The organism is Legionella waltersii, assembly GCF_001468085.1.
GTDB classification, from domain to species: domain Bacteria; phylum Pseudomonadota; class Gammaproteobacteria; order Legionellales; family Legionellaceae; genus Legionella; species Legionella waltersii.
The window spans coordinates 69,384-127,054 of record NZ_LNZB01000015.1 but is presented as its reverse complement, the minus strand read 5'-3'; the positions used below and the strand labels follow the sequence as shown (position 1 = coordinate 127,054).

The window sequence follows — 57,671 nt, the reverse complement described above, 5'->3', positions numbered from 1 at the left end:
GCGATGAGTGAGCTAGGCAATGACTGGAATAAACCGTACAAAAAATCAGCTCGTGTCGTCGGGGATGTCATTGGTAAATACCATCCGCATGGTGACACCGCTGTTTATGACACGATAGTCCGAATGGCTCAACCGTTTTCGATGCGTTACATGTTGGTCGATGGACAGGGTAACTTTGGTTCTGTTGATGGTGATGCACCTGCAGCAATGCGTTACACTGAAGTGAGAATGTCCAAAGTTGCTCATGCTTTGCTGGCAGATTTAGAGAAAGAAACAGTCGACTTTAGTCCAAACTATGATGAAACCGAGTTCGCTCCTGTTGTATTACCTTCCCGAGTTCCTAATTTATTAGTCAATGGCTCTTCAGGTATTGCTGTTGGTATGGCTACAAATATTCCTCCGCATAACCTTACTGAAGTAATTAATGCTTGCGTGGCTTTGGTTGACAACCCGGATACTAGTCTTGATGAGATAATGGAAATTATTCCTGGCCCTGATTTTCCAACTGCTGCCTTAATCAATGGACGTGCAGGAATCATTGAAGGGTACCGCACAGGTAAAGGCCGAGTAGTTATTCGTGCTCGGACAGACATTGAAACAGAGGAAAGTTCTGGACGTCAGGCAATCATCATTAATGAATTACCTTATCAGGTGAATAAAGCGCGATTAATTGAGCGTATTGCAGAATTGGTTCGAGATAAGAAGATAGAAGGTATCTCTGGGTTACGTGATGAATCCGATAAGCAAGGGATGCGTGTGGTTATTGAGCTTAAACGCAATGAAATGCCAGATGTTGTCCTTAATAATCTCTATGCCCATACTCAAATGCAGTCAGTATTTGGTATTAATATGGTTGCATTGGTTGATGGCCAACCTCGAACATTAAATTTAAAGCAAATTCTCGAGTACTTTATTAAGCATCGTCGTGAAGTAGTCACGCGCCGTACCATTTTTGAGCTCAAGAAGGCGAGAAGTCGAGCACATTTATTAGAAGGCCTGGGCATTGCTCTAGCTAACATTGATGAAATGATTGCTTTAATTAAACAATCTCCGACTCCTCAAGACGCTAAAGAAGCCTTGCTAGCTAGAGCCTGGCAGCCTGGATTAGTAAAGGCGATGTTGGAAAAATCAGGATCTAACGCATCGCGTCCTGATGATTTAGGCGAAGAATTTGGCCTACAAAACGATGGATATCGATTATCAGCCGATCAAGCTCAGGCAATACTTGAACTACGATTGCACCGTTTAACGGCCTTAGAGCAAGATAAAATCATTAGCGAATTTGAAGAGTTACTGAATTTGATTAAAGAGCTTTTGGAAATACTTGCTTCTCCTGAGCGCTTAATGCAAGTTATCCGCGAAGAACTTCTTGAAATAAAATCTCAATTTGGTGATGACCGTCGTACAGAAATTACTGCCTCACAAGAAGATTTAACCATTGAAGATTTGATCACTGAAGAGGATGTGGTAGTGACCTTATCGCATCAAGGTTATGTTAAATACCAACCCATAAGCGCCTATCAAGCACAACGACGTGGTGGTAAGGGTAAATCAGCGATGAATGTGAAAGAAGAGGACTTTGTTGAAAAATTAGTTATCGCAAGTACTCACGACACTTTATTGTGCTTTTCAAATCATGGAAAACTATATTGGCTTAAAGCTTATCAATTGCCTTTAGCCAGCAGAACGGCACGAGGCAGACCGATTATCAATATCTTGCCCTTGGCTGAAAATGAAGAAATTAATGCCATGCTTCCAGTGCGTGAATACACGGATGGCTTCTATGTATTTATGGCAACCAAGTTTGGAACTGTGAAAAAAGTGCCCTTGAACGCCTTTAGTAGACCCCGTTCCACAGGTATTATTGCAGTTGATTTAGATGAGAATGATAGTTTGGTTGGGGTAGGTATTACAGACGGCACAAGGGACATCATGTTGTTCACTGATGCTGGAAAAGTGATACGTTTCGAAGAGGGTAAAGTCAGACCTATGGGCAGAACAGCTCGAGGAGTTCGAGGTATACGCATAGAAAACGATCAAGCGGTTAAATCTTTGGTGGTGGTTGATCCAAATGGTGGAGCAATTTTGACGGCTACTGAAAATGGCTATGGTAAGCGTACACATGTGGAAGAGTATCGTGTTTCCGGACGTGGAGGACAAGGTGTTATTTCAATCCAAGTCAGTGAACGAAATGGGAAAGTAGTACGTTCATTACAAGTGAATGAAACAGATGAAGCCATGTTAATCACTGATCAAGGAACTTTAGTCCGTTTCAAAGTAAGTGAGCTTTCAATCATTGGCAGAAACACTCAAGGGGTTCGTTTAATTAATGTAAGTCAGGGAGAAAAAGTTGTAGGAATGCAAAAAATAGAAGAGATTGATGAAGATCCTAATGGGTATGACGAAGACTCTTCTGATGTTGAAGAACAAAGCAATGACAACCAGGGTATATAACTTTGGTGCAGGTCCAGCCATGCTTCCTGAGTCTCTTCTCAAAGAGATTCAGGAGGAGCTGTTAGATTGGCAAAGCACAGGAATGTCCATATTAGAAATTGGACATAGAACCATAGAATTCACAGATCTTTTAAAGCATGCGGAAGTTTCTCTACGATCACTTCTAAAAATTCCTAATAATTATCACGTATTATTCCTAGGTGGTGCAGCAAGAACACAATTTAGTATGGTTCCCTTGAATTTTATACTAGGAAATGAACAAGCTGCGTACTTAATTACGGGTATTTGGTCACAAATTGCGTATCAAGAGGCTACTCTATTAAAGAACGCTTATTGTTTGGCAAATGAGAATGATACCAACTACACGACTATACCTAATGATGAATATTGGCAGCTTGAGACCAATACAGCCTATGTTTATTACACTCCGAATGAAACAATAAATGGTGTTCGCTTTCCTTATGTACCTAAAACTGGCAACACTCCATTAATTGCTGACATGACCTCTTGTTTACTGAGTGAGCCAATAGATGTAAAACAATATGGGCTAATCTTTGCTGGCGCTCAAAAGAATATTGCTAATGCTGGATTAACTGTAGCGATTGTGCGTGATGATTTGCTGGGTAAGTCAGAGGAGTTACCTATACCAACGATGCTTAATTATAAAATACATGTTAAAAACCACTCTTTGTATGCTACACCTCCTGTCTTTAATTGCTATGTAGCCGCTAAAATGTTTGACTGGATTAAAAAGCAGGGCGGAATCGAGCCTCTATTTCGGCAGAATTGCTTAAAAGCAGCAAAATTATATCAGTTTCTTGACTCTACAGAGTTTTATTCAACGAAGGTATCACCAGAAGCTCGATCAATTATGAATGTGTGTTTTTCTATTGAAAATACTCAGGTAGAGGATAAATTTTTGACTTTAGCTAAAGAGCGTGGCTTATGTGCTCTTAAAGGACATAGAATGGTAGGTGGGCTTAGGGCCAGCTTATATAATGCTATGCCTATGTCTGGAGTGGATGCATTATTAGAGTTTATGTCTGAATTTGCAAAGGAAAATGGTTAGTGACAGAAATTAATTTTATCAGCAAGCCCTTAAGTACCATTCGAGGAGAAATCACAGTCCCGGGAGATAAATCAATATCACATAGATCTCTCATTTTTAGCTCAATAGCCAAAGGTGTTTCTACAATTGATGGATTTCTTGATGGTGAGGATTGTTTAGCGACCTTGAATGCGTTTAAGTCCATGGGTGTCAAAATTCATGGGCCTGTTATGCAGCGAATTATCATCGAAGGTGTAGGAAAGCATGGACTGCAGGCTCCTAAGGAGATGATCGATTGTGGTAATTCGGGGACCAGCATACGGTTACTCGCTGGCTTACTAGCCGCTCAAACCTTTGATAGTTGCTTATCTGGCGATGAAAGTTTGCGCAAACGGCCAATGCTGAGAGTTAGTCGGCCTTTATCGCAAATGGGAGCAGATATTCAAACCTGTGATGGGAAGCCTCCTATCATAATTCATGGAAATAAGCGCTTACAGGGGATTGAATACCTTATGCCAGAAGCTAGCGCACAGGTAAAATCATGCATTTTACTTGCAGGGATGTATGCTTCGGGTAAGACAATAATCACTGAGCCTGCCGTCAGTAGAGATCATACTGAAAGAATGTTAAAGACCTTTTCTTATCCATTGAGTGTAGTTGGTAATAGAATTGAAATTGAAGGAAAAGGTGAGTGTAAAGCAACGGAGCTCATGGTTCCTGGTGATATTTCTTCAGCCGCATTTTTTATTGTAGCTGCCTCAATTATACCTGGAGCAAATATAATAATTCGTAATGTGGGGCTTAATCCCACACGAATAGGTGTTATTCATATACTCAGAGAAATGGGCGCTAAGATTAATGTATTGAATCAACGTGCAAGTGGCGAAGAGGAAATAGGTGATTTACAGATTGAATACTCTCAATTGAGAGGGATTACTATTCCAGAATCAATGGTTTCTTTAGCCATCGATGAATTCCCAATATTGTTTATAGCGGCAGCGTGTGCTCAAGGTCGAACTATTTTGCATGGTGCAAGAGAACTGCGAATGAAAGAAAGTGACAGAATTGGTTCTATGGTGCAAGGATTAACCCAATTAGGCGTGAATGCGGAGGGTTTTGAAGATGGAGTTTCGATTCAAGGTGGTCTAATTAAAGGTGGAGAGGTAGATAGTTTTGGAGATCATCGGATTGCCATGAGTTTTGCTATAGCTGGAGCAGTGGCATCTTCACCTGTACTCATAAAAAATTGTGCAAATGTGGCTACTTCATTCCCTTCATTTGTTAGCACAGCGAATAGGCTTCAATTTCAGATAGAGGAACTATATTGATGGGTTTAAATCGAGGTATACCAATCATAACATTGGATGGTCCTAGCGGGACAGGTAAAGGCACTATCTGTCATTTATTAGCCAAACAATTGCAGTGGAATATGCTAGACAGCGGTGCAATTTATCGAGTGTTAGCTTATGCAGTAAGAAAAAATAAGATTGACTTTGACGATTTCAATTCGCTTGTCAAACTTGCCCACTCACTCGATTTACGTTTTGAATCCAATGAGAACAATGAAACAACTGTATTTTTAGATGATCAAATCATTACTAAAGAAATTCGCAGTGAGCAATGTGGACAAGATGCCTCAAAAATAGCATCTATTCCCCAAGTACGTGAAGCCTTGTTGGAAAGACAAAGAGCATTTGCTCGAGCACCTGGATTAGTAACAGATGGTCGTGATATGGGCACAGTAGTTTTTCCTGGGGCAATGCTGAAGGTGTATTTGTATGCAAGTGCGGAAGAAAGAGCAAATAGACGTTATTTACAGTTGCAACGCAGTGGAAATAATGTTAGCCTCGCGCAGGTTGTAGAAGAATTGGCTCAAAGGGATGCTAGAGATACAGCACGATCCCATGCGCCATTAAAACCAGCAGAAGACGCTGTAATGATCGATACAACTGGACTAACAATTGTACAAGTGTTCAATAATGTATTAAAATTAATTGATGAACGCTTAAAAAATGATTAGTTCATACTTGGGGGGAAGGTGGGTGGATCTCATTCTTCCATTTTTTTACTAAAGAGTTTATTAACATGTCTGAAAGTTTCAAAGAACTATTTGAGCAAAGTATTGCCGGAGCTCAATTTTATCCTGGTGCCATTATCTCTGCAAAAGTCATTGATATTGATGAAGATTTCGTAACCTTAAATGCTGGTTTAAAGTCTGAAGGTATTGTGGCGGTTGAAGAGTTTTATGACAAAGATGGCTCACTGGAAGTTAAAGTAGGTGATACTGTCGAAGTGGCTTTAGATTCGGTAGAAGATGGCCACGGCGAAACGCTGCTTTCAAGAGAAAAGGCTAAGCGCCAAGAAGCTTGGAGAAAACTATCCAAGTCACACGAAAACAATGAAACCGTTACTGGTTTAATATCCGGTAAAGTAAAAGGTGGATTTACTGTAGAAATAGGTTCAATCCGTGCATTCTTACCGGGCTCTCTCGTCGATGTAAGACCTGTTCGAGATCCTTCTTATCTCGAAGGCAAGGAACTAGAGTTTAAAGTCATTAAGATGGACCTTAAACGCAATAATATTGTTGTGTCCCGTCGCGCTGTGGTTGAAGAAGAAAGCAGTGCTGATAGACAAGCTCTTCTTGAATCATTGCATGATGGTCAAGAATTACATGGTATTGTTAAAAACCTTACTGATTATGGTGCGTTCATTGATTTGGGCGGTATTGATGGATTATTGCATATTACCGATATTTCTTGGAAACGAGTGAAACATCCTAGTGAGCTTCTCTCAGTTGGACAAGATGTTAAAGTTAAAGTTTTAAGCTTCGACAGTGATAGAAATCGTGTTTCTCTAGGTATGAAGCAATTGGGTAATGATCCTTGGGTAGACCTTGTTGAAAGATATCCAATAGGAAGAAGAATGCAAGGCAAGGTAACCAATATCACTGACTATGGTTGCTTTGTTGAAATTGAAGAAGGGGTTGAAGGATTGGTTCATATGTCCGAAATGGATTGGACCAATAAGAACGTTCACCCAAGCAAAGTTGTATCTATGGGAGATGTGGTCGATGTAATGGTTCTGGAAATTGATGAAGAACGACGTCGAATTTCTCTAGGTATGAAGCAATGTGTTGGTAATCCATGGCAACAATTTGCAGCTTCTCATAACAAAAATGAAAAAGTGAAGGGTAAGATTCGATCTATCACAGACTTTGGAATATTTATTGGCCTAGATGGTGATATTGACGGTCTTGTACACTTATCAGATATCTCTTGGACGGTTCCAGGTGAAGATGCTGTTAAGCAATTCAAGAAAGGTCAGGAATTAGAAGCGGTTATTTTAGCAATAGATCCTGAGCGTGAAAGAATTTCTTTAGGAATTAAACAACTTGAAGGTGATAGCTTCACTAGCTTTGCTGAGACCTTTACAAAAGGTGCAATAGTTAAAGGAACAGTAAGTGCTGTTGATGCAAAATCGGTGACGGTAGCTTTAGCTGAAGACATCACAGGTACAATTCGTGCGAATGAATTATCAGAGGATCGTGTAGATGATGCGACTACTGTTGTTAATGTAGGCGATGAAATTGAAGCGAAAATCACCAATATCGATAAGAAAAATCGTACAATCACTTTATCTGTAAAAGCCAAAGATGCACATGATGAAGCTGAAGCGATTAAAAAGTATTCTAGAACAGAAGTTGCTTCAACGACGTTAGGTGATTTATTAAAGGAAAAAATGGCAAGTAAAGAAGGCGAGTAGTCTTTTATTGCTCATGCTAGAAGTGTATTGGTATCAATACACTTCTAGTTAAAAGCGTAGATAAATCTACGCTTTTTTATTTTTGTGGGATTAATTGCTAATAAACACAGAAAGGATTAGTAAATGCGCTTAATGATGTTAGTATTCTATATACTACTGATAATTGTTGGTGTAAGTTTTGCTGCATTAAATGCCTCATCAGTCCAAGTTAATTTTTATTTTAAAATTGTATCCATGCCCATCTCAGTTTTAATGACCATTATGCTCGGTATTGGAATATTATTCGGTTTTATACTTTTTGTAATGAGATATTGGCGTCTAAAAATAGAATGCCAGAAAGTGAAAAATCAATTAAGATTAACTGAAAAAGAAATCAAGAACTTGCGGTCTATTCCTTTGCAAGATCAACACTAGATATTTAATTTCTTGATTCACGATGCTCAGAGGAATAATAATAAATGATTAATTTATGGCCTTTGTTATTGCCAGCTGCAGCTTGGTCAGGTTGGTGGGTAGCCAATCGCAAAAATATGAAGGCAGATGCTAAAGTGCATAATAGGTTATCACGAGAATACGTGGTCGGCCTTAATTATTTATTAAATGAGCAATCTGATAAAGCTGTTGATGTATTTATTAAACTATTAGAAGTTGATAGCGATACAGTAGAAACCCATCTTGCATTAGGTAGTTTATTTAGACGCCGTGGTGAGGTTGATAGAGCTATTAGACTTCACCAGAACTTAATCGCTAGACCCCAATTGAGCATGCAGCAAAGGAAAGAAGCTCTTATGGCACTCGGACAAGACTATATGAGTGCGGGGGTTTTTGATAGAGCAGAAAGAATATTTCTTGAAGTTGTTGAGTTAGGTGGTAGTCGTGAAATAAGCAGCTTACATGGCTTGCTTGCTATATACCAACAGGAAAAAGCATGGGAAAAAGCGTTAGAAATAATAAAAAAGTTAGAAATTTCAACTGGGACAAGTTATCACAATCAAGCGGCTCACTATTATTGTGAGATGGCAAGTCAAGCTCTCAAAATAAATGCTATGGACAGGGCCTTGTATTGCATTAAGCAAGCAATGAGCGTCGATCCAGAATCTGTGAGAGCGAGCTTGATGTATGCAACCATTGAAATGAAAGAAGGGCGCTATAAACAGGCCATACGCTCTTTGAAAAGAGTGCCTTCCCAAGATCCTGAGTTTTTAACTGAAATTGTCGAGCCATTGGTCTTTTGCCATAAGGAAATTGATTCTATGGGTGATTGTATCCATTATCTAGAGCAGACCTTAAAAGACCATCCGCGGGCTTCTGTAATATTCGTTATTGCAGACTACATGAGACAAACAAAGAATATGGACGTTGCAATTGATTTTGTAGCAGATAATTTACAAAATCATCCCTCCATTCGCGGATTAAATCGCTTAATATATTGGCATCTCGACTCAGCGTATGGAAAAGTGCGAGAGAAACTGCAAATGCTCTACGATATTACAAGTAAATTTCTTGATAATAAACCGGTTTATCGTTGTGGTCACTGCGGATTTGGTGGTAAACATTTGCATTGGCATTGTCCAAGTTGTAAGCAGTGGGGTAAAATGAAACCTATACATGGTTTAGAAGGCGATTAGGTGTTTCTAAAAAGTAAGCTTAATTATAAAATAACGAACAAATACAACATGAGAAAAAATAATGCAATTTATTGACCTAAAGACACAATATTCCAAAATCGAGAATGAAGTTTTAAAAGGTATTCGAAATGTATTAAATCATGGACAGTACATCATGGGGCCTGAAATTAGAACTTTAGAAGGGCAGTTAGCTGATTTTATAGGTGTTAAACATGCAATTGTTAATTCAAGTGGTACTGATGCTCTGTTGATGGCCTTTTTGGCTTTAGACATACAGCCGGGCGATGAGATTATCACAAGCCCATTTAGCTTTTTTGCAACGGCTGAGGTCATTAGTCTTTGTCATGCGATCCCTGTCTTTGTTGATATTGATCCATTAACTTATAATATGGACCCTAATCTATTAGAAGCAGCTATCACTCCAAAAACTAAAGCGATTATGCCTGTTTCTTTATACGGGCAGTGTGCTGAATTTAACGAAATTAACGCAATTGCTGAGAAATATGGAATCCCAGTGATTGAAGATGGGGCGCAGAGTTTTGGGGGAACCTACTACGGTAAGTATTCTTGTGCCTTATCAACAATTGGTTGTACAAGTTTTTTCCCTTCTAAACCGCTAGGTGGTTATGGGGATTCAGGTGCGTGCTTTACGAACGATGATGAGCTTGCTAAACGATTATTAGAAATTAGAATTCACGGGCAAAATGCGCGTTATTGTCATAGTCGTATTGGTATTAATGGAAGAATGGATACAATTCAAGCGGCTATTTTGTTGGAAAAATTGAAACTATTTCCTGAGGAACTAGTACTTCGCAATAAAGTTGCTAAACGTTATGATCAGATGCTTGCTCCATTAGTAAATACTCCTTTTGTCCATTCTCATAATACAAGCCCCTATGCTCAATACACTATTGAAGTCGAGAATAGAGATGTTTTTCAGCAATCATTACAATCGGCCGGAATTCCCACAGCTGTACATTACCCAGTACCGATGCATCAGCAACAAGCTTTGGCGTATTTAAACTATCAATCAGGTTCCTTTCCTCATTCGGAAAGAGCGAGTAAAAGGGTAATTAGTTTACCAATGCATCCCTATTTACATGAAGATGATCAAAACAAGATTGTTGTTGCAATAAGAAATGCCTTGCTTTTGACAACTGAAGAGGCTGTGGCATAAAAATGAGTTTAAAGTTAATTGTAGCTCTTGATTTTGATAATGAAAAAACTGCTTTAGATTTAGTTGATCAATTGGATTCACAACACTGCGCACTTAAAGTAGGAAGCGAACTTTTTACTTTGCTTGGACCTCAATTCATAAAGCAATTAGTAGCGCGGAATTTTAAAGTCTTTTTGGATTTAAAATTTCATGATATTCCTAATACTGTTGCAAAAGCTTGCCATTCAGCCGCTGACTTGGGGGTCTGGATGATGAATGTTCATGCTTCTGGCGGATCAAAGATGTTGGAAGCCGCTAAAACAGCATTAGATACTTATGGGAAGGACAGACCATTATTAATTGCTGTAACCATTCTGACCAGTTTTTCAGAAAATGATTTAATCGCCATTGGTGTAAACAGTTCATTGATGGATCAAGTAAAACAATTGGCTAAACTTAGTAAGCAATCTGGTTTAGATGGTGTTGTATGTTCTGCCCATGAGTCAGTGGTCATTCAACAGATTTGTGGCGAGCAATTTCTTACTGTTACACCCGGAATTCGTTTACCAAGTGACTCATTGGATGATCAGTCTAGAGTAATGACTCCGTCACAAGCTATACAAGCAGGAAGTCACTATTTAGTGATTGGTAGGCCAATTACTCGTGCGGAAAATCCATCTTCTGTTGTTTCAAAAATATTGAAAGATATTTCTTAATCTAGAGGTAAAAATCATGCGGGCTAATGAAGTTAACCATGAATACAGTGGGTTAAATGATACTCGCCCTTTAGCTTTTGTTGGAAAAGAAATCGCAAATTGCATGCCATCTGAAGACATTGTTTATCAATCAAAGCATTTTAGAACGTCATTAATAGATGCTGATCCTATTTTAATAGAAATCAATTTATGATACTTGTAGTAAAGTTAGTTAAACAATCTATTAATCAGTCTCGGTTTAAGGTTGAGCTTCTTTCAATGGACTACCAGAAGTAAGGATACGCTGATGACCCCACAACACGTGATAACCCAGTTATTACAAACTGATACAAAATATCCAAAAAATCTGAATTTATTAAAAAAAATAATTTTATCTGCCTATCTTGGTCGTTTAAGAATTAATGGATTGGCCCCTGATAATAAAGTGTCTCTCGCAAACTACCTATTCGATAATGAAAAAATGATATTTGATTTCACTCGATTGAGTGAGAACAAACGAATTGAGTTTGATGAATGGTTACTGGGTGAACATCAAAATGATAAGCAGCCAGGATTTTTAAGTGGGGTTTATGTCAATGATTATCGAGGCTTCACTGCGGAAGTGGCTTTAAGCTGGTGGGGGGTCTTGAAACAATGGTTGTTTAGTAATAAATCAGAACATTGGAATATCACGGATTTAGAGTTTTCACTCAATTACCAATTGACTGGGATTGAAATGTTTAGGGGAAAAAATGGAATTTTAATTGGTTTTAACCAATTCCTAGTTCCCCCATCCGGGACAAAATATTGCGATCCTAATCACTATCACCAAGACTCTGGAGGAAATACAAAAAGGATATATATAACCAATGCGCTAGTTGATCAATTACGCAACATGGATTATGCTGGTTTTAACTACGAGACTGCATGTAAAAGTTCACACCCGCATGCTATTGACGTATTGAATTACTCAAAACGTTTTAAAGAAATGCAAGATTATAGACGGATGCAGCGATTTACTGGGGCAAAAGCTTGGTATCTTCGCTTGTGGGAATGGATAACTTCATTTTTTAATGGCATGAAAAGTAAAGTAGATAATCCAACTGAAAAGCGCAGCAAGCAGGTTTTACTGTACAAGGATAAGACGGTAAAAATCTACCAAAATGTAGATACTAAAGAAATCCTTGTCAGTGAACGACGCCCTGATATAACCAACCTGGTGTTTTGTGGTGGGGGGGCTAAGATTTTTGCTCATCTTGGAGTGTGGCGAGCCCTAAATGAAGCAGGAATAAAACCCACTAAATTTGCTGGAAGCTCCGCTGGAGCTATCATTGCCCTTATGTGTTATATGGGGTACACAGCGGATGAAATCAACCAATTTTTTAAAGAGTTTAAACAAGAAACCATCGTAAAGTATGATATTAGTACAAATGGTTTGTCTGACTCACATTCTTTAAAAACAGCTTTAGATTTTATCATTGCCAAAAAAGTAAGCGAGTTGAGTAAGAAATATAAGTTTCCTTTCCCAACTGGAAAAATTACATTTTCTACTTTAGATTCCATCAGAAAATCTTACCCAGACTGTGGAATTGGGGACGATTTAATCGTAACTGCTACCAATAAGCGACTTGGAAAAACGAGTTATTTTTCAACTTCGAATAATCCGACGATGGAGATTAGTGAGGCGGTGAAAATGTCTTCAAGTTTCCCAGTTTTATATAAACACACCATTTTTGATGGACATGAACACAGCGATGGTGGTGTTTTGAGTAACTTTCCAACTGAGGTTTTTGAAGATGATGGAGATACACTTCTCGAGTCTGAATTTGGTAACAATTTAAAAGTATTGGCTGTGCAATTTGATAATGGTACTGAGCGATCAGCTATAGATCGTATAAAAGAAAAAGTCTACCGTGAGAACTTTCTATTAAATTGGATTTATGGACTGATAACTGGAGTAAGTGATCCCGCGAGTGGTTGGGAGCGTGACCGCCTAAAGCTTAGGCAGTACGCAATGCAAACCATCGTTATTGATACCATGAACATCTCCTCTACCGGTTTTAATATTGAGGATAAAGTTCGTGAGCAATTAATTCAAAATGGGTACAAATCAACGATAGATTATCTGAGTACAAGATACTCTGATTGTGGCGAGAAAGGTAAGTTTGTAAACAAGGAATTAATGTATTCTACCTTTAACTCACTCAGTGAGCTGCTTTCTTATTGCTGTTATAGAGGGAGTAAATATTATTTTGAAATTGTAAATGATTTAATTGTGCACTCGACATTACCTAATCGAACTTCATTATCGCAACAATCCTTAGAATTAAATCAGCTTTATTTTCAAGGTGAATCCAAGAAATCCGAGCCAACCAACCAGAGACAAGAGCAATTGAATCATAGCTTATTTTTCTTTGGCAACAATCATCAACAGTGCCATCAACACGACTCCGAAGTACACGAAAAAAACCATCGAATTCTTTTGGCTTTATACCAAGTATTTTTGAAGTTATCACCGCAGTTTGTAATTCATAAGAAAGACAAAGCAACGTTAGACTCAGCAAAACATGCTCAAAGTTTACATCATCCATTCACGGTTCTTGATCATTTAAATAATCTTATCGGAGATGCGCACATACTTGTGCACATTGTTGCTGCATCACTCAAGGAATTAAAGGAAAAACCAACAGAGGAAGCCTTTAAATTGTTAGATGACATTGCGGAAATACTCTATTCTAATGTGGATTTAATGAGAAATGAGTACTTTGGCAAATGGGACCTATCCATTTCACAATGCTCACGGGTGCTGAAAATGATCAAAAAACAGGATCATCAAGGGACTCAAATTTTGTTGGAATGTCTAAAACACAAATTGGAACCCATGCAAACAGTTCAAGAAGGTCATTATATCGAGGATTACAGTGATTGGAATTCAGATCCCAGTATTATGAACTTTAGTTTGTAATTCAGAGCATTTTTTGGTCCATTTATGGAGCTGGAATTAGTTTCATTGCTATGGTCATATAGGGTTGCAATGGGGTATTATGTATTCAATTTTTATGTCGATTTCACGAAATGTATGATAATTTAAGTCTTTACTACCTCAATAAAATGGGGATTATACCCTGGATTAATCGAGCTAAGCCATCTAAAACGAGCCCAATATGTGATTCTAAAATAGAAAAGATGTTTGTTATTATGCCATCTCAGTGTAATACAAAATCCAAGTATCTACTCAAACAAATAGAGTCTTTTGTAGATTTAGACGAAAACAGGGTAGAGCACATAACCTACAACGATCAGATACTTTCTTTAGTGGTAGATGGATATCTAAATAGGATGTTGTTAGGAGTGTTATGTTTTGATTCAAACACTTCATTGTCAGAGAAATTAAAGCCATTTGTAGATCAGAATTTATTATTCATTGATTTAGAGTCGTTAATCAGTTTTCCAAAAATGAAAAAGCAAGCATTCGCAGATCTTGTTCAATTTAAAGAAAATGCTTGGTCAAGGCTGAAAGAAAATGGGGTGTAAGGGATTAAGCCTGCTGGAGTTAGTCGTTGCATTGGCAATTATTTCGGTTTTGCTGGTGTTGGTAGTTCCCGCTTATCGAAATACTCTTGATAACAATGAGCAACAAGTCTTAATAGATACTATTTACAATGCCGTTCAATATTCGAAGCATCAGGCAATTCAATTGGGTTATCCGCTGTATTTGTTACCAATCAGGGCAAAGAAAGGGTGGTCAGATGGACTCCTACTTTCTAAAGATAAAAAGCAGAATTCGATGAGCATCCTTAATGAATGGACCTTTTTGCATCGCAATTGGAGCTTAAAATGGAAAGGAGTCGACTCCAATACATGTATTACCATTTCCAATAGTCCTATGCATGCGATGAGCAATGGAACCTTTGTTTTGGAGAATCAGATCACTCATGAAAAGGTGGTTTTACTCTTGAATCGACTCGGCAGACTAAAAAGAGCATAAGGATTGTTCGTAAGTGGGTAATTCTGTACCATACACAGAATTATACGATTTGAAATGAAGTATGAATTCTCAATTAATCTATACAACAGGTGCAAACCACCCAGCAAACTTAAATGAGTGGTTATCTTGTTCAACGTCATTAACGGACAAGCTGCAAGCCATTATTGGGAAAGTAGAGTTGAAAGTGCTTAATCAGCAATGGACTGATGTTGATTGGTTTGTGCGCCATATGCTTCATGTTGATGACCAGTCAATTTTTCTTAGAGAAATATTGATGAATGGATGTGAACATCATTATTGGTATGCACGTACAATAATACCTCAATCATGTTACCAAATTGATCCTGAATTTTTTAGACGATTAGAGAACGAGTCAATGCGCAATTTAATCTTTGACGGACAAAGGGTTAAACGTGGTTTACAGCAGTGTTATTCAATTAGTGAATTCAATATTGAATACCACTGGGTAAAGAAGTATTTGCCTTTTATAAATGCCACATTGTGGTTAAGGTTAGTCCAATACCAATTGGATGACAAAGAACACTTTTATTTGTATGAGATTTTATTACCCGATTTAGAGAGAGTCTGATGATTTCATGGTCTGCCTATGCTCGATTAATGCGATTAGATAAGCCAATAGGTATTTTTTTATTGTGGTATCCTACAGCATGGGCGTTGTGGGTCGCCTGCAAGGGGATTCCACAATTCGATTTGCTACTTGTTTTTACTCTTGGCACGGTTTTTATGCGTTCTGCTGGCTGTGTTTTGAATGACATTGTGGATAGACACATCGATCTTCATGTGGAGCGTACCAAAAATAGACCATTAACCTCCGGTGAATTAACTTTATCTCAGGCCATTTTTGCTTTGACCATTCTTTTGGCCGCATCGGCACTTTTATTACTAAAATTACCACTCAATTGTTTTTATCTTGCATTAATTTCAGTATTCATCAGCTTTATCTACCCATTTTGTAAACGATTTTTACAGGCACCACAAATGATTCTCGGTATTGCGTTTTCAATGGGGATTCCTATGGTATTTGCGGCAACAGGGAATATGAATGAGTTTGATGTTCTCTTTATGATGCTGATCAACTATTTATGGATTGTAGCTTATGACACAATGTACGCCATGGCTGATAAAATGGATGATTTAAAAATTGGTGTTAAGTCAACGGCCATTTATTTTGCAAATTACGACAAACTAGTGATAGGGCTTTTACAACTTACTTTTCATTCTTTATGGTTGGTATGGGGTTTAATGCGCAGTATAAATGTTCTATTTTATGTGTTTTGGCTATTAGCCTTGGGTGTATTAGTGTATCAGCAGAAACTTATAAGAGAACGTATTCCCGCACTGTGTTTTAGAGCATTTTTAATCAGTAACTACTATGGATTACTCATGTGGTGTGCGGTTGCGACTTCCTATTAATTAGCTCTAAACAAATGAAAAAAGTTAAGTTACAATCAGCAACCAACTGATATTCTTCTGGGAGGGAGATGACTATGAAAAAAAATTCTCTATTTAAATCAATACTTGTTGTATTAATTGGACTCACCATAGCGAGTTGCAGCAAAGATCTTCCTCCTGGGGAGTACGATGCCAATGAAATTGGTAAGGTAAAAAAAGTAATTCCGGGAGTGATTATTTCTAAACGCCCTGTTAATTTACATCGTCAAAGCAGTGATTCTAGTTTACGTGTAAAAGGTTCAGCAGATAGTAATTTGATGGATGGTGGCTATAATCAGACTCATGGCATGGAGTATGTTATTAAATTAAATACGGGTACTATCATATCAGTAGTTCAATCAGAAGACCTAAGACTCAAAAACAAACAAAAGATTTTAGTTATTTATGGGCGTCATACTCGCGTAGTAGCCGATAATGGTAGTGAGTACTAAATAATTAATGGTACCCTCTGCTTACTTTCAGTGAGCAGAGGGCTAAACTGAAATCAACGTTAACCCACCATCAATGACTAATACCTGACCAGTGATATAACCAGCATTTTCTGAAGCTAAGTACTCTACAGCTGATGCGATATCTTCTTGATTACCAACTCGACTCATAGGGATATGTTTTAAGAAATCAGTCTCTAATTGACTGCCTTGGGGATAGTTTTTGCGGAACATCTCTGTGTCTATTGCTCCGGGCGCTACACAGTTTACGGTAATTCCATGTGGCGCTAATTCAACGGCCCAGTTGAGGGTGCAACCAATGAGTGCGGCTTTAGATGCACCATAAGTGGAAGTGTCTTTTCCACCAAAGGCGCGAATGCTGGAAATATTAACAATTCGACCCCAATTTTTTTTAATCATTCCTGGCGCAATTAGTTTAGCAGCAAGGGCAGCTATCTTTACATTAAGGTTGAACACCTTGTCAAAATCATTAAAGTCTATTTCCGTAATCTTTTGAGCAATGGATATTCCAACATTATTGATTAGGATATCGATTTCATGATTTTTAAGTATGCTTGAGAAACACGATTCTGCATCATGTAAGTTGGAAAGATTTGTTTGATATAGCCTTCCTGGGTATTCTCTTGGTTGAATACCAAGGTCAATACCAATCACATCATAGTGAAGATTTGAGAGTCGTCTCGAGATAGCCAGACCTATTCCCTTTTCTGCTCCAGTGATTAAAGCAGTTCGTTTTTTCATGAGAAATCCTTAGTTGATAACTCCCACTATTATTCTTAAGTGTAGTTGCTCTTGTTTTAATTGACATTAGAATCCGATAAGTGTTTGAATTCTAAATATGAATACTGAAACTACACCTGTTAAAACGAACCCATTATCCATAGGCATACTGTCTGTGATTTTAGCCGCTAGTGCATTTGTCCAACTCATTGCAATTGGAAGTTTGCCACTTTTACCCTTTATTGGATTAGATCTTCATGTGTCTACTCCTAACATGCAATTACTTATACCCGTTTATCTAGGTGGGATTATTGTTTCACAGTTCATTATTAGTTTTAACGCAGAGATCTATGGCAGACGTCGAATCTACATAGTGAGTTTAGTCATTGCAGTATTAGGTCTGCTATTTTGGATGGCTGCAAGGTCGCGCCTGGGATTGTACTTTGCTCTATTTCTGGAGGCTTTTGCTGCTGGAGGACTTCTGAGTTTAAGCAACGCAATGATAAAGGATTCCTTTCCACCTGAATCTCACTCAAGGATCTTCGGTGCTGTCAGTATAGTTATGTGGGTAACGGCAATAGTAGCTCCATTGGCAAGCGGATATTTACTAAAATACTTAGGTTGGCGCTGTACAGTAGGCGTTTATTGCATAGCTTCAGTCATTGTATTAGCTCTTGCCTATTTCATTTTGCCTGAAACATCGGTTAAAAAAGGTGGGGATACTATCACCATCAAACAGCTAGTTCGCGAAAGCCGTTCATTGTTCACTTGTCGATTATTTCTTGGAAGTGCTTTAATTGGCGGAGCTATCAATGCGATTCCCACGGCCTTCAATACATTGGCACCCTTTTTCTTTATGAGCACCTATTCATTACCAGCTCAAACAATCGGTGATTACTTAATGATCCCTGGGATTGGAATTCTCCTCGGACTAATAAGCTCGGAGATCATTGGAAATAGAGTAAGTCACCTTGTATTTATTCGTGTAGGCGTCTATTTGTGCGGATTAGCTTCATTAGGACTATTTCTTTTAGGGATGTACAAACCAATAAATCTAATGGTTATTTTATCAATAGTGAGTGTAACTATGTTTTCTATGGGGTTGATAACTCCACATTATTGGTCAGCCGCACTAAGCCCCATCAAAGATATTTCGGCTGTTGCCGCCTCCGTGATTGTATTAATGCAGCAGGTGTTTGCAATGTTAACCAGTTTTTTTATCAGTCTTTTATCCGCTAATTCCATATTGCCAATGACCATAACCATAACATGTTTAAGTGTTATCGCATTATTTTTCACCGTTTACGTGTTGCCCAGGGATATTCACGCATTGACAAAATGAATACCCTAGCTGAAATAGATTTCAGCTAGGGTTATTTGTTTAGGTCCACATACCATCAATTGTAATTTGTGAGCTTACTTCAACGTGCATATGGTCTGTTGTTATTGCAAACTCTCCATTGAACGGCTCAGTAGCTTTCACTTCTATGGTTAAGGTTAGATTATTAGAGGCTTCGGCTTGAATTGCTGCTGCAACTGCGGTTTGTGCATCCGCTAAAGCCGTTGCTTGAGCTTCTCTTGCAACATCAACTGCAGTTTGAGCTGCGCTGGCTTCCGTTGCTGCAGTGGCTTGTGCAGTTTGTGAGTCTACTAAAAGTTGTGCTGCTAAGGTTTTCGCTGCTTGGGCGTCAATTACCGCTTGAGCAGCTGTATCAGCTGATAGCTGTGCAGATGCTTGTTGCCCAAGAATATCAGTCCTTTGTGCATCGATAGAAGCGACCTGAGCATCTATTTCTTGCACCCTAGCAGTTGCTGTGGCGGCTGAATCCACAGGTACTGATGGAGCTGAAGCTGGAGTGGATCCAGCACCTGATGATGCTGTTGCAGTTGCATCTGCAGTGGCGGTAGTTGCCAGTGTTTGATCCGCTGTGGCTGTGGTGGCTGACGTTGCACTAGAAGTTGCCAGCATGGTTTGATCCACTGTGGCTGTGATAGCTAACGTAACATCAGCAGTAGCCAGCATGGTTTTATCAGCGGAAACAGAAACAGCAGCTCTGGTAGCATCAGTCGAATCTACTGCGGCAGCATCTGCTACAGCAATAGCAACTACAGGGGTTATAGAAGCGGTTGCTGTAGTGCCAGCTAAAGCACCGGCTAATGTAGCGTCTAAAGCTACTTTAGTCTCCGTGGCAGTTACCAAGCTTGCAACAGTTTGCGCTACTGATCCATCTGTTCCACTCACTGCTTGAGCATCGGTTGCTGTTGCAGTAGGAGCTGCTGGTTGAGCTGTTGCAGGAGCGCTCGCTGCAGCAAGTGCTGTTCTTTCAGCAAGTAGGGCTGATTTTGCAGAAGCTAGACTGGCTAGTGAAGAACTGAAGGCATCAAGGCTGATTTGTGCTGCAGATGCATCGGATTGCGCTGTCACTAATGCTTGAGTCATCGCATCGAGGTCTGCCTGTTTAGCTGCTACATCAGCATTTGCTGCAGCTAAAAGAGTGTTTTTGGCGCTTGCGTTTTGAAGTGCTGCTTCGAGTTTTGAGCTCGCGGCATTGTACACCTCAATTTTACTGTTTGCTTCTGAAGCGGCAGTTGTTGCAGAATCGTTGGTCAATAAATGCAACTCAGCCAGTTCTGTAGGCGTAAAGCTCCATGTACCATCACCTAAATCGGTTCCAATGGGATTTCCTTGGTCATCAACAAATGCAGCTGAAGCGGTTAGCCCGGATACTTTTCCAGATAACACCTCCCGACCACTAGTATCGTTAAGATGAGCTATTACATTTAAATCAATCAAATGAGCTTCGCTTCCATCGACATCAGCTACTGTTAAACTAGGGGTATCGGCTGTTGGGTTAACAAATAAGGTCACTTTTCCTGTGTTAGTGCCTCCATAATTATCCTTAATTGTATAAGAAAACGAGTCATTAACCACATTTCCATTAGTATCTACAGATGCATAATCTTTAGTTGTGCTATAGGTAAAGCTACCATCTGCGTTAACCGTTACAAAGTTACCTGCTGATGTTGTGAAACTACCCGCTACAACAGAGAAACTATTCCCATCGAGATCAAAATCGTTGACCTTTAGTCCATGTGCTGCATCGACAACGAATGGTTGATCTTCTCTAGCAATCAAGCCCAATTGGTTGAGTTTATTTGTATAGAAATCATCCAAAGCAAAAGCAGAAAAATTAATTAACTCGACGGACTTTGTTACCAGCTGGAAGGTATTAAACGAAAAGAACGAGCATCCTTTAGAATGGTACCATCTGTTCAAATCACTTTGAAAGGAAGCTGATTGATACGTGGCGTAATCCATTCCAAGATACAAAGTATCTGTACCAGATTCACCATTGATGTAATCAAAAGAACCTATATTCTCTTTTACATTATAAATAATCGTATCGTTACCCGCACCCGCCAGGACCACGTCACTTCCAGATCCTGCGTTAATAACATCATTCCCTTTACCGCCGATAATTAAATCATTACCCGCTCCGCTGTTAATAACGTCATTACCACTTTTCGCAACAATAATGTCATTTCCTGTCGTTCCCTGAAGTGTGTCATTACCTCCTGTACCAATAATAATGCTCATGATTAGTACAACCTATAATGATTACAACCACATACAATAATTTAGCTCTTTAGGATAAGGGGGGATGTTCAGGTTTTAAGCGAGGATATTTCTATGAATCTCAACATCCCTAGATAAACATCAGAGACATAAACTAACCTCAAATAAATACTCGTAAGTGAATTATAGTACATAAATTGAACAATTCAACTCATAAACCGAATTTATTATAAATAATTTATCTTAGTGCATATAGTCTATAATTTAACCAACCGCTTTGTCTATTTTTTGTAATAAGATCATGAATCAACACGATAAGAATGCAAACTTATACACCTACTTGTATCACTCATGTCAGCATGCACTCCTTTATATTGGCCTCTTCAGCTTGTTTATTAATTTATTTATGTTAACTATCCCTGTGTACATGATGCAAATTTTTGATAGAGTCTTAGCTGCTAGAAATTATCAAACCTTGATTTTCCTTACGCTTATTGCGGCATTTATCTTATTAATACTCTCCATTTTAGATATGGTGAGAATTCGTATTGCCGGCAGAATAAGTAATTGGTTGGATGAAAGGTTAAGTCCAGCTGCGTTATTGTCTGGTCCTGATTGCATACTCAATGGAAATAATTATCCGCAATTGGTTTTGAAGGACATCGCGCAACTAAAATCCATATTAAGTGGTAGCTTTTTATTTACCCTTATGGACACACCATGGGTTCCAATCTATTTGTTGGTTATAGTACTTATCTCTCCTTTGTTGGGGGTAGTAGCTACTGTGGGTGCTATACTGCTGTTTGCCATAGCAATTATGAATCAACGACTTACGCATAAAATTCAGACTAAAATCGATAATTCAAGCATGATGAATACCTTCAATACTTCAAACACCTTACGTCATGCAGAGGTCATTCAGGCCATGGGAATGCTTGGACATCTAATCAACGGCTGGCAAGAAAAAAATAAAAAATCGCTGGAGCTCACTGAAGAATTAAACAAACTATCGAGTGTTATTATTTCGTCTAGTAAATTTGCACGGATGCTTTTGCAGGTTTTAATACTTGCAGTGGGGGCGTATCTGGTTCTAAATAATCAAATAACCGGTGGAATGATGATTGCTGCCTCTATCCTAATGTCAAGAGCTCTCTCACCGGTTGATCAGGCAATCGGTGCATGGAAGCAATTCCAACATGGTAAAGAAATCATGGAGCGTCTAAAAGCACATTTTGAAAACAGTTCACAGAGAAACACAAGCATCAAACTACCTAAGCCTAAAGGATTACTTTCAGTGGAAGGTCTATGCCTATCGAGTTCATCTGCTGAGCCTCGTATGATTTTGGAGGACATTCATTTTAAGGTGAAACCAGGAGAGATCTTAGCATTGCTAGGACCATCTGCAGCAGGTAAAACCACATTAGCAAGGTTAATTTGTGGAATTGTAAAACCTACTTCTGGATCTGTACGATTAGATGGTGCAGATGTTTATCATTGGGATCGCAATGATTTTGGTCATTATGTTGGTTACTTACCCCAAGACATTGAGTTATTTAGTGCAAGTATCAAAGACAATATTGCCAGGTTAGGCCCTGTGGATGAGCTTGCTGTTATTAAAGCAGCTCAGCTGGCAGGATGTCATGACATGATTTTGCATTTACCCAATGGATATGAATCTTTAATTCAATCGTCCATTTCTCAGCTTTCAGGTGGTCAAAGGCAAAGAGTTGCTCTAGCAAGAGCATTGTATGGAGACCCTCAATTGATTGTATTGGATGAGCCAAACTCAAATTTAGACGCTGAGGGTGAATTTGCTCTTCTCAATGCATTGTTAAAGCTAAAAGAACAAAAATGTACAATAGTTGTTATTTCGCATAGGCCGAACCTTATTCAATACGCAGATAATATAGTGCTGCTAAGTGATGGAAAAATTAAAATGGCTGGTACTAAAGAGAAAGTTCTCGCTAAATTACAACTGATTAAGACAGAACATCAGCAAAGAAGTAGCTATGGAATGGGATAAGATAAATAAACAGTTGCCTAACTTACCTAAGGAGCCTCGCTTTGATGATCTTCGGCTAATAGGTATGGTAATACTTATTGCATTTGTTGGAGGATTTTTGCTGTGGGCTATGCTTTTCCCCCTGGACTCAGCAGCGGTTGCTGAAGGGTATTTTATCGTGCAAGGTGAACGAAAAACAATTCAGCATCTTGAGGGTGGAATTATTAAATCCATTTTGATAGAGGAAGGGAAGCGCGTGAAAGCAGGAGAGGTATTGATTAAATTAGATGATACTCAAGCAACAGCAACTTTGCAGTTGCTTGAGGGGCAAACTTGGGAGTCCATGGCATCTGAAGCCAGGATATTAAGTGAATTAAGTGATGCAACTGAAATTAAATTTCCAGACGAATTAATGAATAACAACAGTAATCCCAAGGTATTGAAAATAATTAATGGTCAAGAGGAGCTATTTGATGCAAATAATAATACTTATCAAGGTGAAATTTTAGTGTTAAAACAACGGATTGAACAATTTAACAAGCAAATTGAAAGTTACCAAGCCCAAGAAAAATCCAGTGATACCCAATTGAAATTAATTAATGAGGAGATAGCAGCAGTACAATATTTAGCCGATAGAAAATTGGTTGATAAGCCGCGACTGCTTTCGCTGAAACGCGAAGCGGCAAGACTGTTAGGTAACAGAGATGAGTATTTGGGTATGATTGCTAAATCTTACCAAGGGATTGGTGAGACTCAGTCTCAGTTGTATGAATTAACAGAAAATCGGCGTAAGTTATTGCTAGAGCAACTGCGATTAGAGCAACAGAAATTAGCCGATTTACAGGAAAAGCTGAAATCAGCAAAAGATATACTTGAGCGGACTGTTATTAAATCCCCACAAGAGGGGATTATTATGGGGTTAAAAAAACATACTATTGGTGGCGTCATTTCACCAGGGCAAGAGATTTGTGATATTGTTCCCATCAGCAACAAATTGATATTAGAGGTTCATATAAGCCCAAATGATATCGATGTAGTTAGAGAAGGATTACCTGCTAAGGTTTATCTAACTGCCTACAAGCAGAGAGTTGTTCCGATTGTGTATGGCACTGTCAGTAAAGTATCCGCTGATGTATTTGAGGATCCAGTCACAAAAACTCATTATTACAAAGCAATCATCACATTGTCTTCTGAGTCACTTAGTCAGTTGAAACATGTTCAGCTGTATCCAGGTATGCCAGCACAAGCAATGATCATTGTCGATCATAGAACCGCTTTAGATTACTTATTAACACCCTTATTTGATAATTTTAGAAGAGCATTTACGGAACAGTAAGACTAGTAAGAAGTGAGCTAGCACCGATCCTAAACCAGCTTGGATGAATTGCCTTTTCCATGAGTAACTCCGCGAGGTGAGCATATTGTTGGGCTTGTTCGGTTGACTTAATACCTCCGGACAACTTAATTCCACAATGATATTCAGGAGCGTCCTTAATGGCAGTTAAAATAGCGAATGCTGCACTAAAAGTTGCTCCAGTATTTATTTTGCCGGTAGAGGTTTTTAAAAAGGGGGCTCCGAGGCTAATCAATTCAGAACTCAATTGATAAACACTGTCCATATTCGGAAACGCTCCAGTTTCAAGAATTATTTTTAAATTTAAACCAAGCTTTTTGCAATCTTGAATAATAACATCACAATGATTGAGTGCCTTTTGTTTATTTCCGCTCATGTATTCTTCATAAGGGAAGACATAGTCGATTTCATGAGCACCAATATTAACTGCTTGATCAATAGCTGCGAGGCAGCTTAATAGTTCATCTGTTCCTTGAGGGAAATTGACTACTGTAGCCAATTTAATGGTTGGCAGTGAAACAAATTGGTTCAAATGTTGTGAGTACACGCAGATTGCAGCTACGGGATAACGCTGGGCTTGTTGATAAACTTGCCCTAAAGAGTGTTTATCTGCAGCCTCATCAAGCAAGGTTAAGTCAATGCATTGTATCAATTCTAGATTAGACTTAAGTGAACGTTGTTGTTGACTTAATAATCGGTTAAGAAGAGTATTTAAGCTTGAGTCTAAACTCACATTAACCCCATAACATAGTCTTTAACAAGAGATCTTAACTTAGTCGCAGCTCTTTCTGCCATTTTAACCACTTCATCATGGCTATGGCTAGTTTTTGATAGGCCGGTAGCAAAATTAGTGATAATAGCTATAACTGCTACCTTCATCCCACAATGGTTCGCCACTAAAACTTCAGGTACTGTTGACATGCCTACCGCATCTGCACCCAATAACCTAAATGCGCGAATTTCAGCAGCAGTTTCATAGTGTGGCCCCAATACTGAAATATAGACTCCCTCATGTAAATCTATAGATAGTTTATGGGCGCTATCAAGCAGTTTAGAACGCATGTCTTTATCATAGGCGTTATCTAGAGGATAGAATCTTGGACCAAATTCATCATCATTAGGGCCTATAAGTGGATTACTTGGTTGTAAATTGATGTGATCAGTGATTAACATTAATTCACCAGGTCCAACTTGATCATTTAATGAGCCGGATGCATTGGTGGCAATAAAAAACTTACAACCTAAGAGTTTTAACGTTCTTACGTAGGTCTTCACTGTTTCATAGTTTTCAAGTCCTTCATACGTATGTGCTCTGCCTTGCAAGCATACTACTGCTATTTTTCCGAGATAACCAAGGATTAGTTTTCCACCATGACCTTTAACGGTTAGCTTTGGGAAACCTGGTAAATCATCAAAATCAATGATAATTTTATCTTCAAGCTCTTCAGCAAATTGTCCTAAACCAGAGCCTAATACTATTCCCACTAAGGGTGAAAAGTTGGGGTATAGTTGCTTTATGTGTTCGCATGCTATAAATGGGGGTTTTTGGTTTGTCGAGAATGTAGTCATAGGGATTATTCACTTATGGTTTAAAATCAAATGCTAAAGGTAAAAGTTCATGTATAGGTAAGCTTTGGAGTACTTTATCTTTATTGCATAAGTGAACCATTGTACTTGCTGTAGAAAACTCATAAATCGTTTGTCTGCATGATCCACAGGGGGAGCATAGTAAATTGTTCCCAGCCAGTACTGCAATACTTTTAATCTGTGTTTCTCCTGAGCTTACCATGTTACAAATTGCTGATGTTTCTGCGCAAACTGTCAAACCATAGGATCCATTTTCCACGTTCACTCCTGTGTAGTAATTGTTTTTCTCTGTAAGAATACAAGATGCTACTAAAAACTTAGAGTACGGTGCATAGGCATTAGGTAAGACTTTACTTGCCCGGTGAATCATTTCAGCGATTACTTTGTCCATGGTTATCCTCATCATTTAGAGTGCAGACTATACTTTATTGTTAAGGCTTATGACAAGGGCCTAAATCTGATTCGGAAGAGAGGCTACTCGTGTAATTTTCATCGGGGTTTTCATCATTTCTCAAGGGGCTATTTCCATGGTATGGCGATTGTTCGTCTGATTTTTTACATCGATTAGATGCTCCAAGCTCACTCTGAATTTTATTATGGCTTATTTCAACAAGTTCAATATCGGTAGTTGATGGAGATGTGATTTTTGACTCTAGCCAATATTCAAAAGACAAACAACCTAGCCCTATACAAATAATGGAGCTTATCAGAATAACAGGAAGTGTAATTGGTGGGATAAAAAAAGAAAGTGTTGTAGCAAGTGCAGTAACAAATCCAATGGTTGAAATAGTAATCGAGTAGTTAAAATAGTTTTTTTGGCTATTGATGTACTCTCTAGTGGAGTTAGGATCAGAGCCCTGTAATTTATAGTACTCGCCTCCAACCCATAGCACATTACTTGCAAAATATAACCAGGCTGCGGGTACTAAAAACAATGGGTTGATTAAAGCAAGAACACTGATGGTGCTTGCCAGAAGACCTAGAACAGCAGCGTATAAAAATTTAGATTTCAAATTGGCAAATGGAGACCACTCAGGGTTAGGTGGAGTTCCTTGAATGCCAATAAACCATAAACCATAACCCATCATGTACAAAACAAGAGCAGCAAGATTTGTAAAAGAAGATGCAATAATAAATGGAACGTATTGGATTTTTGAGAGTAAAAAACCAGAAAAGAAGAAAATACTGCTGACTTTATTATAATTAGTTTCTTTGCTCACGGCAGGATTGTTCGGATAAATTTGAGGCAAAGTATACTTAATAGAATCATAAATTTCCAGTAAAAAGTAATGATAATTAAGTGGCCATTTATACTTTGGGTACTAGGGCGTTGGGATGTTTGAGCAAGGCAGCATGATTCGTACTAACAATCCACCGCCTGCTCTATTTTCGGCCCTTATTTCACCCTGATGCAAGGCTATAGCTCTCGAAGCTATCGCTAATCCTAAACCGTAACCCCCAGTTTTTTTTGTTCTAGAAGTGTCCACCCGATAGAAAGGATTAAAGATTTTCTCCAATTGCTCCTCAGGAACACCAGGGCCTTTGTCAGCAATATCAATGATGACTTGATCTCGTGTTTCATTGTAATAAGCCGAAAGAGTTACACTTTCATTCTTAGGTGAGTAGTGCGCCGCATTTCTAACGATATTTTCTATCGCTCTATGAATAAGTCTTTCATCAAGAGTTAGTTCACAACTCTCAAGAATTTCCGCCGTGATTTGAATGGAGTGTTTTCTAAATTCATAATTAGCATCATTGATAATGCTTAATAGTAAATCAGAAATATTGATTGAGGATAAAACGAGTTCGGCAGTTGACTTTTCTAAGCGAGCAAACTCTAAAATTTCCCCAATTAAAACATTAAGCCGTGATGTTTCTAGTTCCATCCGTTCAAACTCGCTGTCTGCCAGTTGCTTGGTTTTTTTCTTGCCTAGCTCAATGGCAATATTTAGTCGGGCAAGAGGAGAGCGTAATTCATGTGAAATGTCTTGTAACAAGCGTTCTTTTGAATGGATTAACTCTTCTAATTGTTCTGCCATTCGGTCAAATTCATTGCTAAGCTCAGCGATTTCATCTCTGGAGTGACCTCGAAAGTGTCCTACGCGTGTATTTAATTTACCTGTAGCAATTGATTTAGCGGCCATTCCTAGAGAGCGTAAGGGTTGGGTTAAGTACAACGAAAGAAAATAGCAAATGAATCCGCTCACGAAGGTCGCTATAGCTAATCGTATAGTCAGTCCGGCCCATGGGATTTGTACAAAGTGTGAAATAGGTTTTTCACTGACTGCAACCAATCGATAAAATTTCCCTGATGTTGATAAGATTTCATGGCTAACTATTAGGTTTCCTGTCTTGAATATGCCTTGACTTGGAAGCTGATCACTGTCTAAATCTTTTGAGATGTTTTTTACATTGTCGGGAGGGACCTCTCTACCAACGATTTCACCGTTGCTTGATAATAGAAAGAGGGTCATATGTCGGGATAATCCTATTTGATCAAGCCATTGTAACAGTGCTGTATGCTGTCCAGATTCAAAGGTTGCAACTGCAGCATTTGCATAACTGTCCATGAACGTTTCTTCTCTTGCTGGCTGGGATGATTTTTGAGCAATTTGGCTGGTTACCCATGCAGTGGTGAAAATAATTAAAATAGTTGCAAGCCAAAAGGAGACAAAGATTTTCCAGTACAAACTACGCATTAAACATGTATCCGAATCCACGAACTGTTTTGACTAAAGGTTCGCCTTGAGGATTATCTCCCAACTTATTTCTTAAATTACTAATATGAACATCGATACTGCGATCATAGGCCGTGTATTTTCGACCTAATGCGTATTCAGCGAGCTCCTCTTTTGAAAAGGCTTGTCCAGGCGATTTAATGAGCATTTCCAAAATATTGAACTCCGCATTTGTTAACTCAAGGAACTTACCTGACATAGTGACATGTCTTTTAGAACAATCAACAACAATATTATGCTCTTCAATGATTGGTTTGGGAGTAGGGATCTTTTGAGTACGTCGCAAAATTGCTCTAAGGCGGGCAACAAGCTCCCTAGGATTGCATGGCTTGGGCAAATAATCATCTGCACCTATTTCAAGCCCAACAATTTTATCAATATCATCCCCACGCGCGGTTAGCATCAGCACTGGCGTTTCAAGGTGTTCTCTTATGGCTTTCAGAACTTCAAAACCATTGAGTTTAGGCAACATGACATCAAGTATGATCGCATCAAAGACTTGGTTTAGTGCTCTTTTTACGCCCAATTCTCCATCATGGACACAAACGACATTAAATCCTTCCGGTTCTAAATATTGTGATAACAGATCGGTAAGTTCAGTATCGTCATCTATAATGAGAATTGCACTGTTCATGACTAATTTATCCTTCAACGCTTGTGGCTGGTTTACTTGAAGTTCTTTTATCAAGACATTCTAATAACTTAATTCTTCGCGAATCGGCGTTAAGAACTTTAAATTCAAAATCATCTAGATCAATGACCTCACCTCGTTTAGGAAGATAACCAAATTTACTTAAAACAATTCCACCAATTGTATCATAAGTTTCATCATTGAAGTTAGCCTGCAATTGCTCATTGAATTCATCTATGGGGGTATGGGCTTTTATAATATAACAGTTCCCTTCATGGGCTTTAATATAGGCGTCTTCATCGATATCAAATTCATCTTCAATATCCCCAATAATCTGTTCAATAATATCTTCAATGGTGACAAAACCAGATATTTCTCCATACTCATCAACGACAATAGCCATATGATTTCGATTACTTCGGAACTCACTTAATAGACTATCAAGTCTTTTGCTTTCTGGTACAAAAGTAGTCAGTCTACAAATGTCAAGTAAATCAAAGGAGTCTGCATTTTCAGGTTTGTACCGTAGTAGATCTTTTGCATGCAAGATACCGATAATTTCTTCAGAGGTTTCGTCGATTACAGGAAATCGAGAGTGGCCTGTTTGGGTTACAATCTCAATGATGTGATTGATATTATCATTCTGTTTTATGCAAACCATTTGGTTTTTAGGTAGCATGATGTCACGTACCCGCATTTTGGAAAAAAGAATAGCGCCTTCAATCATGGCTAAGGTTTCAAAACTTATTAAAGAACGAATCTGTGCATCTCTTAATAAGCTGACCAATTCCTCTTGATTTTGTGGCTCACCTTGAATTAATTGTTTTAAACGAGAAAACCACGAGCCACCTTCGTCCACTTTACTCAAGTTCATGTCCTTCTAGTTCATACGGGTTTGCATATCCAAGCTCACCTAATAATTTTATCTCTAGTTGTTGCATTACTGAGGCGTCTTCATCTTTTATATGATCATACCCTAATAAATGCAACACTCCATGAATTATAATTAATGACCAATGTTCGGCTAGAGATTTATTCATTAACTTACTTTCTTCTTGTAACACCTTTGGGCATACAATAACATCGCCAAGTAATGGGCACTCTAACTCGATATTTGGAGGCAGCTTACAGGGAAAGGCGAGTACATTTGTTGTTTTGTTCTGACTTCTGTAGGTGTGGTTAAGATGCTGCATTTCTTCGGGCTCAACCAATCGTATTGTAAGTTCGGCGTCTGGTAGGTTATCTCGTAATGCAAGTGATGCTAAATGGATAATCTCACTGTCATTAAGTGGTATTGGTCCTTCATTGGCCTTTTGTATGTCGATGTAGTAGGTCATTTCTTATTTCGTTCCGTCTCATGATCATAGCAATCCACAATTTTAGAGACTAATGGATGTCTTACAACTTCCCGACTGGAAAATGTATGGATACTAATCTCAGGAATATTTTTAAATAATTTAAGGGCATGGTCTAGGCCAGAATCAACCCCTCTGGGTAAATCAATTTGGGTAGTGTCACCAGTAATTACTGCTTTTGAGCCAAATCCCATTCTCGTCAGAAACATTTTCATTTGCATTTGAGTCGTATTTTGCGCTTCATCTAAAATAATAAACGATTCATTCAATGTTCTACCGCGCATAAATGCCAGTGGTAGTATTTCAATAATATCGGTTTGAATAAGCTTTTGTGTTTCTTTAAAACCAATCATTTCATAGAGGGCATCATAGATTGGTCGTAAATAGGGAAGCACTTTTTCAACCAAATCACCTGGAAGAAACCCAAGTTTTTCACCGGCTTCAACAGCAGGGCGAACAAAAATAAGTCTATGTACTTCTCCTTTTTCAAAACACTCAATGGCTTTAGAGACTGCTAAGTAGGTTTTACCTGTTCCTGCTGGTCCAACAGCAAAAGTAATATCATGCTTATCAATTGCATCTAAAAAGGCAGCTTGCTTATTATTCCTAGCTGAAATTGATTTGCGACTAAGGCGAATGTGGTGAGTCATTGTGTTTTGGTAGTCCTCGTTCATCATATGCTTAATAACGTTTAGTTCGATTGGGTGCTTTGCTAAAGGAAATAATGATTTTAAAATATTTTTGACCGTTGAAAAACTCTTGTCTGAATGTGCTGATAAGATTAATTGTTGATGCTTCACATGGATGGATAGTTTATAATGCTGCTCTAGCAATTTCAAATTGACATGTAGAACACCACACAAATTGGCAATTTCGTCTGCGTTCAGCATGGGTAATGTAATGCTTTCACTAACTAGTGTACTGCTCAAAGGTATAAAATTAATTGCTAACCGTATTATAAGAATAGTCCAAAACGGACGTCTTGCGCAAGTTGAATTCGTTCAGAACAAATTAAATCATCAGTATTAGAAATCAATTTTTGTTCCTTAATCACATACTATGATATAGTTATGACTTTTTTGACGTTTAATCCTTATGATTGATTTGCATTGCCATAGCTCATTTTCAGATGGGGCTTTAAATCCCCAAGAGTTACTGCAAAGAGCTAATGAAAATAATTTGAAATGTTTATCACTGACGGATCATGATACGGTTGCAGGATGTGATTTATTAATAAACACGGCTATAAACAGTCCAATTAAGATCGTACGGGGAATTGAACTCAGCACAAGATGGAAAAAAAATGATGTTCATATTCTCGGATATCATATTAAGGATACTCCAGAGTTAAATCATGTGATTGAACAACAAAACAGTAGTCGTATAGATCGAGCGATGCAAATAGGTGTATGTCTTGAGCGTATTGGTGTTGAAGATGCCTACAACAAGGCTTGCTCTATAGCTGGCCATAAACGTGTGGGAAGACCCCATTTTGCTGCTTTATTAATTCAGGAAGGCAAAGCAAAAGACATGAAAGCCGCTTTTAGCAGTTATCTTGGTCGAGGTAAGATCGCTTATATACCTACTCCTTGGATTAGTGTTCAACAAGCAGTTTCAGTCATCTTATTATCTGGTGGCCAGGCTGTAGTTGCACATCCCTTTAAATACAAGTTGACTCGATCAAAATTGCATGAGTTAATCAGTGAGTTTAAAGAGGCAGGTGGCGCTGGCATTGAGGTGGTTTCAGGTGAAATGACCATTGTACAAATTAAAGAAATGGCTTCTTTAGCTGAGCGGTTTGAATTGCTTGCTTCCTCGGGTTCAGATTACCACGGAGACTTTCAGTCAAGAGTTAGACTTGGGCAACAGCAAGCTTTACCAATAAATTGTCGGCCTATTTGGCAAGATTGGAACATTGAACAGGGGACTTTATGAGTCAGTTTTTTGCACTTCATCCAGATAATCCACAAGCACGTTTGTTAAGACAAGCGGTTTCCATTATTGAAGATGGGGGCCTAATTGTTTATCCAACGGATTCTGGGTATGCCTTGGGATGCAGTTTGGGTAACAAATCAGCTCTTGAGCGAATTCGGAGACTAAGGCAACTAGACAAGCACCACAATATGACTCTGGTTTGCAGAGATTTATCGCAATTAGGTACTTATGCAAAAGTATCCAATCCAATTTTCAGATTATTAAAAGCATTTACTCCTGGATCTTATACGTTCATTCTCAATGCAACACATGAGGTACCTCGTCTGATGTTACATCCTAAGAGAAGAACACTAGGGCTTAGGGTGCCGGATAATAATATTACTCTTGCTTTGCTAGAAGCCCTTGATGCGCCACTGATGAGTACTACATTAATTTTACCCGGTGCAAAGGCTCCTTTGAGCGAACCCGAAGCGATTAGAGATGTATTAGGAGAACGAACAGATTTAATTATCGATGGTGGTAACTGCGGACATGAACCAACTACAGTCATCGATTTAACGGGTGATTACCCAGTAATTATTCGAGAAGGCAAAGGGGATCCGGATCCATTTCGTTAGATCATATGTTTAGAGTGAGTTTTATTTAACAAGCAAAAGAGGAAATTGATGTCAGCTCTATTTACTTCCAATAAGAGGGTCGTTTCTGGCATGCGTGTCAGTGGAAGGCTACATTTAGGACATTATCATGGCGTATTGAAAAACTGGATTAAATTACAGCATCAATACGATTGTTTCTTTTTTGCAGCGGATTGGCATGGCTTGACAACACAATATGACGAACCCAATTTTATTGAAAAACACCTTTGGGATATGGTGATTGACTGGCTAGCATGCGGCGTTAATCCAGGTTTGTGCAAACTGTTCATTCAATCATGGGTTCCAGAACACGCAGAGTTGCATTTATTGCTATCAATGATCACTCCGCTTGGATGGCTTGAACGTGTCCCAAGTTTCAAAGATCAACAAGAAAAATTGAAAGACAAGGATTTATCCACCTATGGCTTTTTAGGATATCCATTACTACAAAGTGCGGATGTACTTCTCTATCATGCGGACTTTGTTCCAGTGGGTGAAGATCAAGTGGCTCACATCGAATTAACGAGAGAAATAGCTCGTCGTTTTAATTATTTGTACGGAAAAGAGCCTAATTTTGAAGAACTTGCCGAGGCTGCAATTACAAAAATGGGCAAAAAAAATGGAAAGATATACAAAGAACTCCGTAGGCAATTTCAAGAATTAGGTATGCACGAATCTATACAAACCGCCCAAGCACTTCTTGAAGATCAATCAAGTTTATCGATTGGAGATAAAGAGCGTTTATTAGGGTACTTGGAAGGCAGTGGAAAAATAATATTAAGCGAACCGCAACCGCTTCTCACTGAGATGGCTAAGATGCCGGGAACAGATGGGCAGAAAATGTCCAAATCTTACCACAATACAATTATGTTGAGAGAGGAGCCTGAATCCGTTGAGAAAAAAATTTTGACGATGCCCACAGATCCCGCAAGAATTAAACGAACTGATCCAGGTGAGCCAGAAAAATGCCCAGTTTGGCAATTTCATAAAATATATTCTGACAATGAAGTCAAAGATTGGGTTCAACAGGGGTGCCGCAATGCTGGCATAGGATGTGTTGATTGTAAGCGGCCTGTGATTGATTCAATTCAAAAGGAATTACAGCCTATTCAGGAATCTATAAGAGAATTTGAATCGGATTTAGGATCAGTCAAACGGATTGTAGCAGAGGGAAGTGAGGCGGCCCGCGAGGAGGGATCTAAGACTTTAAATACGGTAAGAGAAGTAATGGGATTAGACTATTGATGGCTTCTGAGTTAATCAATGAGCCTCAAGTAAAAGCCATTGCCATAATTGATGGACGAGAAATTACTCAGGTTCCAGATGATTTATACATACCTCCAGATGCATTAGAGGTGTTGTTGGATTCATTCAGTGGGCCTTTAGATTTGCTCTTGTACCTTATACGAAAACAAAACATTGATATTCTAAATATTCCTATTACGTCCATTACCAAGCAATACCTTCAATACATTCAATTAATGGAAAATAGAAAACTCGAGTTGGCAGCAGAATATTTGTTGATGGCTGCGATGCTGGCCGAAATTAAATCTCGGTTACTTTTACCAGTATCTCCTGCTAGTGCTGAAGAGGAGGAAGAGGATCCTCGCATGATACTGGTAAGAAGACTACAGGCGTATGAGCAAATCAAGCAAGCTGCAGAATGCTTAGATAATCTGCCTAGACTAAACAGAGATAATTTTACGTCGCAAGTTCAACCTGATTTGATCGAGGTCATTAAGGTGTATCCTGATGTTGATTTTTTAGAATTAATTGAAGCGATGAAATCATTGCTCAAAAGAGAGGAGCGGCTCAGTAATCATCAAGTGGTACGAGAGCAAATGTCAGTCAGGGAGCGTATGAGTACAATCTTACTTAGACTGCAGGAACACTCGGTCATGGAGTTTAGTCAATTATATCATGCATCTGAAGGGCGCATGGGAATTGTGGTTAGCTTATTAGCGATTCTTGAATTAGCAAAACAGGCTCTGTTGACTATAACACAAACACAAGTATTTTCACCCATACATATTCAGGCTGCTTGATATGGATAATAATGAACTTAAGAACATTGTTGAGGCTTTGCTGCTGACTAGCAGTGAGTCACTTACTCTGGATAAAATCCAAGCTATTTTTGATGATTGGCAGAAACCAACCTTAGAACAGCTCAATGAGGTCCTATTGGAACTGAGTAATGACTATGTTTCCCGTTCTATTGAGCTTATACAAGTCGCTTCGGGTTATAGAATACAAACCAAATCCATGTACAGCCCTTGGGTGGCAAGATTACAAATGGAAAAACCAGCCAAGTACTCCAGGGCTTTCCTTGAAACTTTAGCGATTATTGCCTACAAACAACCAGTAACTCGCGCAGATATTGAAGAGATACGTGGGGTCGCAGTCAATAGCCAGATTATTCGATCTTTGATGGAAAGAGAGTGGATAAAAGTAGCAGGGCATAAGGATGTACCTGGAAAGCCAGCAGTCTATGCGACTACTAAGGAATTTTTGAATTATTTTAATTTAAATTGTTTAGCTGAACTTCCAACTTTACCTGAAGTCATGGATTCGTTGATAGGACATCAAGTTAACCAAATTAACGAAGAGTATAGCCATAATGAGTAGTGAAAGATTACAAAAAATACTAAGTCAGGCAGGGCTGGGTTCCCGCCGTGAAATGGAACGATGGATTGAAAGTGGATGGGTTCAAGTGAATGGTAAGCCTGCTAAAATTGGGGACTCAGCAAGCGCTAATGATAAAATTACTGTGAAAGGAAAATTGATTGCTAATCCTTTAAAGGGAAAGCAAAATGTTCGTGTATTGCTTTATCATAAACCAGTCGGTGAAATTTCAAGCCGAAATGATCCAAAGTTTGAAAAAACGGTATTTGATAATTTGCCTCATTTAAGACAAGGTCGTTGGGTACAAGTAGGTCGTCTTGACCTTAATACCTCAGGTCTTCTTCTATTTACTAATAATGGTGAGCTTGCGAATCAATTAATGCATCCGAAATATGGTTTAGAACGAGAATATGCTGTTAGGGTTCATGGTCAAGTCAGTGCTGAAGCCCTGAATAATTTATCCAAGGGGGTTATGCTCGAAGATGGTCTGGCTAAATTCACCCGCATTGAGTTTCGTGGGGGAGAAGGAACCAATTCATGGTACCATGTAACCTTAAACGAAGGTAAAAATAGAGAAGTTCGACGATTATGGGCTTCTCAAGGAGTTGAGGTCAGTCGCCTAATTCGAATTCGTTATGGCTCTTTATCAATGCCTAGGTTTTTGTCCAGAGGACAGTGTTATGAGTTAACCGTGGATGAGGTAAAGGACTTTTTAGCCCGATTGGGAATTAAGGAAAATTAACCACTCTTCTCCCTTATGATCATTGCTTAATCAATCCGATCGGCGACCATAAGGGAAAGGATTCGTTGGATTGATGTGCTATAATTAGCTTATAACCAATGAGCATCATCATGAAACCTAAGTCATTGAAAAAAAATGCCATTAGAACCGTACTTTTTGCATTATTAGTCATAGCAAGCACCGCTGCTGCAGCAGTTTAGCTTTTTCAATCCTTGACTAAGTTCACTGAATTACTGTGCGCTTAGCTGAGTCTCTGGCGAAGTTTCTTCTACGACTGTATAAGACATCAGGAGCTTCGGAAATTCATTTTCAAAGAAATGGTTTGTCGATTGAATAGATTCGGCAGATTTTTCTAAACCATTCATGGAGATTTGTTGAATGAGCGTTGTAAATTTTTTATCAATTATTGACAGCAATTCGGAAATGGCTATCAAATGATTTAATTCATTGAGTTTGGTTGCAGATTGTTTCATTGTTGCAGTGCTTTTAGCAACATTCGTTATAATTGGTACAAGCTTGATTAACTCATTGTAGTTAGGTGTTTGTTCATCGTAGCAGTCACTTAATAAAACCAATTTTTCATTGATCAGTGAGAAAAGAAATTGATTATTTTCACGTAGGTCTTTGCAAGTATTTTGGACTGAGTGAGATACAAAGCTATTTGCTATAAAAAATCCAACTCCGGCTCCTATTGACCCTCGGATTAGTTTTGTTTTGAGTTCATTATCCCCAGTTTGTACCGCAATGACACCAAAGAGAACAGCGGTGGCTACTACTCCTCCCTTTATGAACAACTCTCTCCAGCTATGATGATTCCATAAGCTCCATATTGAGTCTCTGGCATTTTCGTAAACGCTCAATAGTTGATAGCTAGTATTATTGCTGCTGGTTTGGTTGTTATCATACTTAGTTAGCATATTGGTACTCCATTACCTAATGAATTACCAATATAAATCAAAATCCAACAAATTGTAAATTGCATGTCATGCTAAGTATTTCAATTGATGAATTGTAATTATTATGTTATAAATATGGCGCTTTAAATACACACACGTTTCGTCACATGCGTTAGGGTCCCTTTGGGGTGACGTATGGGAGACGTGGAGGCTTAACCCTGGAGAAAATTATGAATGTAAGTATGAGAGAATTGCTAGAAGCTGGTGCTCATTTTGGTCACAGAACTCGTTACTGGAATCCAAAAATGGGTGAATATATATTTGGTTCAAGAAATAAAATTCATATTATTAACCTTGAAAAGACTTTACCCATGTTACACGACGTAACCAATTACGTCAGTCGTTTAGCTGCAAATAAAGCTAAGATTTTATTTGTTGGAACTAAAAGAGCAGCTCAAGAAAGTATTCGTGAACATGCTAGGCGCTGTGGAATGCCCTACGTAGATCATCGCTGGTTAGGTGGCATGCTGACAAACTATAAAACTGTTCGTCAATCGATTTTTCGATTAAAAGAACTAAAAGAAATGCAGGAAAAGGGCTTATTTAACGACATGATTAAGAAAGAAGCTCTAATGCTCACCCGTGAACTTGAAAAGCTAGAGCGCAGTTTAGGTGGGATCGAACACATGGGCGGTTTACCTGATGCTCTTTTTGTTGTTGATGTTGGCTTTGAAAATATTGCTGTTGAAGAAGCGCGTCGCTTAAAAATTCCAGTTATTGGTGTTGTGGACACCAATAACAGCCCAGATAACATTGACTACGTTATTCCAGGTAACGATGACTCCATGCGAGCAGTGGACATCTATGTACGTTGTGTCGCTGATGCTATTTTAGATGGTAAAAGCAGTAATACTGTAGGACGAGTATCTTCTGATTCAGAGTTTGTTGAAGTGGCTACTACCACTAAAGAAGAAACAAAGTCTGAGGAATAATTTCTATTGAATTTCAAAGGGGGCAGTATTTAAAAGGCCCCCTTTTTGTTATGTGGAGAATTGAATATGTCAACAATTAGTGCTTCATTGGTCATGGAATTGCGTGAGAGAACTGGTGCAGGAATGATGGAATGCAAAAAGTTCTTGATTGCAACCAATGGAAATATAGAGGAAGCAATCACTGAGATGCGCAAAGCTGGTCAAGCAAAGGCAGATAAAAAGGCAGACCGCGTTGCAGCTGAGGGTATCATTGTCATTGCTCGTTCTTCAGATGAGCGCACTGCTGTAATGATTGAAATAAACAGTGAGACTGATTTTGTTGCTCGTGATGAAAACTTCACTAAATTTGCTCATAGCGTTGCTGATGTTGCATTAACCAGTTCTGTAAGTGATGTAACTGCATTATCAAGTCAAATTCTTTCATCTGGTGTTACTGTTGAGCAAGCACGTCAAGAGCTGGTTGCTAAAATTGGTGAGAACATTAAATTAAGACGCATCGAACGTATGCATCATGAAGGTTGTGTCGTTGGTTATTATCTACATGGTTCTAGAATTGGTGTTATGGTTGCTTTGAAAAATGGAAGTGAATCTCTTGCTAAAGACATCGCCATGCATATTGCAGCAAGCAAGCCAATGGTTGTGAGTAAAGATCAGGTTCCAGCTGAAGCCATAGAAAATGAAAGAGACATCTTTACAGCTCAAGCAAAAGAAAGTGGAAAGCCACAAGACATTATTGACAAAATGATCGATGGACGAATTAATAAGTTCATTGATGAAGTAAGCTTGCTTGGTCAACCCTATGTCAAAGATCCTAATATTAAAGTTGGACAACTATTAAAAGAGAAAAATGCTGAAGTAGTATCCTTTATTCGCTTTGAAGTAGGAGAAGGGATCGAAAAGAAAGAAGACAACTTTGTTGAAGAAGTGATGGCTCAGGTTCGCTCATGATGGATGATAAACAACCAAAATTGAAGTATAAGCGAATATTGCTTAAATTCAGTGGTGAAGCGCTTATGGGCAAATCGCAATTTGGTATCGATCCTTCAGTTCTTGATTCTTTGGCGAATGATATTGCTGAACTGATTCAGATGGGTGTTGAAGTAGGGCTTGTCTTGGGTGGTGGTAATTTGTTCCGAGGAAAGGCTTTATCGAAAGCCGGGGTAGGACGAGTTACTGGAGATCATATGGGTATGCTGGCAACAGTAATGAATGCATTAGCTTTAAGGGATGCATTAGAAAGAATTGATTTGCCAGCTAGGATTATGTCAGCTATTCCCATGTTAGGAGTAGTTGACCCATACCATAGACGAAAAGCAATTACGCATTTACGTAATGGTCATGTTGTGATTTTTGCTGCAGGCACTGGTAACCCATTTTTCACAACAGACACAGCAGCTTGTTTAAGAGCCATTGAAATTGGAGCGGACGTTGTACTGAAAGCGACTAAAGTTGATGGTGTCTATTCAGATGATCCTGTTAAAAATCCAGAAGCAATCCGCTATGATTACTTAACCTATAAAGAAGTGTTAACAAAAGGCTTAGAGGTTATGGACTCAACGGCAATTTGTTTATGTCAGGATCAAGGAATGCCTCTGCAGGTATTTAATATGGCAGAGCCTAAAGCCTATAAACGAATTGTAACTGGAGAGAGAGTAGGAACTATAGTAGGAGCCAATCATGATTAATGACATCAAACAAGAGTCTGAAAAGCGTATGAAAAGAGCTATTGAAGCTCTGCAAGTGGACATGACAAAAATTAGAACTGGAAGGGCAAATGCTAGCTTATTGGATCATGTGATGGTCGAATATTATGGAAGTACTACCCCCTTAAATCAAGTGGCTAATATAACTACTAGTGACTCAAGAACATTAACAGTGACACCTTGGGATAAATCAATGGTGGCAGCTGTTGAAAAGGCTATATTAAACTCTGATTTGGGACTCAATCCGGCATCTGCGGGATCAGCTATTCGAGTACCTATGCCACCTTTGACTGAAGAACGAAGAAAAGAATTAATTAAAGTGGTCCGTCATGAAGGTGAGCAAGGCAAGGTATCTATTCGCAATGTAAGAAGGGATGCTAATGCTCAATTAAAGGATCTAGTGAAAGAGAAAGCTATTTCTGAGGATGATGAGCGCCGAGCTGGAGAATTGATTCAGAAATTAACGGATAAATACATTGCTGAGGTGGATGCAATCCTAGTCGCGAAAGAAAAGGATCTAATGGAAATTTGATGGATCTCTACACACACTCTCAAGAGAGAAACCGAGCCGCGCGCGTTAGCAAGCGGATTTAAATTTGTCATTTGTTCGCTCCCTAACGGTTGCGGCTCGGTTTCATGACCTCCAATATAGTTCTCCCACTTTTTTCACGCCTTGATTGTCATTGATAAGATACAATCACAATTTTAAAAATGAGTCTCAGCTTCCACAAATGATTGAGATATTCCACGTACATCGCTAAAATAGAAAGAATTTGTCAAGGAGCAGTCAATGATTAAACCTTGGTACATGTTTACGTTCTTTTCACTTATGTTTTTTGGCCTATGGGGATTTTTGGGAGCCAAAACATCAACAGAAATTTGCGCTAAATCGGCAACATTTTACTCCGCACTAGGTTTTTTTATTGTTGCGATTTTTTTTATATTAATCATGGACTTTCAGCCAAGTTTTAATACAAAAGGGATTGCCTATGCTATTTTGTCTGGTGTTACTACCGGTTTAGGTACCTTGTTTTTCATTGTGGCTTTACAAAAGGGGCCTGCAATTCCTATTGTTACAATTACTGCACTATATCCAATGGTGAGTACATTATTAATGATAATATTTTTAAACCACACAATTACTGTGAAGCAAACAGCAGGGATTTTAATGTCATTGTTTGCTATCGTATTACTAGCTTAACCAGGAGGTAAAGTGATAAAGGAATTCGTTAATTTATACATCAATGGACGTTATGTGGAATCGAACTCTGACGATGTGATTGTTTCACTGAACCCTGCAAATAACCAAGCCCTTTATTCATTTGCTAAAGCCAAGGAATCTGATATAGAGCTAGCAGTAAATGCCGCTAAACGTGCATTTATAACTTGGTCTACGACACCCCATCGAGAAAGAGCTAAAATATTAAGAAATACTGCACATTTATTGCGTAAGAATAATGCTGAATTAGCAAGACTTGAATCGCTAGATACAGGGAAACCAATACAAGAGACCTCGGTTATTGATGTATTATCTGGAGCTGACTGCTTAGATTATTACGCAGATCTTATTGCAGATTTGAGTGGCCAACATATTTCTTACCCCTCTTCTTTTGTTTACACCCGAAGAGAGCCTTTGGGAGTGTGCGTGGGGATTGGTGCATGGAATTTTCCAATTCAAATTGCATGTTGGAAATCAGCACCTGCATTGGCTTGTGGAAATACAATGGTGTTTAAGCCTTCTGAGCATGCTTCATTGACAGCGTTAAAGCTTGCAGAGCTCTATACCGAAGCAGGACTGCCCGATGGGGTATTCAATGTAATTACAGGAGATGGTGAAACAGGGAAGCTTATCGTTCAACATTCTGCAGTTGCAAAAATATCTTTTACTGGGTCCGTTTCAACAGGTAAGGCGGTCATGAGAGATGCGGCAGACGGTCTAAAAAAGGTGACTATGGAGCTGGGTGGAAAATCACCACTTATTCTTTTTGAAGATTCTAATTTGAACAATGCTGTATCGGCTGCAATGCTGGCAAATTTTTATTCTCAGGGTGAAATATGTTCAAATGGCACACGAGTATTTGTTCATTCGAGTATTTATCAAGATTTTTTAACTCAGCTAACAGAACGTGTTACTAAAATCAGAATCGGAGATCCATTAAATCCAGAAACGCAAATGGGGCCATTGATATCAAAACCTCATTTGGACAAAGTGATGTCATACATTGATGCAGGACTTACAGAAGGCGCTAGCCTCCATTATGGAGGCAATAGGTTAACTCATGGAGTTTTTGAGGCAGGAAATTACATAGAACCCACTATTTTCGTAAATTGTCGTGATGATATGCGCATTGTAAGAGAAGAAATCTTTGGACCTGTGATGAGTGTGCTGCGTTTTGAGCAAGAAGATGAAGTCATACAACGCGCTAATAATACAGAGTATGGATTAGCCGCAGGAATTTTCACCAAGGATATTCAAAGAGCACATTGTGTGATAGCTCAGTTAGATGCAGGTACTTGCTGGATTAATAACTACAATATTAACCCTATTGAAATGCCTTTTGGTGGGAATAAACAATCCGGTATGGGGCGAGAAAATGGGGTTGCAACTTTAGATCATTATACACAATTAAAAAGTATTTATGTGGAGCTAGGGGACGTTGTTTGTCCTTATGAGTAAAGTATAAAGAAGTTGTTGTGTTGCCAAGGAAGGTATAAACAATAATAAAGGGAATTTTAAAATGAAAACTCCATCATATGATTATATCGTAGTAGGAGCAGGTAGTGCAGGCTGTGTACTGGCAAGCCGTTTAAGTGAGAATCCGTTAGTTTCGGTGTTATTAATCGAAGCAGGTGCCTCGGATAAATCATGGAAGATTCAAATGCCTTCTGCATTAGCCTATAACCTACGAGACAATAGATACAATTGGTATTACCATACGGAACCGCAAGAACAAATGAATGGACGCAGACTCTATTGGCCTAGAGGTAAGGTCTTAGGTGGAAGCTCTTCACTCAATGCTATGGTGTATATTAGAGGACATCGACTTGACTATGATCGATGGGAAGATGAGGGAGCATTGGGATGGTCTTATCAGGACGTATTACCCTATTTTAAAAAATCCGAACATTATAGTCTTGGAGAAAATGATTATCGAGGAATCAATGGATTATTAAGGGTTACTAGAGCTAAATGTGCTAATCCTTTGTATCAAGCCTTTATCAATGCTGGAATACAAGCTGGCTATCCATACACCAATGACATGAATGGTGAACAGCAGGAGGGATTTGGAAGTCTTGATATGACTATTCATGATGGAAAGCGGTGGAGTTCTTCCGAAGCGTATTTAAGACCAGCGTTGAGACGACCGAACTTAACTGTTATGACAAAGTCACATGCTCATAAGGTAATCATCAAAAATAACCGAGCTATTGGTGTAGATCTTCTTCATAAAAAAAGGCTTAAAACTGTTTATGCTCGACGAGAGGTTATTTTGTCTTGTGGAGCAATTAATTCTCCACATCTGCTAATGCTATCAGGGGTGGGAGATGCGCAAGAACTCAGTAAATTAGGAATTGAAGTGAAATGCCATTTACCTGGCGTTGGAAAAAATCTACAGGATCATCTAGAAGTGTACATTCAGCACCGATGTACGCAACCTGTTTCCCTGTATTCGCAACAATACGCGCCTTGGAAGCAATTTCTAGGTCTGCGATGGTTCATGTTGCGATCCGGTTTAGGGGCAACTTCTCATCTAGAAGCTGGAGGATTTATTAGGAGTAGAGAAGATGTCGCGCATCCTGATATTCAATACCATTTCCTGCCTTCATTAGTCATTGATCATGGAAGAAAAGAGGTCACAGAGGAGGCGTTTCAAGTTCATGTTGGAACAATGAGACCCAGTAGTCGAGGGTATATTAGCCTGAAGTCTTCAAACCCCTTTGATCATCCTTGGATACAACCGAATTACTTACAAACTGAAGACGATATACGTGATATGCGTGCTTGTGTGCGATTAACCAGGGAAATCTTTTCGCAACCTGCGTTTTATCCCTATATTAGTGATGAAATAGCCCCAGGAAAATCCATACAGTCCAACACAGAAATCGATGCTTTTATTCGAGAAAAAGCAGATAGCGCTTACCATCCCTGTGGTACCTGTAAAATGGGAGCCGATGGTATGTCAGTTGTAAATTCTCAAACTCTGCTTCATGGCTTAGACAATCTTAGAGTTATTGATGCGTCCATTATGCCTAGCATGATCAGTGGCAATTTAAACGCAGCTACCATCATGATTGCTGAAAAAGCAGCAGATATTATCAAGGAGAAACATAATTACGAATTGCCTAAATCAAGAAGTAAAAAAATTGAAGATCTGTTAACCTACTGAAAATAATAATTATTTAAATGGAGTGAAACATGTATAAAATCATCATTGTATCTCTAATGGCTTTTTTCGTGAGTCTATCAGCGCTGGCAGATGACTTAGGCAAGAATACCTATGAATTAGCCTGTAAAAATTGTCATGCCCCCAATTTGTCACCAGCCATTAAGTCTCCAGCAGCTTTTGATAAAAAGGCTTGGAAAACGCGTTTTGAACAAGCTAATCAGGAGGCTAAAACGAATCCCAAACAGTTTAAGACTGGAATGGATTATTTGCTTTACAGTGTGAAAATTGGCAAAGGTTTAATGCATCATGGTGGTCTATGTAAGGAATCGGAGGACCCGAATGTTGATTGTTCTGATAAGGCTCTAATTGCAGCAATTATGTATATGAGCGATCAGAAGTAGTGATATTTGGTTTGATTCTATACGTCAATCATTACCGCTCAAACTAGTAGTCGGCAATATAACCCCATGGGGTTGTCCATGAGATTTTTTTTAACTCATGTGTTTCATTCATTGCTCGAATGAATGAATTTCTGTCGCCGTTTTGTGGCAGTATGACCACAATATTATCGCAGTCTGGGATAGTAAGGACAATGCTGGTATTAAACACTTGTTTTAGCAGTTTAAGAATAGAGAGTTGCTCCTTTGGGTTAGCTAAGTTAATGGCTAGATATCCATTTTCGGCTAAACAATTTTTACAGTGTTGAAAGAATTCAAGGCTATGGCAATCCTCTGGAAAATGATAGGAGTCATACAAATCAATGAGTAGATGGTGAAATTTTTCCGTATTGTGGCGGACGAAATCATTGGCATTTTGATGCAAAATAGTTAAGTTTGGAATGGTATCGGCTTTGAAAAACTTTTTTGCTATCTGTATTACATCCAAGCTATTATCCACAGCAACTATTGAATGTTCCTGGTTTCCTTTTACTAACATGTGGGGTACTCCTGCCCCTCCAAGACCTAGTAGACAGCAATCACTTGGGTTGGCTCTGACCATGATAGTTAGTGCTTTAAGATAATGCAAAATAGGATTGCTTGGTATGTAGCGGTTAATAACAGTTTGCCATGCAGCATCACTAAATGTTAGCCATCTGTATAAAAAATTCTGATACACTTTACATCCAGTTGGAGAGGTATATATACACCTCCCAAATTTTACTTTCCACATCGCTAAAATGATTCCTAATTCTGAAAGGGGTAAATGGATCCCAGTTTTAGAATTTGAGTTAATTGATCCAGTGCTTCCAAAGTTTCATTCATAAAATGAGGATCTGCTAGATCGTTTATGATTAACTCAGTGCGATAGTACTTTTTTATCCATACTTCAAGCGTATTGAATAAGTCGTTAGAAAATAACACCCCTGAGTGCATTGAAATAAGTTCTCTTTCATTCAAAGGGATTCGTAGACGTAAGCAAGCAGGGCCACCACCATTTTTCATGCTTTGTTTGAGATCCAGATAGCGTATCTCGCTTACTGGATTAGTTGGGTCAGCTATCATCTCATCGATGTAAGTTTTGACATTATAGTTCGTTTGGCACTCCATCGGTGCGATGAGAATCATTGAGTTTTTATCTGGTAAGGTAATGAGTTGCGAATTAAAAAGATAGGTGTCAACAGCATCCTTAATGGATACGCGCTCCTCGGGAACTTCAATGATTCTCAATTCGAAGGGTGCTTTCTTTTTTAATTCTGCATAGACTTCAGCTTGGTTATGAAAAGCGAGCTCGTGAACAAGGAATACATATTCATTGGCTACAGATATCACATCATTATGGAATACTCCTTGATCAATGGCATCAGGATTCTGGCAGGCAAAAATAACTTGATTTGGATCCAGGAGATGGTTTCGTACAATCGCTTCAAACGATTCCTTAGTTTGCCGAGCAGGGTATTTACTAGGGGTGGGTGATGATCCCTTTCCCGCAAAAACCTGCTTGCCATAAACAAATAAATTAACGCCTGGTGAAGAATGATCCTTGCAAAAACGATTATGGTTAGCTGCGCCTTCGTCTCCCATTGTTGTCGTTCTTGGTAAGACAAGATGGTGGGCAAAATACGTTTGATCAGAAAAAATGGTTTGTAATAAATGGCGAGAAAATTCAGCCTCTTGGCTTCTGTGCAAATTGCTAACTAAATTAGCAGCAGTAAAATGGACTCTATTATCAGTGGTATCCGTGCTTGCAGACACAGTAGCAGCATTAGCTGCCCACATGCTTGAGGCTGAATAAACCGCACTAAGGATCTCAGGTGCTGACTTGAAAGCTCTATTGATTTGTTGGATTGGAGTGCCACTAAATCCGAGTTGATGCAGTAATTGCAGATTGGGACGTTGCTGTGGTGGCATAAGAGCTTGCTTTAAGCCTAGTTTATGAAGTGTACGCATTTTATCAAGACCTTGCAATGCAGCGGCCTGTGGATTAGATATAGAAGCGGCATTGGTTGTTGACGCAATATTTCCTTCAGAAAGACCTGCGTAGTGATGTGTCGATCCTACCAATCCGTCAATGTTTAATTCATATACTTTCATGTCATTATTCCAATACGATACCAGGTAAAAGTTGGTTTGGGGTAGTCAGCGAAGGGTGTTCCATACTTGCTACTGGGTACGCACAATAATCTGCAGCAAAATACGCGCTTGGTCTATGATTTCCACTACAACCTACTCCTCCAAATGGCAAAGTACTAGCTGCACCGGTGGTTGGCCTATTCCAATTGATTAAGCCCGAACGAATGAGTTGATAAAACTGATCATAATGGACTTTGTTGTTTCCAAGTAGACCCGCTGATAAGCCATATCGGGTTGAGTTGGCTAATTCAATTGCTTCATCAAAATTGCGATAACGGTAAACTTGAACAAAGGGGGCAAAAATTTCCTCATCTACAGGATTTCTAACCTTGGTCATATCCATTACACCTGGAGTTAGAAATCCTGTGTATTCCCTCATTAAAGTCATGGGTAAAAGGGACTCACCCCCTAACTCTAATAATTGCTTCTGGGCATGCAAATGCTTTAAGGCCTGTAAATGGCTAATGACAGGGCCTATAAATGGTTCTGGTTGCTCATCATAAGAGCCAATTTTAATGCTTTGACAAGCTTTAATAAACCGTTGTAAAAATTCATCACCAAAAGCAGTATTCGGGATGATTAGGCGCCTAGCACAGGTACAGCGCTGACCGGCGGTAATCATAGTGGATAATAAACTGTGATAGATAGCTGCATCCATATTGTCTACTGTATCTATGACCAAAGGATTATTGCCCCCCATTTCCAACGCCAAAATAACTTCTGGTTTATGACTAAACGTCTGGTGTATTTTAAGGCCAGTTGGATAGCTACCTGTAAAATAAACGCCTTGTATGTCTTGTGAGAGTAATTCTTGACCACAAGTAATATCTCCTTGAAGGCACTGTATTACTCCTTTGGGTAAACCGCTTGCATCCCAACACTCCATGATGAACTCTGCAACTGCTGGAGTTTGTTCGCTTGGCTTATATAAAACGGTGTTGCCAGCCAAAAGAGAAGGGACAATATGACCATTGCTTAAATGCGCAGGAAAGTTGAATGCACCTAGTACTACTACTATTCCATGAGGTTTGAAGCGAAGCGATGCAGTAGCTTCTGCGGTTTCGCTTTGTTTGGGCCAAGTTCTTTCTTTATAGGCTTGAATGGATATATTGATCTTAGCAATGACTGAGCTGACCTCTGTCAAGGATTCCCATAAAGGTTTACCTGTTTCTATTGAGATTAATCGGGCTAAATTGTCGCGGTTCTTTTCCACCTGGCGAGCAAACTCTTGAGTGAATTCTGCCCGTTGATCAAAACTAGTGTTGCTCCATTTGGATAAAGCAATGCGAGCGGCTTGATGTGCAGCGGATATTTCTTCTTTTGTTGAGTTACTTCCTTGCCAAATGAGTTGGCCATTTGCTGGGTTTATTGATTCAAGAGTTGTTCCTTTACCCTTGTTCCATTCTCCGTTTATGTATTGTCCTTTGCTTTGTATAACTGTATTTAACATCGCTCATCCCTTCTTACAATGGAGGTGCTTCATGAATGCGAAGGGGAGCTACTCGTAAATGATCCCCAATGGTCACTTCTAGAAGTTTAGCCGTTTCTTTACTAATGATACAGCTACTGTCATTTTCATTAAAAATAGCGAAGCCTATAGTTGCTTTAAAATTCACAGTTGTATTTGCCAGGAGATATTCATGACTACTTGCTTCATCGCTAATGCTTTTAATCTTCATCAGGCGACTTAATGAAATTGTCCGAATTTCCTTTAATGGAGATTCTATGGTAGGGCCCGCATCAAAAATATCAACGTAATTATTATAGCGAAACCCTTCATGCAATAGGATGTTCATTGCAGGGACTGTGGATTGATGTGGTTTCCCTATTACCTCTTGTGCTTCATTAGACAAAAGTTTGACATAAACGGGGTTCCTAGGCATTAAGTCTGCTATAAATTGCTTGTTGGTAGCAATGGTTAGCCTATCAGCTTCCGCAAAGGGCATGTGAAAAAAATGGGCGCCAACATTGTTCCAAAATGGTGATTGGCCTTGGTCATTAGATATACCACGCATCTCGGCAATGACTATTGGGGCAAAGCGAGTTGGAAATTGAGCCATAAATAGAAAGCGTGCTTTTGATAACAATAGTCCATTATTATTTTTTCGAAACTCAGGCGCTAAAAATAAAGTACAAATTTCCGTTCGACCTTGATTGTCATTAACTAGGCTTAGTACTTCATAATCACTGCGAATATTTAATGAATGACAAATTCTAGTACGCTTAGATATTTTGTAAGAGTAGAAGGGAGTTTCATAACCCGTTCTTGCTTCAATGGCCGATGTGCCTACTATCTTATTATTTTTAAGATCTTCAAGAACAAAAAAATAATATTCATTTCCTGGGCCTTGAACCGCTTTTTTATAAGATTCACAGGACCATTGTACTCTTTTTTTTAGTAAGTCTTTATCCTTAGGAAGTGTGGTCATCCCCACACCGCTTATTTCTGCTAGATGATGAATAGCATCTAAGTCCGATTCGCGCACGCTGCGAAATAGCATCATTTTTTAAGATCCTCTAAACCACCCTGTGCAAGATCAACTAAAAGTAGTGCACTAAGGGCTGCTCGCTCTGATAAGCTATCCAGCAATATATATTCTTGATCACTATGTATATTGCCGCCTCTCACCCCTAAAGTATCTAATACAGGCAATCCATGTTGAGCTAAATTATTACCATCACAACATCCACCACTGTCTTTCCAATCGATTGTTACCTTTAGCTCTTTACCTATGTTTTTCAATCGTTGAAATAAACGTTCTGTGCCTTGGCATATACGTTTTACAGGGCGTCCAAAATGACCTGCTATTTGCAACGAGTAATCTGGACGTTCTAATTTGCTCATTATCTTATTTAAGCTTTCCCTTACCCAGAGCTCATCCTCAGGCATACTGATGCGAATATCAAGCTGTGCTACAGCTTTATCAGGAACAACGTTTAAGGCGTCTCCACCAGAAATTTTACCTACATTGATAGTAACTCCTGGTTTTAGTCCATTCAGTGCATGAGTAGCAACAACTGCTTCGGCTAAATAGCAAATTGCATTTCGTCCTTCCTCAAATGCTCTACCAGCATGAGCTGATTTGCCTTTCGCAATGATGGTTAATTTCCCGCTTCCTTTGCGGTTCTTTGCGAGTATTCCTGTTGGAGTCATCGCTGGCTCATATACTAAAGCAGCTTGATAGTTTTTGGCAATTTCTTCGAATAATGCGCTTGAAGCAGGAGATCCTATTTCTTCATCAGAGTTGATTAATACATCCCACCCTAGTGTAGAGGCGAAAGGGGTATTTTCAAAAGCAGATAATGCCTGCAACATGACAATAAGACCACCTTTCATGTCTGCCACACCTGGACCGTTAATGCAATTATTGTCAACTTGGCGTAAAGTTTGGAAAGGGTTATTGATGGAATACACTGTATCCATATGCCCGCTTAAGAGTATTCTTCGTTTTAACTCGGGACGTTTTTGTATCAACAGCATCTCACCAGATTGCTGCTCAATGGTATTCCCAGACATATCAATTACCGGAAAAGGTTTGAGCGATTTACATTGAATGCTGTCAGCTATCGTTTGATAGGCATTGCTTAAAGTCAGGGCCATTTTAGCTAGGCCTTCTAGATTCGTCGTGCCTGAATTAATCTCACAAAACTGATGAAGTTGAGCAACCATCTTGTTTTGATTGGCTTGAATTTCGTTGATGAGTTCTTTATAGGATGTGAACATAGACTTAGTGTTAGAACTAAATTTAGAACGATATCTCAGTTTTAGGTGTGTAGTCAAATAGGATGCTTTAATTGTTTCATTGGGCTTTACAGGTGGCTTATTCGATACTAAACTTGAATAAAGTAACGATATTCAAGTATGGAGCGTGCATGTCTCATGGTGGGGTGAGAGTAGGGGCTGGTCGGCCTAGAGGGCAAGGAAAATATAAGGAGCCAACTCGGACGGTTCGTATTCCTGAATCCCGTGTACAAGAGGTTATACACTATATTCAGAAGGATCCAGTTTCCTTTAAAATTCCATTGTATTTAAGCAGTGTAAGAGCAGGCTTTCCATCTCCAGCAGATGATTACATTGATAGCATGTTGGATTTGAATGACTATTTGATTAAACATCCCGCGGCTACTTTTTTTGTGCGAGCATCTGGTGATTCAATGATTCAGGCAGGTATTCACTCAGGGGATATTTTAGTAGTGGATCGCAGCATTGAAGCTACTCACGGAAAAATTGTCATTGCAGCACTCAATGGTGAGCTAACGGTAAAGCGTCTATTTCAGCAAGGAGGAAGAGTACAACTGATCGCTGAAAATCCTAATTTTCCAGCGATTGATGTTACCGAGGAATACGACATGGTCATTTGGGGGGTAGTAACGAATGTTATCCATACGGTTTTATAATGTTTGCCTTAATTGATTGTAATAATTTTTACGCATCTTGCGAACGTGTGTTTCAACCTTCATTAGCAAACAAAGCCATTTTGGTTTTATCCAATAATGATGGTTGTGTCATTGCGCGATCTAATGAAGCAAAAGCACTAGGTATTAAGATGGGAGTACCTTATTTTGAGGTAAGAAGCTTGTGCAAACAGCATAAAGTGCATGTGTTTTCATCAAATTATACCTTGTATGGCGATATGTCACGGAGAGTTATGTCTGTGATTGAGGAGCATTGGCCAGAGGTCGAAATTTATTCGATTGATGAGGCATTCCTTGATTTACAGAGTTTACCACTGACGGCACAAGAGTTATTTTGCCGAGACTTGCAAAAAACGATTTTACGTTACACGGGCATACCTGTATCCATAGGCATTGGCTCTACTAAAACATTGGCTAAATTAGCAAATAATATAGCCAAAAAGGAGCTGAAAATCCCGGTGTTTCGTATCGATAAGGAAAGTGCTTGGTTAGACAAAATAGCCGTCGGTGACGTTTGGGGAGTAGGTAGACAATGGAGTAAAAAACTAGTGCAGCAGGGAATCTATACAGCACAGCATCTGGCGAATCTTGATTTACTTAAAGTGAAAGGATTATTTAACGCAATGTTACAGCGCACTGCACTTGAGTTACGGGGTGTTTCTTGTTCTGGCTTGCTAAATAATGAATCAAGAAAGAGCATTATCTCTTCAAAGTCATTTGGAACGATGCAAACAGAATATTCTGCACTTGCGCAAGCCATCAGCAGCCATTGCGCTAGGGCCTGTGAAAAGTTACGTCAACAAGGGCTAGTAGCGCGGTATTTGTCTGTGTTCATACAAACGAATCGATTCCGGTTAGATTTACCGCAATATCAGCAATCGATAGGATTTCAGCTGGTTCATCCTAGTGATGATTTGCGTTCTATTACCCATAACGCGAAGTGGTGTTTACGTCAAATTTTTCGTTCAGGGTTTTATTATCAAAAAGTAGGCGTATTTTTAGGCGATTTGCAAGATAAACAATGCCTGCAGTTTGATTTATTTAATCAACCATCAAAAGAGGAACTTCTTCATACTCAGAAATTAATGTCGGTTTTGGATGCGGTCAACGCAAAATATGGTCGTCATACTTTGCGCTTAGCAGCAGAGGGAAATACAAAGCCCTGGGCTATGCGGGCTCAATTACGCTCTCCATGTTTTACAACAAAATGGGAAGAGCTGCCAATAGTAAAGGCATGAGTCAATAGGAGAATGGATGATGGATTATTCAACGCGCAACGTCCACTCCCTTACGGTAGAGGAATTGACTCATTGTTTAAAATGGGGCATTTATACCAAAGGTCGGGTGCTTCGCCTAATGGCGCTGCGTTAAGCGGTGTCATTAGGGACCCGTATCGGTCCGCTTGCTGACGCGCGCGGCTCGGTTTCTTCTTTGCAGTCTGAATCAAATCCTAGTCACAGCAGGGAGTGAATCGGTCCGCTTGCTGACGCGCGCGGCTCGGTTTTTTCTTTGCTGTCTGAATCAAATCCTAGCCACAGCAGGGAGTGAATCGGTCCGCTTGCTGACGCGCGCGGCTCGGTTTTTTCTTTGCTGTCTGAATCAAATCCTAGTCACAACAGGGAGTGAATCGGTCCGCTTGCTGACGCGCGCGGCTCGGTTTTTTCTTTGCTGTCTGAATCAAATCCTAGTCACAACAGGGAGTGAATCGGTTCGCTTGCTGACGCGCGCGGCTCGGTTCGTTCTTTGCTGTCTGAATCAAATCCTAGTCACAGCAGGGGATGAACCGAGCCGCGCGCGTCAGCAAGCGGATACGGAACTATCCACTTTCACGAATGACGCTGCTAAGGCAGCACCATTAGGCGAAGCGCCGGACCAACGCTTACTGACCATCAGAGAAGAGATTAGTTGGTGCACTATAATACGAGTCGACTCCTCAGCCCTTAGGGTCGCGGCTCGGTTAGTACAATGAAAATCTGAACCGCAACCGTGATGGAGCGGATGTTTCATTAGGTATACAGTCAAACATCCAGCGTAGCTTGTTCCGTCTCTTCCTCGTCTTCTACATCAGATTGTTCAGTCGTCTCAGCTGAAACAGATTCGCTTTTTGTCTTGGATTCATCCTTCCTTTTACTTAAAAAGGGTGAGTTAGAAAAAGAAACAAACTCGATTTCACTGGCCTGTTTAAGAGCTTGATCGGCTTGAGATTTTGACGAGTTTAGTGAGTTAAGTAGCTGATCTCTTAGGCCTTCTTCACGTTTTATTTGAGACTCAAGATTTGGCAGTGTGGTTGCTTCAATAGCGTTTAAATTTTGTGAATTACGACTCATTTGACTTGTGTTTGATTCAATCAATTGCATATTCGCTTTTAATGCGGATTCATTGGCATTTGCTTTTACAATGAATACAATAGTTGCAATTCCGGTAATTAATGTGGCTAAAAGCAAAGAGGCAGGAGGGGTGATAACAAGAGCATAGAGTAGGGCTGGTGAAATGAAAAATGGTATGACTCCACTGAGAGTTAAAATCATAGGTATGACGGAAAGAAAGGTCAGTCCTGCCAGCAATAAAGACGGCATGACTAGTTTTTGACGCCAGGCAGAGTTTGATTCAAATGCAGCTTTGAGTTCTACGTTTTTGATCTTAAGCTCTTGATTGCTACTGGTTAATTTAGGATTCGCATTCCTTAAGCCTTTTAGCCTGCCACTTAATTCGAATTGCTTATTTTTTAATAAGCTAATGGTTTGCTTTTTACGATTTAGACTGCTTATGGCATTCACATAGTCATGTTCAAATTCAATGTGCTTGCGCATTAATTTTAGACTGGCATGCAAGGCGCGAGTTGCCTGGGGTGATAATTGGGACGATCCTTCATTAAGGTGTTGTTCAAGCTCATCCAGAAAAATTGGGTAATTGAGTTGTTCAGCTTCTTGCACTAGATTAGAACATTTTAGTCCAAGTGCTTCTTCTTGTTTCTTAATGGATTGATTCAACAAAGCTTGATTTTTGGTGGATAAGGTCTCTAATAGTTCTTCTCCAGTAGTGCTGTAACCAATGCGAGCTTGCTCTCTTCTCTCACGCCTATCCGCTCTATCCAATCGATTTTTAGCACGAGCTTCTATCTCTTTTAATTGTTTCTTACTGTTCGTGTCCTTTTCAATGAGCAATTGAATCTTTGCCTCATGGTCAGACATGGATCTGCGTACTCGTTCAATTGACGCGTTCGTTGTGCTGTTACTACTTAATGAGTTTTTTGTTCTAGTCGAATTTTGCGTGACTTCGACTTGTATTTGGCTTTCAATCAAACGCATTAGTTTACCGTTTAATTGACGTAATTCAGATTCATGTTCACTTAATTCACTAGGAATATTTCTCAATAGTCGTTTTAAATGCTCCTTTTGATTATTGTCCTTTTCTTCCTCAACCTTGTCCTTTTCTTTTTGCTTCTTGTCTTCTTGAAGTTGGGTTTTATAAGCTTGCTCTTCTAATTTTTTTTTAACTGATTTTAAATCAGACTCTTTTGATTGATTGAATGCAGAAATTATCGCAGATTGAATTTTCGGGATTGGTGCTTTACTAAGAATAAGTGCTTTGATTTCGGAGTAGGATAGTTCTTCATTCTGAAGAAATAATTTTACTTGCTTGGTTACCAATTCCTGGATATTGCAGTTGGCCAAAAACATAATCACTCCTGATTATCCCTTTACCCCATGTTAGAGGAATTTATTTGTACAGGCAACAGACTAAACAGGACTTATGAAAACCCCAAGGTTAGGGCAACAAGACATGTCAATGAAGGTGTTTAGATGCACTAAATGACTAAATTGACATGTACAGCACTTCTAAATAACACCCTTCAATTTCCCTTTCGCCCCAGGAATGGGGAGAAGGTGCCCGAAGGGCGGCAGATGAGGGGTTGATTGTTCGAAGTTATCTAGTTTATGTGGAGCACTTGGTGCTTGAAATGCTTACAAAAAACCATGATCTCGTCGTTAAAAAAGGGTTTTGCGTAAGTCCTGATTTATTGTTAACGAAGAGATTGGGAGTTTTTCGTAAGTCTTGTAAAATAGCAATTTGAAGTATCTTGGGTATACAATACCTAAATCGCTAATTGCCTAAACCAATGGATTTCTTACCACATGATTACTAACGAATCGACTATTGATACTCAAGAGGTGAATAAATTTGCTCAACTAGCACAAGACTGGTGGGATATTAATGGTCCATTAAAAACATTACATGATATTAATGGAACAAGGTTGGAATTTATTACGCAGCATTCTAACCTTTCCATGCGTAGAGTATTGGATGTTGGCTGTGGGGGCGGAATATTGTGTGAGGCTATGGCTAAACTGGGTGCACAGGTGACAGGGATTGATGCGGAACCCGAGTCAATCAAAGTTGCAAAAGAACATGCATCCCAGAGTTCTTTAACCATAAACTACTTGGATACCCCAATTGAAGACTATGAGTCTCCAATGTTTGACGTTGTAACTTGTATGGAGTTGTTAGAGCATGTGCAAAAGCCTGAGCTACTTCTGCAGCATTGTAAACGGTTGTTGAAACCGGGGGGGCTTTTATTCGTTTCTACAATAAACAGAACTCTAAAAGCGTATCTAGGGGCAGTTATTGCGGCTGAATATTTGCTTAAACTGCTGCCGAAACAAACCCACGATTACAATAAATTTATCAAGCCTAGCGAACTGCTTAAGATGTCGCGGGCTTTGGAGATGCAAATGATAGATATGAAAGGCCTAGCTTATAATCCTCTAACTCGACAGGCCTCACTGATTGATAAGGTAGATATCAATTATATTCTTGTTTTATCCTAGACAAATTTTTATATTGAAGAGCGATATCTGCATCTATTTCAATTTAGCACGTCTTAGCTCTGCCTCTTGGAGGCGAGCTGCAAATGATTCATCAGATTCTTTAGCACCTTTTTCTGAATCATAAACTGCTTCAGCTGAATCAATATCGTTAATATCAATTTTATTTTTTACATTAGCAAAAAGACCTAGACCTGAAGATGCCTGAATGAGCTGTTTTATATTTTCTCTGTATCGCTCCACTTTGTCTTTTTGAGTTTGAGTACTGATCGTTGCCTCAATAACTTGCTCCTCTATGCTAGAGGTAGTTTGCTCTTGTTGATTTCTTCGTTGAGCTGAATGGTGTGAAACATCAGATTTTGAAGAAGATCTGCTCAGTTTTTCAGTAAGCAGTCCTTTGGATGACTCTGGTTCTTCTGCAGCAGTTCTCTTTTTTGAAACGACCTTGGTATTTTTGGGTAGTTGATCTACTTCGGTCGTCCAATGAGCATTGCCATGGTTATTGAGTTTTACTGTTGGGCAATGCGGTGACACTGGTCCATTCAAATGGCCATTCACATATAAGTTTGTATGGAGTGTGCCGGTAATTTCTCTCAAATCACTATGAGTAGCCCATCTTCCTTGTTCTTGGATTTTATCAGTACCGGCAAGGATCACAGAATCAGGGTTTAATAGGCCATTTTTAAGTACGACGTCGCGTAGAAACACTTCTTTGACGTGTTTGTTTTCAAGCCGTTGATCCTTAGCAAAGTCTTGATTTTGAAGTATACCCTTCACTGATTTCGCTGTTTCTTTGGCCAGTTTGACGACTTCAGGAGACAAGGCTAATTCATTAAAATGGCTATCTGGGTAAACTGAATCAGGATTTGTTTTATAAAACTGGACCAACTGCATGAATTTAGCAAAGATTGGTGAGCCTTCAACGGTCGTTGGTTTGTCTGCAAATTCCCTTTCAATAGAGATGCGTCGCAGTAAATCTTCTCTATAAGCATTAACAGCTATAAGTCGCAAGGACATTTGTAATGTAGACAACTCATTGCTTTTGTAATTATACGGTGAGTTCATTAACTGGTTTAAATCGATACTCAAAATATCTTGTAAGCGAATTCTCTTAAGACCCGCATGCTGCCATTTTTCAAAAGTGGCACTACTGCCGCTGAGTTCGTATTCATGTTGGATGATATTGATTAGGCCGATAGCAAACGCATAGAAGCCGCAATCACCACCACCGGGATTATCTATTGTATAGGACACGAAATACTCACTAAAATTATATAATGTATAATTATAACTCATAAAGATTAAGTAATTATTATGAATGATGGCTCC

55 protein-coding genes (1 of these 55 only partly in view) are annotated in these 57,671 nt (G+C 39.1%); 36 read left to right on the top strand and 19 right to left on the bottom strand.

What is annotated here, in order from left to right; translation table 11 throughout:
* The 16 genes from gyrA to Lwal_RS03690 all read left to right on the top strand — a co-directional run.
* On the top strand, window positions 1-2,454 hold the 3' portion of the coding sequence (gene gyrA, locus Lwal_RS03760) for a DNA gyrase subunit A (protein ID WP_058479582.1). It extends 150 nt beyond the left edge of the window; the window shows 2,454 of its 2,604 coding nt (coding positions 151-2,604); the start codon falls outside the window, past its left edge; the stop codon is at window positions 2,452-2,454.
* Entirely contained in the window at window positions 2,435-3,523 is a 1,089-nt protein-coding gene (gene serC, locus Lwal_RS03755; protein ID WP_058479581.1) for a 3-phosphoserine/phosphohydroxythreonine transaminase, read from the top strand. The genes gyrA and serC overlap by 20 nt, the downstream gene beginning before the upstream one ends.
* 8 nt (window positions 3,524-3,531) lie before the next feature.
* Window positions 3,532-4,830, top strand: a complete 1,299-nt coding sequence (gene aroA, locus Lwal_RS03750; RefSeq protein WP_231951049.1) for a 3-phosphoshikimate 1-carboxyvinyltransferase — start codon at window positions 3,532-3,534, stop codon at window positions 4,828-4,830.
* Window positions 4,830-5,522 (top strand): (d)CMP kinase, encoded by a 693-nt coding sequence (gene cmk / locus Lwal_RS03745; protein WP_058479579.1) that lies wholly within the window; start codon window positions 4,830-4,832, stop codon window positions 5,520-5,522. The genes aroA and cmk overlap by 1 nt, the downstream gene beginning before the upstream one ends.
* Window positions 5,523-5,587: 65 nt before the next feature.
* On the top strand, window positions 5,588-7,264 hold the full coding sequence (gene rpsA, locus Lwal_RS03740) for a 30S ribosomal protein S1 (protein ID WP_058479578.1): 1,677 nt from the start codon (window positions 5,588-5,590) through the stop codon (window positions 7,262-7,264).
* Window positions 7,265-7,387: 123 nt separating this feature from the next.
* Entirely contained in the window at window positions 7,388-7,678 is a 291-nt protein-coding gene (locus tag Lwal_RS03735; RefSeq protein WP_058479577.1) for a lipopolysaccharide assembly protein LapA domain-containing protein, read from the top strand.
* A gap of 44 nt (window positions 7,679-7,722) precedes the next feature.
* Window positions 7,723-8,892 carry a lipopolysaccharide assembly protein LapB gene (gene lapB / locus Lwal_RS03730; RefSeq protein WP_058479576.1) on the top strand — a complete coding sequence of 390 codons (1,170 nt, stop codon included), beginning with the start codon at window positions 7,723-7,725 and terminating at the stop codon, window positions 8,890-8,892.
* A 61-nt stretch (window positions 8,893-8,953) separates the two neighbouring features.
* Entirely contained in the window at window positions 8,954-10,069 is a 1,116-nt protein-coding gene (locus tag Lwal_RS03725) for a DegT/DnrJ/EryC1/StrS family aminotransferase (RefSeq protein ID WP_058479575.1), read from the top strand.
* A 2-nt stretch (window positions 10,070-10,071) separates the two neighbouring features.
* On the top strand, window positions 10,072-10,764 hold the full coding sequence (gene pyrF / locus Lwal_RS03720; protein WP_058479574.1) for an orotidine-5'-phosphate decarboxylase: 693 nt from the start codon (window positions 10,072-10,074) through the stop codon (window positions 10,762-10,764).
* Window positions 10,765-10,780: 16 nt separating this feature from the next.
* Window positions 10,781-10,957: a hypothetical protein gene (locus Lwal_RS17250; protein WP_157066261.1), complete on the top strand. Its 177-nt coding sequence runs from the start codon at window positions 10,781-10,783 to the stop codon at window positions 10,955-10,957.
* Between the two features lie 93 nt (window positions 10,958-11,050).
* Window positions 11,051-13,708, top strand: a complete 2,658-nt coding sequence (vpdC, locus tag Lwal_RS03715; RefSeq protein ID WP_058479573.1) for a Dot/Icm T4SS effector VpdC — start codon at window positions 11,051-11,053, stop codon at window positions 13,706-13,708.
* 110 nt (window positions 13,709-13,818) lie between these two features.
* Window positions 13,819-14,277, top strand: a complete 459-nt coding sequence (locus tag Lwal_RS03710; RefSeq protein WP_133141228.1) for a hypothetical protein — start codon at window positions 13,819-13,821, stop codon at window positions 14,275-14,277.
* The gene (locus tag Lwal_RS03705; protein ID WP_058479571.1) at window positions 14,267-14,731 is read left to right on the top strand and encodes a GspH/FimT family pseudopilin; all 465 of its coding nucleotides are present in this window, start codon (window positions 14,267-14,269) and stop codon (window positions 14,729-14,731) included. Before Lwal_RS03710 ends, Lwal_RS03705 begins: the two co-directional genes overlap by 11 nt.
* Before the next feature lie 61 nt (window positions 14,732-14,792).
* Window positions 14,793-15,320, top strand: coding sequence for a chorismate--pyruvate lyase family protein (locus Lwal_RS03700; protein WP_058479570.1), 528 nt, complete (start codon window positions 14,793-14,795; stop codon window positions 15,318-15,320).
* Window positions 15,320-16,165 (top strand): 4-hydroxybenzoate octaprenyltransferase, encoded by an 846-nt coding sequence (gene ubiA / locus Lwal_RS03695; protein WP_083500033.1) that lies wholly within the window; start codon window positions 15,320-15,322, stop codon window positions 16,163-16,165. The genes Lwal_RS03700 and ubiA overlap by 1 nt, the downstream gene beginning before the upstream one ends.
* A gap of 74 nt (window positions 16,166-16,239) precedes the next feature.
* Entirely contained in the window at window positions 16,240-16,635 is a 396-nt protein-coding gene (locus Lwal_RS03690) for a hypothetical protein (protein ID WP_058479569.1), read from the top strand.
* Between the two features lie 42 nt (window positions 16,636-16,677).
* Here Lwal_RS03690 and Lwal_RS03685 read toward each other — a convergent pair whose 3' ends face one another.
* Window positions 16,678-17,394: an SDR family oxidoreductase gene (locus Lwal_RS03685; protein ID WP_058479568.1), complete on the bottom strand. Its 717-nt coding sequence runs from the start codon at window positions 17,392-17,394 to the stop codon at window positions 16,678-16,680.
* A gap of 97 nt (window positions 17,395-17,491) precedes the next feature.
* Here Lwal_RS03685 and Lwal_RS03680 point away from each other — a divergent pair, with 97 nt between their 5' ends.
* Window positions 17,492-18,715: an MFS transporter gene (locus Lwal_RS03680; protein ID WP_058479567.1), complete on the top strand. Its 1,224-nt coding sequence runs from the start codon at window positions 17,492-17,494 to the stop codon at window positions 18,713-18,715.
* A 39-nt stretch (window positions 18,716-18,754) separates the two neighbouring features.
* Here the strand turns inward: Lwal_RS03680 and Lwal_RS03675 are convergent, their stop codons facing one another.
* Window positions 18,755-20,971, bottom strand: coding sequence for an Ig-like domain-containing protein (locus tag Lwal_RS03675; RefSeq protein ID WP_058479566.1), 2,217 nt, complete (start codon window positions 20,969-20,971; stop codon window positions 18,755-18,757).
* A gap of 280 nt (window positions 20,972-21,251) precedes the next feature.
* Between Lwal_RS03675 and Lwal_RS03670 the strand changes: the two genes are divergently transcribed.
* Complete coding sequence (locus tag Lwal_RS03670; RefSeq protein WP_058479565.1) at window positions 21,252-22,973, top strand: type I secretion system permease/ATPase; 1,722 nt, start codon at window positions 21,252-21,254, stop codon at window positions 22,971-22,973.
* A complete protein-coding gene (locus Lwal_RS03665) occupies window positions 22,960-24,288 on the top strand; it encodes an HlyD family type I secretion periplasmic adaptor subunit (protein ID WP_058479564.1) in 1,329 nt (442 codons plus the stop codon). The genes Lwal_RS03670 and Lwal_RS03665 overlap by 14 nt, the downstream gene beginning before the upstream one ends.
* Here Lwal_RS03665 and deoC read toward each other — a convergent pair.
* From deoC to Lwal_RS03620, 9 genes are all read right to left on the bottom strand, one after another.
* Complete coding sequence (gene deoC, locus Lwal_RS03660) at window positions 24,275-25,039, bottom strand: deoxyribose-phosphate aldolase (RefSeq protein ID WP_058479563.1); 765 nt, start codon at window positions 25,037-25,039, stop codon at window positions 24,275-24,277. The genes Lwal_RS03665 and deoC overlap by 14 nt on opposite strands.
* The gene (locus Lwal_RS03655) at window positions 25,036-25,875 is read right to left on the bottom strand and encodes a purine-nucleoside phosphorylase (RefSeq protein WP_058479562.1); all 840 of its coding nucleotides are present in this window, start codon (window positions 25,873-25,875) and stop codon (window positions 25,036-25,038) included. The genes deoC and Lwal_RS03655 overlap by 4 nt, the downstream gene beginning before the upstream one ends.
* A gap of 13 nt (window positions 25,876-25,888) precedes the next feature.
* The gene (gene cdd, locus Lwal_RS03650) at window positions 25,889-26,284 is read right to left on the bottom strand and encodes a cytidine deaminase (protein ID WP_058479561.1); all 396 of its coding nucleotides are present in this window, start codon (window positions 26,282-26,284) and stop codon (window positions 25,889-25,891) included.
* A 40-nt stretch (window positions 26,285-26,324) separates the two neighbouring features.
* Complete coding sequence (locus Lwal_RS03645; RefSeq protein WP_133141229.1) at window positions 26,325-27,113, bottom strand: hypothetical protein; 789 nt, start codon at window positions 27,111-27,113, stop codon at window positions 26,325-26,327.
* Window positions 27,114-27,215: 102 nt separating this feature from the next.
* Window positions 27,216-28,592, bottom strand: coding sequence for a two-component system sensor histidine kinase CpxA (cpxA, locus tag Lwal_RS03640; RefSeq protein ID WP_058479559.1), 1,377 nt, complete (start codon window positions 28,590-28,592; stop codon window positions 27,216-27,218).
* Window positions 28,585-29,265 (bottom strand): two-component system response regulator CpxR, encoded by a 681-nt coding sequence (gene cpxR, locus Lwal_RS03635; protein ID WP_058479558.1) that lies wholly within the window; start codon window positions 29,263-29,265, stop codon window positions 28,585-28,587. Before cpxR ends, cpxA begins: the two co-directional genes overlap by 8 nt.
* A gap of 7 nt (window positions 29,266-29,272) precedes the next feature.
* Window positions 29,273-30,136: an HlyC/CorC family transporter gene (locus Lwal_RS03630; RefSeq protein ID WP_095197521.1), complete on the bottom strand. Its 864-nt coding sequence runs from the start codon at window positions 30,134-30,136 to the stop codon at window positions 29,273-29,275.
* Window positions 30,123-30,599: an rRNA maturation RNase YbeY gene (gene ybeY / locus Lwal_RS03625; protein ID WP_058479557.1), complete on the bottom strand. Its 477-nt coding sequence runs from the start codon at window positions 30,597-30,599 to the stop codon at window positions 30,123-30,125. The genes Lwal_RS03630 and ybeY overlap by 14 nt, the downstream gene beginning before the upstream one ends.
* A complete protein-coding gene (locus tag Lwal_RS03620) occupies window positions 30,596-31,546 on the bottom strand; it encodes a PhoH family protein (RefSeq protein WP_058479556.1) in 951 nt (316 codons plus the stop codon). The genes ybeY and Lwal_RS03620 overlap by 4 nt, the downstream gene beginning before the upstream one ends.
* 166 nt (window positions 31,547-31,712) lie before the next feature.
* Here Lwal_RS03620 and Lwal_RS03615 point away from each other — a divergent pair, with 166 nt between their 5' ends.
* From Lwal_RS03615 to rluB, 6 genes are read left to right on the top strand one after another with little or no spacing between them, the layout of a single operon-like run.
* Window positions 31,713-32,552, top strand: a complete 840-nt coding sequence (locus tag Lwal_RS03615) for a PHP domain-containing protein (RefSeq protein WP_058479555.1) — start codon at window positions 31,713-31,715, stop codon at window positions 32,550-32,552.
* Window positions 32,549-33,169: an L-threonylcarbamoyladenylate synthase gene (locus Lwal_RS03610; RefSeq protein ID WP_058479554.1), complete on the top strand. Its 621-nt coding sequence runs from the start codon at window positions 32,549-32,551 to the stop codon at window positions 33,167-33,169. The genes Lwal_RS03615 and Lwal_RS03610 overlap by 4 nt, the downstream gene beginning before the upstream one ends.
* A 48-nt stretch (window positions 33,170-33,217) precedes the next feature.
* Window positions 33,218-34,432, top strand: a complete 1,215-nt coding sequence (locus tag Lwal_RS03605; protein WP_058479553.1) for a tryptophan--tRNA ligase — start codon at window positions 33,218-33,220, stop codon at window positions 34,430-34,432.
* Window positions 34,432-35,232: a segregation and condensation protein A gene (locus Lwal_RS03600; RefSeq protein ID WP_058479552.1), complete on the top strand. Its 801-nt coding sequence runs from the start codon at window positions 34,432-34,434 to the stop codon at window positions 35,230-35,232. Before Lwal_RS03605 ends, Lwal_RS03600 begins: the two co-directional genes overlap by 1 nt.
* Before the next feature lies 1 nt (window position 35,233).
* Window positions 35,234-35,812, top strand: a complete 579-nt coding sequence (gene scpB, locus Lwal_RS03595; RefSeq protein ID WP_058479551.1) for an SMC-Scp complex subunit ScpB — start codon at window positions 35,234-35,236, stop codon at window positions 35,810-35,812.
* Complete coding sequence (rluB, locus tag Lwal_RS03590; RefSeq protein WP_058479550.1) at window positions 35,805-36,551, top strand: 23S rRNA pseudouridine(2605) synthase RluB; 747 nt, start codon at window positions 35,805-35,807, stop codon at window positions 36,549-36,551. Before scpB ends, rluB begins: the two co-directional genes overlap by 8 nt.
* 230 nt (window positions 36,552-36,781) lie before the next feature.
* On the opposite strand, the gene Lwal_RS03585 is transcribed toward rluB, so the two are convergent.
* On the bottom strand, window positions 36,782-37,468 hold the full coding sequence (locus tag Lwal_RS03585; protein ID WP_058479549.1) for a hypothetical protein: 687 nt from the start codon (window positions 37,466-37,468) through the stop codon (window positions 36,782-36,784).
* Window positions 37,469-37,674: 206 nt separating this feature from the next.
* Here Lwal_RS03585 and rpsB point away from each other — a divergent pair, with 206 nt between their 5' ends.
* The 8 genes from rpsB (at window position 37,675) to Lwal_RS03545 (ending at window position 44,931) form a co-directional block, all read left to right on the top strand.
* Complete coding sequence (rpsB, locus tag Lwal_RS03580; RefSeq protein WP_095197647.1) at window positions 37,675-38,439, top strand: 30S ribosomal protein S2; 765 nt, start codon at window positions 37,675-37,677, stop codon at window positions 38,437-38,439.
* A gap of 66 nt (window positions 38,440-38,505) precedes the next feature.
* Complete coding sequence (gene tsf, locus Lwal_RS03575; protein ID WP_058479547.1) at window positions 38,506-39,387, top strand: translation elongation factor Ts; 882 nt, start codon at window positions 38,506-38,508, stop codon at window positions 39,385-39,387.
* Window positions 39,384-40,124 (top strand): UMP kinase, encoded by a 741-nt coding sequence (gene pyrH / locus Lwal_RS03570; protein WP_058479546.1) that lies wholly within the window; start codon window positions 39,384-39,386, stop codon window positions 40,122-40,124. Before tsf ends, pyrH begins: the two co-directional genes overlap by 4 nt.
* The gene (gene frr / locus Lwal_RS03565) at window positions 40,117-40,674 is read left to right on the top strand and encodes a ribosome recycling factor (protein WP_058479545.1); all 558 of its coding nucleotides are present in this window, start codon (window positions 40,117-40,119) and stop codon (window positions 40,672-40,674) included. Before pyrH ends, frr begins: the two co-directional genes overlap by 8 nt.
* A gap of 258 nt (window positions 40,675-40,932) precedes the next feature.
* Complete coding sequence (locus Lwal_RS03560) at window positions 40,933-41,343, top strand: EamA family transporter (protein WP_058479544.1); 411 nt, start codon at window positions 40,933-40,935, stop codon at window positions 41,341-41,343.
* Window positions 41,344-41,355: 12 nt separating this feature from the next.
* Window positions 41,356-42,819, top strand: a complete 1,464-nt coding sequence (gene betB / locus Lwal_RS03555; RefSeq protein ID WP_197697716.1) for a betaine-aldehyde dehydrogenase — start codon at window positions 41,356-41,358, stop codon at window positions 42,817-42,819.
* A 61-nt stretch (window positions 42,820-42,880) separates the two neighbouring features.
* On the top strand, window positions 42,881-44,530 hold the full coding sequence (gene betA, locus Lwal_RS03550; RefSeq protein ID WP_058479543.1) for a choline dehydrogenase: 1,650 nt from the start codon (window positions 42,881-42,883) through the stop codon (window positions 44,528-44,530).
* Window positions 44,531-44,559: 29 nt separating this feature from the next.
* Window positions 44,560-44,931 carry a c-type cytochrome gene (locus tag Lwal_RS03545; protein WP_058479542.1) on the top strand — a complete coding sequence of 124 codons (372 nt, stop codon included), beginning with the start codon at window positions 44,560-44,562 and terminating at the stop codon, window positions 44,929-44,931.
* 43 nt (window positions 44,932-44,974) lie between these two features.
* Here the strand turns inward: Lwal_RS03545 and Lwal_RS03540 are convergent, their stop codons facing one another.
* From Lwal_RS03540 to Lwal_RS03520, 5 genes are all read right to left on the bottom strand, one after another.
* The gene (locus tag Lwal_RS03540; RefSeq protein WP_231951034.1) at window positions 44,975-45,646 is read right to left on the bottom strand and encodes a spermidine synthase; all 672 of its coding nucleotides are present in this window, start codon (window positions 45,644-45,646) and stop codon (window positions 44,975-44,977) included.
* Window positions 45,647-45,714: 68 nt separating this feature from the next.
* On the bottom strand, window positions 45,715-47,061 hold the full coding sequence (astB, locus tag Lwal_RS03535; protein WP_058479540.1) for an N-succinylarginine dihydrolase: 1,347 nt from the start codon (window positions 47,059-47,061) through the stop codon (window positions 45,715-45,717).
* A gap of 4 nt (window positions 47,062-47,065) precedes the next feature.
* Window positions 47,066-48,550, bottom strand: coding sequence for a succinylglutamate-semialdehyde dehydrogenase (gene astD, locus Lwal_RS03530; protein WP_058479539.1), 1,485 nt, complete (start codon window positions 48,548-48,550; stop codon window positions 47,066-47,068).
* 13 nt (window positions 48,551-48,563) lie between these two features.
* A complete protein-coding gene (gene astA / locus Lwal_RS03525; RefSeq protein ID WP_058479538.1) occupies window positions 48,564-49,604 on the bottom strand; it encodes an arginine N-succinyltransferase in 1,041 nt (346 codons plus the stop codon).
* A complete protein-coding gene (locus tag Lwal_RS03520) occupies window positions 49,601-50,824 on the bottom strand; it encodes a hydrolase (protein ID WP_065235642.1) in 1,224 nt (407 codons plus the stop codon). The genes astA and Lwal_RS03520 overlap by 4 nt, the downstream gene beginning before the upstream one ends.
* Before the next feature lie 149 nt (window positions 50,825-50,973).
* Here Lwal_RS03520 and Lwal_RS03515 point away from each other — a divergent pair, with 149 nt between their 5' ends.
* A complete protein-coding gene (locus Lwal_RS03515; protein WP_058479537.1) occupies window positions 50,974-51,498 on the top strand; it encodes a LexA family protein in 525 nt (174 codons plus the stop codon).
* Window positions 51,498-52,754, top strand: coding sequence for a Y-family DNA polymerase (locus Lwal_RS03510; RefSeq protein WP_058479536.1), 1,257 nt, complete (start codon window positions 51,498-51,500; stop codon window positions 52,752-52,754). The genes Lwal_RS03515 and Lwal_RS03510 overlap by 1 nt, the downstream gene beginning before the upstream one ends.
* Before the next feature lie 780 nt (window positions 52,755-53,534).
* Here the strand turns inward: Lwal_RS03510 and legC3 are convergent.
* Window positions 53,535-55,196: a Dot/Icm T4SS effector LegC3/PpeA gene (gene legC3 / locus Lwal_RS03505; RefSeq protein WP_058479535.1), complete on the bottom strand. Its 1,662-nt coding sequence runs from the start codon at window positions 55,194-55,196 to the stop codon at window positions 53,535-53,537.
* Window positions 55,197-55,652: 456 nt separating this feature from the next.
* On the opposite strand from legC3, the gene ubiG reads away from it, so the two are divergent.
* Window positions 55,653-56,345, top strand: coding sequence for a bifunctional 2-polyprenyl-6-hydroxyphenol methylase/3-demethylubiquinol 3-O-methyltransferase UbiG (ubiG, locus tag Lwal_RS03500; RefSeq protein WP_058479534.1), 693 nt, complete (start codon window positions 55,653-55,655; stop codon window positions 56,343-56,345).
* A 33-nt stretch (window positions 56,346-56,378) separates the two neighbouring features.
* Here the strand turns inward: ubiG and Lwal_RS03495 are convergent.
* A partial coding sequence (locus Lwal_RS03495; protein ID WP_238584277.1) for a hypothetical protein occupies window positions 56,379-57,671 on the bottom strand: 1,293 nt, incomplete at its 5' end.

What these genes read in the sequence shown, in the direction of transcription:
- Lwal_RS03690 (WP_058479569.1), top strand. Translation starts at nt 16,240, where the DNA reads ATGAAAAAAAATTCTCTATTTAAATCAATACTTGTTGTATTAATTGGA.
- astA (WP_058479538.1), bottom strand. Translation starts at nt 49,604, where the DNA reads ATGATGCTATTTCGCAGCGTGCGCGAATCGGACTTAGATGCTATTCAT.
- Lwal_RS03605 (WP_058479553.1), top strand. Translation starts at nt 33,218, where the DNA reads ATGTCAGCTCTATTTACTTCCAATAAGAGGGTCGTTTCTGGCATGCGT.
- ubiA (WP_083500033.1), top strand. Translation starts at nt 15,320, where the DNA reads ATGATTTCATGGTCTGCCTATGCTCGATTAATGCGATTAGATAAGCCA.
- Lwal_RS03725 (WP_058479575.1), top strand. Translation starts at nt 8,954, where the DNA reads ATGCAATTTATTGACCTAAAGACACAATATTCCAAAATCGAGAATGAA.
- scpB (WP_058479551.1), top strand. Translation starts at nt 35,234, where the DNA reads ATGGATAATAATGAACTTAAGAACATTGTTGAGGCTTTGCTGCTGACT.
- astB (WP_058479540.1), bottom strand. Translation starts at nt 47,061, where the DNA reads ATGAAAGTATATGAATTAAACATTGACGGATTGGTAGGATCGACACAT.
- Lwal_RS03600 (WP_058479552.1), top strand. Translation starts at nt 34,432, where the DNA reads ATGGCTTCTGAGTTAATCAATGAGCCTCAAGTAAAAGCCATTGCCATA.
- Lwal_RS03615 (WP_058479555.1), top strand. Translation starts at nt 31,713, where the DNA reads ATGATTGATTTGCATTGCCATAGCTCATTTTCAGATGGGGCTTTAAAT.
- Lwal_RS17250 (WP_157066261.1), top strand. Translation starts at nt 10,781, where the DNA reads ATGCGGGCTAATGAAGTTAACCATGAATACAGTGGGTTAAATGATACT.
- cpxA (WP_058479559.1), bottom strand. Translation starts at nt 28,592, where the DNA reads ATGCGTAGTTTGTACTGGAAAATCTTTGTCTCCTTTTGGCTTGCAACT.
- Lwal_RS03665 (WP_058479564.1), top strand. Translation starts at nt 22,960, where the DNA reads ATGGAATGGGATAAGATAAATAAACAGTTGCCTAACTTACCTAAGGAG.
- Lwal_RS03630 (WP_095197521.1), bottom strand. Translation starts at nt 30,136, where the DNA reads ATGAACTTGAGTAAAGTGGACGAAGGTGGCTCGTGGTTTTCTCGTTTA.
- tsf (WP_058479547.1), top strand. Translation starts at nt 38,506, where the DNA reads ATGTCAACAATTAGTGCTTCATTGGTCATGGAATTGCGTGAGAGAACT.
- betA (WP_058479543.1), top strand. Translation starts at nt 42,881, where the DNA reads ATGAAAACTCCATCATATGATTATATCGTAGTAGGAGCAGGTAGTGCA.
- cmk (WP_058479579.1), top strand. Translation starts at nt 4,830, where the DNA reads ATGGGTTTAAATCGAGGTATACCAATCATAACATTGGATGGTCCTAGC.
- Lwal_RS03610 (WP_058479554.1), top strand. Translation starts at nt 32,549, where the DNA reads ATGAGTCAGTTTTTTGCACTTCATCCAGATAATCCACAAGCACGTTTG.
- cpxR (WP_058479558.1), bottom strand. Translation starts at nt 29,265, where the DNA reads ATGAACAGTGCAATTCTCATTATAGATGACGATACTGAACTTACCGAT.
- Lwal_RS03685 (WP_058479568.1), bottom strand. Translation starts at nt 17,394, where the DNA reads ATGAAAAAACGAACTGCTTTAATCACTGGAGCAGAAAAGGGAATAGGT.
- Lwal_RS03510 (WP_058479536.1), top strand. Translation starts at nt 51,498, where the DNA reads ATGTTTGCCTTAATTGATTGTAATAATTTTTACGCATCTTGCGAACGT.
- serC (WP_058479581.1), top strand. Translation starts at nt 2,435, where the DNA reads ATGACAACCAGGGTATATAACTTTGGTGCAGGTCCAGCCATGCTTCCT.
- Lwal_RS03545 (WP_058479542.1), top strand. Translation starts at nt 44,560, where the DNA reads ATGTATAAAATCATCATTGTATCTCTAATGGCTTTTTTCGTGAGTCTA.
- frr (WP_058479545.1), top strand. Translation starts at nt 40,117, where the DNA reads ATGATTAATGACATCAAACAAGAGTCTGAAAAGCGTATGAAAAGAGCT.
- cdd (WP_058479561.1), bottom strand. Translation starts at nt 26,284, where the DNA reads ATGGACAAAGTAATCGCTGAAATGATTCACCGGGCAAGTAAAGTCTTA.
- Lwal_RS03710 (WP_133141228.1), top strand. Translation starts at nt 13,819, where the DNA reads ATGTATGATAATTTAAGTCTTTACTACCTCAATAAAATGGGGATTATA.
- pyrH (WP_058479546.1), top strand. Translation starts at nt 39,384, where the DNA reads ATGATGGATGATAAACAACCAAAATTGAAGTATAAGCGAATATTGCTT.
- Lwal_RS03655 (WP_058479562.1), bottom strand. Translation starts at nt 25,875, where the DNA reads ATGACTACATTCTCGACAAACCAAAAACCCCCATTTATAGCATGCGAA.
- ybeY (WP_058479557.1), bottom strand. Translation starts at nt 30,599, where the DNA reads ATGACCTACTACATCGACATACAAAAGGCCAATGAAGGACCAATACCA.
- Lwal_RS03700 (WP_058479570.1), top strand. Translation starts at nt 14,793, where the DNA reads ATGAATTCTCAATTAATCTATACAACAGGTGCAAACCACCCAGCAAAC.
- Lwal_RS03670 (WP_058479565.1), top strand. Translation starts at nt 21,252, where the DNA reads ATGAATCAACACGATAAGAATGCAAACTTATACACCTACTTGTATCAC.
- Lwal_RS03735 (WP_058479577.1), top strand. Translation starts at nt 7,388, where the DNA reads ATGCGCTTAATGATGTTAGTATTCTATATACTACTGATAATTGTTGGT.
- Lwal_RS03705 (WP_058479571.1), top strand. Translation starts at nt 14,267, where the DNA reads ATGGGGTGTAAGGGATTAAGCCTGCTGGAGTTAGTCGTTGCATTGGCA.
- Lwal_RS03560 (WP_058479544.1), top strand. Translation starts at nt 40,933, where the DNA reads ATGATTAAACCTTGGTACATGTTTACGTTCTTTTCACTTATGTTTTTT.
- Lwal_RS03520 (WP_065235642.1), bottom strand. Translation starts at nt 50,824, where the DNA reads ATGTTCACATCCTATAAAGAACTCATCAACGAAATTCAAGCCAATCAA.
- Lwal_RS03680 (WP_058479567.1), top strand. Translation starts at nt 17,492, where the DNA reads ATGAATACTGAAACTACACCTGTTAAAACGAACCCATTATCCATAGGC.
- vpdC (WP_058479573.1), top strand. Translation starts at nt 11,051, where the DNA reads ATGACCCCACAACACGTGATAACCCAGTTATTACAAACTGATACAAAA.
- Lwal_RS03515 (WP_058479537.1), top strand. Translation starts at nt 50,974, where the DNA reads ATGTCTCATGGTGGGGTGAGAGTAGGGGCTGGTCGGCCTAGAGGGCAA.
- rluB (WP_058479550.1), top strand. Translation starts at nt 35,805, where the DNA reads ATGAGTAGTGAAAGATTACAAAAAATACTAAGTCAGGCAGGGCTGGGT.
- legC3 (WP_058479535.1), bottom strand. Translation starts at nt 55,196, where the DNA reads ATGTTTTTGGCCAACTGCAATATCCAGGAATTGGTAACCAAGCAAGTA.
- Lwal_RS03585 (WP_058479549.1), bottom strand. Translation starts at nt 37,468, where the DNA reads ATGCTAACTAAGTATGATAACAACCAAACCAGCAGCAATAATACTAGC.
- astD (WP_058479539.1), bottom strand. Translation starts at nt 48,550, where the DNA reads ATGTTAAATACAGTTATACAAAGCAAAGGACAATACATAAACGGAGAA.
- pyrF (WP_058479574.1), top strand. Translation starts at nt 10,072, where the DNA reads ATGAGTTTAAAGTTAATTGTAGCTCTTGATTTTGATAATGAAAAAACT.
- ubiG (WP_058479534.1), top strand. Translation starts at nt 55,653, where the DNA reads ATGATTACTAACGAATCGACTATTGATACTCAAGAGGTGAATAAATTT.
- rpsA (WP_058479578.1), top strand. Translation starts at nt 5,588, where the DNA reads ATGTCTGAAAGTTTCAAAGAACTATTTGAGCAAAGTATTGCCGGAGCT.
- Lwal_RS03675 (WP_058479566.1), bottom strand. Translation starts at nt 20,971, where the DNA reads ATGAGCATTATTATTGGTACAGGAGGTAATGACACACTTCAGGGAACG.
- lapB (WP_058479576.1), top strand. Translation starts at nt 7,723, where the DNA reads ATGATTAATTTATGGCCTTTGTTATTGCCAGCTGCAGCTTGGTCAGGT.